Origin of the sequence: Cupriavidus sp. a3, assembly GCF_051015765.1 — a bacterium.
Taxonomy (GTDB): Bacteria; Pseudomonadota; Gammaproteobacteria; order Burkholderiales; family Burkholderiaceae; genus Cupriavidus; species Cupriavidus oxalaticus_A.
The window spans coordinates 189707-243151 of sequence record NZ_CP170643.1; the positions used below are offsets into that span (position 1 = coordinate 189707).

59 protein-coding genes, 2 tRNA genes and 1 pseudogene (1 of these 62 running past the window's edge) are annotated in these 53445 nt (G+C 67.7%); 37 read left to right on the forward strand and 25 right to left on the reverse strand.

Annotation, left to right across the window (positions count from 1 at the left end; all coding sequences use genetic code 11):
* Positions 1-321 carry the final stretch of an oxygen-independent coproporphyrinogen III oxidase gene (gene hemN / locus ACAD63_RS00760; protein ID WP_434033317.1) on the forward strand. 1161 nt of this gene lie to the left of the window's left edge, so the window shows 321 of its 1482 coding nt (coding positions 1162-1482); the start codon falls outside the window, past its left edge; it ends in the stop codon at positions 319-321.
* A 67-nt stretch (positions 322-388) separates the two neighbouring features.
* Here the strand turns inward: hemN and ACAD63_RS00765 are convergent, their stop codons facing one another.
* Positions 389-1276 carry a c-type cytochrome gene (locus tag ACAD63_RS00765; protein WP_133097827.1) on the reverse strand — a complete coding sequence of 296 codons (888 nt, stop codon included), beginning with the start codon at positions 1274-1276 and terminating at the stop codon, positions 389-391.
* Positions 1277-1731: 455 nt separating this feature from the next.
* Between ACAD63_RS00765 and ACAD63_RS00770 the strand changes: the two genes are divergently transcribed.
* From ACAD63_RS00770 to arfB, 4 genes are all read left to right on the forward strand, one after another.
* Positions 1732-1807: transfer RNA gene (locus ACAD63_RS00770), tRNA-Arg, on the forward strand.
* A 164-nt stretch (positions 1808-1971) separates the two neighbouring features.
* Complete coding sequence (locus ACAD63_RS00775) at positions 1972-2094, forward strand: hypothetical protein (protein ID WP_276609601.1); 123 nt, start codon at positions 1972-1974, stop codon at positions 2092-2094.
* A gap of 428 nt (positions 2095-2522) precedes the next feature.
* Positions 2523-3350, forward strand: coding sequence for a MipA/OmpV family protein (locus tag ACAD63_RS00780; RefSeq protein WP_255519649.1), 828 nt, complete (start codon positions 2523-2525; stop codon positions 3348-3350).
* Positions 3351-3388: 38 nt separating this feature from the next.
* The gene (arfB, locus tag ACAD63_RS00785; protein WP_135706122.1) at positions 3389-3793 is read left to right on the forward strand and encodes an alternative ribosome rescue aminoacyl-tRNA hydrolase ArfB; all 405 of its coding nucleotides are present in this window, start codon (positions 3389-3391) and stop codon (positions 3791-3793) included.
* A gap of 25 nt (positions 3794-3818) precedes the next feature.
* Here the strand turns inward: arfB and htpX are convergent, their stop codons facing one another.
* A complete protein-coding gene (gene htpX, locus ACAD63_RS00790) occupies positions 3819-4697 on the reverse strand; it encodes a protease HtpX (RefSeq protein WP_135706121.1) in 879 nt (292 codons plus the stop codon).
* Positions 4698-4839: 142 nt separating this feature from the next.
* Positions 4840-5214, reverse strand: coding sequence for a hypothetical protein (locus ACAD63_RS00795; RefSeq protein ID WP_135706120.1), 375 nt, complete (start codon positions 5212-5214; stop codon positions 4840-4842).
* Between the two features lie 191 nt (positions 5215-5405).
* Between ACAD63_RS00795 and ACAD63_RS00800 the strand changes: the two genes are divergently transcribed.
* The 3 genes from ACAD63_RS00800 to ACAD63_RS00810 all read left to right on the forward strand — a co-directional run bounded on the left by ACAD63_RS00800 (position 5406) and on the right by ACAD63_RS00810 (position 7487).
* Complete coding sequence (locus ACAD63_RS00800) at positions 5406-5879, forward strand: Cd(II)/Pb(II)-responsive transcriptional regulator (RefSeq protein WP_133097801.1); 474 nt, start codon at positions 5406-5408, stop codon at positions 5877-5879.
* Positions 5880-6353: 474 nt separating this feature from the next.
* Positions 6354-6806 carry a nucleoside diphosphate kinase regulator gene (rnk, locus tag ACAD63_RS00805; RefSeq protein ID WP_135706119.1) on the forward strand — a complete coding sequence of 151 codons (453 nt, stop codon included), beginning with the start codon at positions 6354-6356 and terminating at the stop codon, positions 6804-6806.
* Between the two features lie 267 nt (positions 6807-7073).
* On the forward strand, positions 7074-7487 hold the full coding sequence (locus ACAD63_RS00810) for a hypothetical protein (protein ID WP_029046599.1): 414 nt from the start codon (positions 7074-7076) through the stop codon (positions 7485-7487).
* 205 nt (positions 7488-7692) lie between these two features.
* Here ACAD63_RS00810 and ACAD63_RS00815 read toward each other — a convergent pair whose 3' ends face one another.
* From ACAD63_RS00815 to gcl, 7 genes are all read right to left on the reverse strand, one after another.
* On the reverse strand, positions 7693-7824 hold the full coding sequence (locus ACAD63_RS00815) for a hypothetical protein (RefSeq protein WP_434033318.1): 132 nt from the start codon (positions 7822-7824) through the stop codon (positions 7693-7695).
* Positions 7825-7932: 108 nt separating this feature from the next.
* On the reverse strand, positions 7933-8802 hold the full coding sequence (gene ypfJ / locus ACAD63_RS00820; protein WP_133097798.1) for a KPN_02809 family neutral zinc metallopeptidase: 870 nt from the start codon (positions 8800-8802) through the stop codon (positions 7933-7935).
* A 266-nt stretch (positions 8803-9068) separates the two neighbouring features.
* Positions 9069-10532, reverse strand: coding sequence for a pyruvate kinase (gene pyk / locus ACAD63_RS00825; protein ID WP_133097797.1), 1464 nt, complete (start codon positions 10530-10532; stop codon positions 9069-9071).
* Positions 10533-10606: 74 nt separating this feature from the next.
* Positions 10607-11929 (reverse strand): glycerate kinase type-2 family protein, encoded by a 1323-nt coding sequence (locus ACAD63_RS00830; RefSeq protein WP_434033319.1) that lies wholly within the window; start codon positions 11927-11929, stop codon positions 10607-10609.
* An 81-nt stretch (positions 11930-12010) separates the two neighbouring features.
* Entirely contained in the window at positions 12011-12931 is a 921-nt protein-coding gene (locus ACAD63_RS00835; RefSeq protein WP_135706117.1) for a 2-hydroxy-3-oxopropionate reductase, read from the reverse strand.
* Between the two features lie 70 nt (positions 12932-13001).
* Positions 13002-13784, reverse strand: coding sequence for a hydroxypyruvate isomerase (gene hyi, locus ACAD63_RS00840; RefSeq protein WP_133097794.1), 783 nt, complete (start codon positions 13782-13784; stop codon positions 13002-13004).
* Between the two features lie 128 nt (positions 13785-13912).
* A complete protein-coding gene (gene gcl / locus ACAD63_RS00845) occupies positions 13913-15697 on the reverse strand; it encodes a glyoxylate carboligase (RefSeq protein ID WP_133097793.1) in 1785 nt (594 codons plus the stop codon).
* 294 nt (positions 15698-15991) lie between these two features.
* Here gcl and ACAD63_RS00850 point away from each other — a divergent pair, with 294 nt between their 5' ends.
* Positions 15992-16717, forward strand: coding sequence for a hypothetical protein (locus ACAD63_RS00850; RefSeq protein ID WP_195427169.1), 726 nt, complete (start codon positions 15992-15994; stop codon positions 16715-16717).
* On the opposite strand, the gene ACAD63_RS00855 is transcribed toward ACAD63_RS00850, so the two are convergent.
* Together ACAD63_RS00855 and ACAD63_RS00860 are read right to left on the reverse strand one after the other, a co-directional pair.
* Positions 16718-17932, reverse strand: coding sequence for a M20 aminoacylase family protein (locus tag ACAD63_RS00855; RefSeq protein WP_133097791.1), 1215 nt, complete (start codon positions 17930-17932; stop codon positions 16718-16720). It abuts the gene before it with no gap.
* Positions 17933-17975: 43 nt separating this feature from the next.
* Positions 17976-19289 carry an MFS transporter gene (locus ACAD63_RS00860; RefSeq protein ID WP_434033320.1) on the reverse strand — a complete coding sequence of 438 codons (1314 nt, stop codon included), beginning with the start codon at positions 19287-19289 and terminating at the stop codon, positions 17976-17978.
* Between the two features lie 373 nt (positions 19290-19662).
* Between ACAD63_RS00860 and ACAD63_RS00865 the strand changes: the two genes are divergently transcribed.
* From ACAD63_RS00865 to ACAD63_RS00875, 3 genes are all read left to right on the forward strand, one after another.
* Entirely contained in the window at positions 19663-20613 is a 951-nt protein-coding gene (locus tag ACAD63_RS00865) for a LysR family transcriptional regulator (protein ID WP_133097789.1), read from the forward strand.
* Positions 20614-20676: 63 nt separating this feature from the next.
* On the forward strand, positions 20677-21597 hold the full coding sequence (locus tag ACAD63_RS00870) for a LysR family transcriptional regulator (RefSeq protein WP_133097788.1): 921 nt from the start codon (positions 20677-20679) through the stop codon (positions 21595-21597).
* A gap of 15 nt (positions 21598-21612) precedes the next feature.
* Entirely contained in the window at positions 21613-21981 is a 369-nt protein-coding gene (locus tag ACAD63_RS00875; RefSeq protein WP_195427166.1) for a DUF2784 domain-containing protein, read from the forward strand.
* A 10-nt stretch (positions 21982-21991) separates the two neighbouring features.
* On the opposite strand, the gene ACAD63_RS00880 is transcribed toward ACAD63_RS00875, so the two are convergent.
* The 5 genes from ACAD63_RS00880 to ACAD63_RS00900 all read right to left on the reverse strand — a co-directional run bounded on the left by ACAD63_RS00880 (position 21992) and on the right by ACAD63_RS00900 (position 27281).
* A complete protein-coding gene (locus tag ACAD63_RS00880; protein WP_135706113.1) occupies positions 21992-22825 on the reverse strand; it encodes a crotonase/enoyl-CoA hydratase family protein in 834 nt (277 codons plus the stop codon).
* Positions 22826-22889: 64 nt separating this feature from the next.
* The gene (locus ACAD63_RS00885) at positions 22890-23675 is read right to left on the reverse strand and encodes an enoyl-CoA hydratase-related protein (RefSeq protein WP_135706112.1); all 786 of its coding nucleotides are present in this window, start codon (positions 23673-23675) and stop codon (positions 22890-22892) included.
* 53 nt (positions 23676-23728) lie between these two features.
* On the reverse strand, positions 23729-24532 hold the full coding sequence (locus tag ACAD63_RS00890) for an SDR family oxidoreductase (RefSeq protein ID WP_195427164.1): 804 nt from the start codon (positions 24530-24532) through the stop codon (positions 23729-23731).
* A 602-nt stretch (positions 24533-25134) separates the two neighbouring features.
* Positions 25135-25827, reverse strand: a complete 693-nt coding sequence (locus ACAD63_RS00895) for a GntR family transcriptional regulator (RefSeq protein WP_133097783.1) — start codon at positions 25825-25827, stop codon at positions 25135-25137.
* A gap of 47 nt (positions 25828-25874) precedes the next feature.
* Positions 25875-27281: a C4-dicarboxylate transporter DctA gene (locus tag ACAD63_RS00900; RefSeq protein WP_133097782.1), complete on the reverse strand. Its 1407-nt coding sequence runs from the start codon at positions 27279-27281 to the stop codon at positions 25875-25877.
* Positions 27282-27675: 394 nt separating this feature from the next.
* Here ACAD63_RS00900 and ACAD63_RS00905 point away from each other — a divergent pair, with 394 nt between their 5' ends.
* The 4 genes and pseudogenes from ACAD63_RS00905 to arsC all read left to right on the forward strand — a co-directional run bounded on the left by ACAD63_RS00905 (position 27676) and on the right by arsC (position 31024).
* Positions 27676-28941: an allantoate amidohydrolase gene (locus ACAD63_RS00905; protein WP_133097781.1), complete on the forward strand. Its 1266-nt coding sequence runs from the start codon at positions 27676-27678 to the stop codon at positions 28939-28941.
* A gap of 53 nt (positions 28942-28994) precedes the next feature.
* Positions 28995-30263, forward strand: coding sequence for a M20/M25/M40 family metallo-hydrolase (locus ACAD63_RS00910; protein WP_135706110.1), 1269 nt, complete (start codon positions 28995-28997; stop codon positions 30261-30263).
* 160 nt (positions 30264-30423) lie between these two features.
* A pseudogene (locus ACAD63_RS00915) lies at positions 30424-30510 on the forward strand (GNAT family N-acetyltransferase); the annotation flags it as partial.
* Between the two features lie 154 nt (positions 30511-30664).
* The gene (gene arsC, locus ACAD63_RS00920) at positions 30665-31024 is read left to right on the forward strand and encodes an arsenate reductase (glutaredoxin) (protein ID WP_434033321.1); all 360 of its coding nucleotides are present in this window, start codon (positions 30665-30667) and stop codon (positions 31022-31024) included.
* An 82-nt stretch (positions 31025-31106) separates the two neighbouring features.
* Here arsC and ACAD63_RS00925 read toward each other — a convergent pair whose 3' ends face one another.
* The 3 genes from ACAD63_RS00925 to ACAD63_RS00935 form a co-directional block, all read right to left on the reverse strand.
* Complete coding sequence (locus ACAD63_RS00925; RefSeq protein WP_133097778.1) at positions 31107-31340, reverse strand: hypothetical protein; 234 nt, start codon at positions 31338-31340, stop codon at positions 31107-31109.
* A gap of 206 nt (positions 31341-31546) precedes the next feature.
* Positions 31547-32203 carry an exonuclease gene (locus ACAD63_RS00930; protein WP_135706109.1) on the reverse strand — a complete coding sequence of 219 codons (657 nt, stop codon included), beginning with the start codon at positions 32201-32203 and terminating at the stop codon, positions 31547-31549.
* Positions 32204-32207: 4 nt separating this feature from the next.
* Positions 32208-32858, reverse strand: a complete 651-nt coding sequence (locus ACAD63_RS00935) for an MBL fold metallo-hydrolase (RefSeq protein ID WP_135706108.1) — start codon at positions 32856-32858, stop codon at positions 32208-32210.
* A gap of 293 nt (positions 32859-33151) precedes the next feature.
* Here ACAD63_RS00935 and ACAD63_RS00940 point away from each other — a divergent pair, with 293 nt between their 5' ends.
* A complete protein-coding gene (locus ACAD63_RS00940) occupies positions 33152-33919 on the forward strand; it encodes a septal ring lytic transglycosylase RlpA family protein (protein WP_135706107.1) in 768 nt (255 codons plus the stop codon).
* Positions 33920-34019: 100 nt separating this feature from the next.
* Here the strand turns inward: ACAD63_RS00940 and rsmI are convergent, their stop codons facing one another.
* Entirely contained in the window at positions 34020-34928 is a 909-nt protein-coding gene (gene rsmI / locus ACAD63_RS00945) for a 16S rRNA (cytidine(1402)-2'-O)-methyltransferase (RefSeq protein WP_135706106.1), read from the reverse strand.
* Positions 34929-34943: 15 nt separating this feature from the next.
* On the opposite strand from rsmI, the gene ACAD63_RS00950 reads away from it, so the two are divergent.
* The 18 genes from ACAD63_RS00950 to ACAD63_RS01035 all read left to right on the forward strand — a co-directional run bounded on the left by ACAD63_RS00950 (position 34944) and on the right by ACAD63_RS01035 (position 48783).
* Complete coding sequence (locus ACAD63_RS00950) at positions 34944-35339, forward strand: YraN family protein (protein ID WP_135706105.1); 396 nt, start codon at positions 34944-34946, stop codon at positions 35337-35339.
* Positions 35340-35392: 53 nt separating this feature from the next.
* Complete coding sequence (locus ACAD63_RS00955) at positions 35393-35980, forward strand: phosphoheptose isomerase (RefSeq protein ID WP_133097772.1); 588 nt, start codon at positions 35393-35395, stop codon at positions 35978-35980.
* Positions 35981-36043: 63 nt separating this feature from the next.
* On the forward strand, positions 36044-36883 hold the full coding sequence (locus ACAD63_RS00960) for a BON domain-containing protein (protein ID WP_133097771.1): 840 nt from the start codon (positions 36044-36046) through the stop codon (positions 36881-36883).
* Positions 36884-37054: 171 nt separating this feature from the next.
* Entirely contained in the window at positions 37055-37387 is a 333-nt protein-coding gene (locus tag ACAD63_RS00965) for a c-type cytochrome (protein ID WP_195427163.1), read from the forward strand.
* A gap of 13 nt (positions 37388-37400) precedes the next feature.
* Positions 37401-38666, forward strand: coding sequence for an NAD(P)/FAD-dependent oxidoreductase (locus tag ACAD63_RS00970; protein WP_135706103.1), 1266 nt, complete (start codon positions 37401-37403; stop codon positions 38664-38666).
* A 131-nt stretch (positions 38667-38797) separates the two neighbouring features.
* The gene (locus tag ACAD63_RS00975; protein ID WP_135706102.1) at positions 38798-39691 is read left to right on the forward strand and encodes an EamA family transporter; all 894 of its coding nucleotides are present in this window, start codon (positions 38798-38800) and stop codon (positions 39689-39691) included.
* A gap of 130 nt (positions 39692-39821) precedes the next feature.
* The gene (locus ACAD63_RS00980; protein WP_133097767.1) at positions 39822-40238 is read left to right on the forward strand and encodes an ArsR/SmtB family transcription factor; all 417 of its coding nucleotides are present in this window, start codon (positions 39822-39824) and stop codon (positions 40236-40238) included.
* Between the two features lie 107 nt (positions 40239-40345).
* Positions 40346-41695, forward strand: a complete 1350-nt coding sequence (gene soxC / locus ACAD63_RS00985) for a sulfite dehydrogenase (protein WP_434033322.1) — start codon at positions 40346-40348, stop codon at positions 41693-41695.
* Positions 41679-42716, forward strand: coding sequence for a c-type cytochrome (locus tag ACAD63_RS00990; RefSeq protein ID WP_434033323.1), 1038 nt, complete (start codon positions 41679-41681; stop codon positions 42714-42716). Before soxC ends, ACAD63_RS00990 begins: the two co-directional genes overlap by 17 nt.
* Before the next feature lie 120 nt (positions 42717-42836).
* The gene (locus ACAD63_RS00995; RefSeq protein ID WP_018006137.1) at positions 42837-43163 is read left to right on the forward strand and encodes a c-type cytochrome; all 327 of its coding nucleotides are present in this window, start codon (positions 42837-42839) and stop codon (positions 43161-43163) included.
* Between the two features lie 211 nt (positions 43164-43374).
* Positions 43375-43830, forward strand: coding sequence for a thiosulfate oxidation carrier protein SoxY (gene soxY, locus ACAD63_RS01000; protein WP_063240926.1), 456 nt, complete (start codon positions 43375-43377; stop codon positions 43828-43830).
* A gap of 54 nt (positions 43831-43884) precedes the next feature.
* A complete protein-coding gene (gene soxZ, locus ACAD63_RS01005; protein WP_116355082.1) occupies positions 43885-44196 on the forward strand; it encodes a thiosulfate oxidation carrier complex protein SoxZ in 312 nt (103 codons plus the stop codon).
* A gap of 95 nt (positions 44197-44291) precedes the next feature.
* Complete coding sequence (locus ACAD63_RS01010; protein ID WP_133097764.1) at positions 44292-44756, forward strand: DsrE family protein; 465 nt, start codon at positions 44292-44294, stop codon at positions 44754-44756.
* Between the two features lie 89 nt (positions 44757-44845).
* Positions 44846-45673, forward strand: a complete 828-nt coding sequence (gene soxA / locus ACAD63_RS01015) for a sulfur oxidation c-type cytochrome SoxA (RefSeq protein ID WP_434033324.1) — start codon at positions 44846-44848, stop codon at positions 45671-45673.
* A gap of 19 nt (positions 45674-45692) precedes the next feature.
* A complete protein-coding gene (soxX, locus tag ACAD63_RS01020) occupies positions 45693-46355 on the forward strand; it encodes a sulfur oxidation c-type cytochrome SoxX (protein ID WP_434033325.1) in 663 nt (220 codons plus the stop codon).
* A gap of 5 nt (positions 46356-46360) precedes the next feature.
* On the forward strand, positions 46361-46855 hold the full coding sequence (locus ACAD63_RS01025; protein WP_133097761.1) for a TlpA disulfide reductase family protein: 495 nt from the start codon (positions 46361-46363) through the stop codon (positions 46853-46855).
* Between the two features lie 56 nt (positions 46856-46911).
* Positions 46912-48633 (forward strand): thiosulfohydrolase SoxB, encoded by a 1722-nt coding sequence (gene soxB / locus ACAD63_RS01030; protein ID WP_195427155.1) that lies wholly within the window; start codon positions 46912-46914, stop codon positions 48631-48633.
* Between the two features lie 74 nt (positions 48634-48707).
* A tRNA-Ala gene (locus ACAD63_RS01035) sits at positions 48708-48783 on the forward strand.
* Between the two features lie 90 nt (positions 48784-48873).
* Here the strand turns inward: ACAD63_RS01035 and ACAD63_RS01040 are convergent.
* A complete protein-coding gene (locus ACAD63_RS01040; RefSeq protein ID WP_135706097.1) occupies positions 48874-49248 on the reverse strand; it encodes a calcium-binding protein in 375 nt (124 codons plus the stop codon).
* A 231-nt stretch (positions 49249-49479) separates the two neighbouring features.
* Complete coding sequence (locus ACAD63_RS01045; RefSeq protein ID WP_133097758.1) at positions 49480-49731, reverse strand: hypothetical protein; 252 nt, start codon at positions 49729-49731, stop codon at positions 49480-49482.
* A gap of 163 nt (positions 49732-49894) precedes the next feature.
* On the opposite strand from ACAD63_RS01045, the gene ACAD63_RS01050 reads away from it, so the two are divergent.
* Complete coding sequence (locus ACAD63_RS01050) at positions 49895-50863, forward strand: cation diffusion facilitator family transporter (RefSeq protein ID WP_135706096.1); 969 nt, start codon at positions 49895-49897, stop codon at positions 50861-50863.
* A 380-nt stretch (positions 50864-51243) separates the two neighbouring features.
* On the opposite strand, the gene ACAD63_RS01055 is transcribed toward ACAD63_RS01050, so the two are convergent.
* Positions 51244-51879 carry a DNA-3-methyladenine glycosylase I gene (locus ACAD63_RS01055; RefSeq protein WP_133097756.1) on the reverse strand — a complete coding sequence of 212 codons (636 nt, stop codon included), beginning with the start codon at positions 51877-51879 and terminating at the stop codon, positions 51244-51246.
* A 173-nt stretch (positions 51880-52052) separates the two neighbouring features.
* Here ACAD63_RS01055 and ACAD63_RS01060 point away from each other — a divergent pair, with 173 nt between their 5' ends.
* Positions 52053-52409 carry a DUF2314 domain-containing protein gene (locus ACAD63_RS01060; RefSeq protein WP_434033326.1) on the forward strand — a complete coding sequence of 119 codons (357 nt, stop codon included), beginning with the start codon at positions 52053-52055 and terminating at the stop codon, positions 52407-52409.
* Positions 52410-52431: 22 nt separating this feature from the next.
* Here the strand turns inward: ACAD63_RS01060 and ACAD63_RS01065 are convergent, their stop codons facing one another.
* Entirely contained in the window at positions 52432-53436 is a 1005-nt protein-coding gene (locus tag ACAD63_RS01065; RefSeq protein ID WP_243737060.1) for a hypothetical protein, read from the reverse strand.
* Between the last annotated feature and the right edge of the window lie 9 nt (positions 53437-53445).

Below are 53445 nucleotides of genomic sequence, written 5' to 3' on the forward strand. Positions count from 1 at the left end.
TGCAACGGCGTGCTGGATATCCCCGCGCTGGAGCGGCGCCACGGCATTGACTTCGGCACCGATTTCGCGCCCGAACTGGCCGACCTTGCCACCCTGGCGGCCGACGGGCTGGTGCAGGTCCAGCCAGCCCGCATTACGGTCACGCCGCTGGGACGCCTGCTGGTGCGGCGCGTGGCGATGGCGTTCGACCGCTACCTGCGCGACGATGCCGCACGCGTGGCGGTCGCCGGGCCCGAAAGCGAAGGCACTCGCCGGTCCGCCAACGACGGCGCGCAACCGATCCGCATCGTGCCGCGGGCGCGCTACTCGCGCGTCGTGTAACCGCCGCCAGGCATGAAAAAACGCCCGCGAATTTCGCGGGCGTTGTTGTTTGCGGCGCAGTCGTGCCTTACTTGGCTGCGTTCGCCATGTAGTCCGACGCGGCGATCACGTCGGCGTCCGGGCCGGCGTAGCCACCCTTGGGCGGCATCACACCCTTGCCCTTCAGTGCGTAGTTGTGGACCGCGTCCATGCCTTCCTTCAGGCGCGGCGCCCAGGCGGCCTTGTCGCCAAACTTGGGCGCACCGGCCACGCCGGCGGCGTGGCAGGCGGCGCAGACCTGGTCATAGACCTTCTTGCCGACGTCGGCCGACGCAGCGGCTGGCGCCGCAGCTGGCGCCGCGGCAGCGGCTGCCGGAGCCGCAGCAGCGGGTGCGGCCGGTGCGGGCGCAGCAGCAGCCGCAGCGGCTTCCGGCGCCGCAGCGGTCGTCGGGGCAGCGGCAGCCGGTGCCGGCGGCTCGGGGAACTTCGCGCCACCGGCGTCGGCCATGTAGACCACGGCGCGGGCCAGTTCGTAATCGGTGTAGTCGTCAGGCGTGCTGCCGGCGCGCGGCGGCATTGCGCCCTTGCCGCCCAGCACCGACTTCATCAGGCCGTCAAAGCCCTGGCCGATACGCGCGCTCCAGTCGCCGGCAGTACCATACTTGGGCGCTCCCGCCGCGCCAGTGGCGTGGCAGGCCGCGCAGATTTCCTTGTAGACCTGTTCGCCGGTCTTGAACACGCGCGGTGCATTGGGGTCCTTGATTTCGAGCGACGCGACCGGCTTGATGCGGTCGTTGACGGCTTCCGCGGTGGTGGCAGTGCCGGCACTTTCAGTGGAGCCGTGTCCCACAAAGTTGACCAGGAGGACGATCACGAGGATCGGTACCAGGAAAGCCGCGACCACCACAGCGATCAGCTGCTTGGGGGTCTTGATGGGAGACTCGTGTTCGTGGTGTTCGTTGTGGACGTCGCTCATACAGAACTCTCAGTTTTGCAGGAAACCTTCTGGCCGCTCACCCTCGGCTTGCTTTATCTGGCCCTAGTCTGACCACTACCTGGCCCGCAGGGACCCGACAGAAGTCCGCCCCATGCTGCCTTGCGGCCATTGCCTGGCTCGGGTCTGTCGCTATTTGCGCACTTCGGAGTGTCTCCCGGGCCGGGCCCCGGATTGTCGCCGAAACCAAGCCGCAAAGCCTTGATCCTGGTCGACTGCGTGAGGGGCACGATTTGACGCAAATAGCTGGCGATTATAGCCCCATTCCACCCTTCGCCAGTGCCAAAAGCGGCGGTTGCGAGACGTAAGGCGGACCCTCCGGAGAGGCCCGCATGGACGGCGCGGGGCAAACGCGGTATCCTATGCGACTTTCCTGCGGCGGCATTCGCGCGCTGCATTGCTGTACCCGCAATACCGGTTTAAAAAACCGTCTCTGTGCGCCCGTAGCTCAATGGATAGAGTACTGCCCTCCGAAGGCAGGGGTTGCTGGTTCGATCCCAGCCGGGCGCGCCAATCCCATCCGGATTTCCCGCTTTTCCTCCGCCGCCACCACCGCCGCGAAGAACAACAACGCACAACCACAGCCTGCGCGATAAGACGCCGATGTCGATGCTGATGGTCGATATTGACCGCTTCAAGCGCGTCAACGACAACTGGGCCACGCCAGCGGCGACCGCGTGCCGAAGAAGCTGGCCGACGTGATGCGCGCGACCGTGCGGGCCATCGACGTGCCGGGCGCGCATCGGCGGCGAGGAATTCGCCGTGCTGCTGCCGCGGATGGCAAAACGCGCCTCGAATAACGCGGCGGTTGCCCAGCCCGGTCAGCGCGTCGGTCTCGGCCAGTTCGCGCAGCGCTTCGCCGCGGGCGAGGTAGTGCGAAAACAGCTTGCGGAAGCCCTGCAGCGTGACCCACAGCAGCAGCCCCAACAATAGCGCGCTGGCCGCCAGCACCGCGCTCAGGTGCGAGGCGGTGCGCAGCAGCAGGGGGCGGAGGTCAGCGAAAGCTGAACTCATCATGTGCTATCCGGCATAATAAACAAAGAACTCGATGCGTCATTGCCAGATAAGGAATGATCGAGGCTGCCAGGTATGGATATCGCCACTGCTGGCATGGATATCGGCGCGCACTTAATTCGCGGCGCAAAAAGTTTCATGACGGTCCCGCCACCTTGCGCCACGGCCATGCTGATAGATTCACCCGACCACACCCTGTCCCGAATGCCCTGTCATGGTTATCTCGACAAGCCTCCCGCGCTGGCTGCGCGGCGCGTTGGCCGGCATTGCGCTGGCCGTGCCCGCGCACCCCGGCGAGGCCGCGCCGGTCAGCCTGCCAGGATCGCTGCCGAACATGGTCGGCCTCGGCGTCGGCTCTACCACCGAGTTCGCCGGCGGCAAGGACCGCATGATCGGCGTGGTGCCCGGCGTGCGCTACGTGACCCCGGGCGGCCGCCTGCTGGAATGGTATGGGCCGTATGCACAGTTCAATTTCGGCGGCCTGACGGGATTCCAGTGGGGGCCGGCGGTAGGGCTGCGGCTGGGCCGCAACAATGTCGACGATCCGGTGGTGGCGCAGGTGCACGAGATCGACACCACGGTGGAGGCGGGCGGGTACATCGGCTATGAATACCTGAACCCTGGCCGCGTCCCGTGGCGGCTGCGCGGCGGCATCAACGTGATGACCAATGCCGGCATCGTTTACGGCGGCAGCCGCGTCACCGCCACCGGCACCTTCTGGATGCCGCTGCACCAGCGCATCTACGCGGGCATGGGCCTGGGCGCGACCTGGGTCAGCGGCAGCTTCAACCGTACCTACTTCGGCGTAACGCCGGCGGATTCGGCAGCCAGCGGCCTGCCCGTCTACAGCCCGGGCGGCGGGCTGGAGCAGTTTACGGGCTGGCTGGCGATGATCTACCAGTTCGACAAGCACTGGTATGGCGGCGCGATGGTCTACGCGCAGCGGCTGGCCGGCGACGCGGCCGACAGCCCGATCGTCACGCAGCGCGGCACGCGCAACCAGATTACCTATGGCATCGGCCTGGCTTATTCGTGGCGCTAGGTGCGGTCCGGCGCGGGGCCGGCTTGCTATGATGCAGCATGGTCGACGAGCTAGTCATTCCCCACCACGAATACCTGATCACCGCGATCCGCGCGCAAGGCGCGGGCGGCCAGAATATCAACAAGGTATCCAACGCCGTGCACCTGCGTTACGACGTGCGGGACTCTTCGCTGCCGCCCGACCATAAGGAACGCCTTCTGGCCCTGCACGATCACCGCATCACGCGCGACGGCGTGGTGGTGATCAAGGCGCAGCAATTCCGCAGCCTCGAGCAGAACCGCGACGAAGCGGTGCGGCGCCTGCATGAACTGGTGCGCAGCGTGGCCACGCCGCCGCGCGTGCGGCGCGCCACGCGTCCGACGCTGGCATCGCGCCGGCGCAGGCTGGAAGGCAAGAGCCAGCGCAGCCAGGTCAAGGCGCTGCGCGGCAGGGTGCTCGACTAGCCCCGCTTGCGAGGCCAGCCTCAGGTCAGCGGGCCGACTGTAGCGCGGCAATGCGTTCCTCGATCGGCGGATGGCTGGAGAACAGCGCCATCCACGACTTGCCGCCGGCAATGCCCATGGCCTGCATGTTCTGCGGCAGTCCGTCCGGCTCCAGGCCGCCCAGGCGGCGCAACGCCGAGACCATCGGCGTGGGCGAACCCATCAGGCCCGATGCGCCGGCATCGGCGCGGAATTCGCGCTGGCGCGAGAACCACGCCACGATGATGCTGGCCAGGATGCCGAACACGATCTCGCAGACGATCACGGTCACCATGTAGCCGATGCCGGGGCCGCTCGATTCTTCGTCGTTCTTGCGCAGCATCGAATCGACGAAGTAGCCGACCACGCGCGCCAGGAAGATGACGAAGGTGTTGACCACGCCCTGGATCAGCGTCAGCGTGACCATGTCGCCGTTGGCCACGTGCGCGACCTCGTGCGCCAGCACCGCCTCCACTTCCTCGTGCGACATCGATTGCAGCAGACCGGTGGACACCGCCACCAGCGAGCTGTTCTTGGTTGCGCCGGTGGCGAAGGCGTTGGGTTCGCCGTCGTAGATTGCCACCTCGGGCATGGGCAGGCCGGCGCGCTGCGCCAGCTTTTCCACCGTCTGCACCAGCCACAGCTCGGTGCTGGTGCTCGGGTGGGTGATGACCTGCGCGCCGGTGGACCACTTGGCGATGGTCTTGGACATCAGCAGCGAGATAAACGAGCCGCCAAAACCCATCAGCGCCGCAAAGGCCAGCAGCATGCCCAGGTTCAGGCCGTTGGCGGTCAGGAAGCGGTTCACGCCGAGCACGCTGGCGGTGATGCTGAGGACGATCATGACGGCGATGTTGGTCGCCAGGAAAAGCAGTACGCGTTTCATGTGTGTATGGAATGCAGTCGAGTGCAATCGAAGTGGATGTGGAGCAACTACGGCGGGGATGCGGACGAGCCGCAAGCGCGCACCGCACCCGCGGCACGGCGCGCAGGAAACGGCGGACGCGGACAACCGCGGCCGCGCACGCTCAGGCGCGCGGCGGGCGGGGCAGCAGCGGCAGGTCGGGTTCGGGCAGCGCGGCGCCGGCGTAGCGCGGCCGGCCGGCGCGGCCCGCCCACGCTGCCAGGCGCAGCGGAGATGCCGGCAGCAGTTGCTCGGCAAGGTCGGCGCCGGGCTGCGGTTGCGGCTCGGGGGATTCGGGAGAAGGGACGGAATCGGCCAGGACGGACGGTTCAGCTTGCGCGACATCGCCGGCCATGTCATCGGACCTTTGGTCGGACATTTTGTCGGCTGCACTTGCAGCCGGTGCGGTGGCGGACGCCGCCAGCCCGTCGCCGATCGTACCCGCGGCGTGCGCGAGCGCGCCCGCCCAGCCCGGCAGGGGCAGGAAGGCCAGCATCATGACCAGCAGGAGAAGCCGGAGCGAACGCAATTGGGGGACGACTTATCGGTGGTGTTGAGGGATTCTACAGGATGCGCCATGACGTCGGCGCCGGCTGCCGCACGCCGCTGCAAGGTTGCGCAGACTGCCCTACACTAGCCAAAACCCTGGAGCGATTACAGGATTCGATCTTCCAAGACAGGACTTCCACCATGCGTATCGGCGAGCTTTCCCGTACCAGCGGCTGCGATGTCGAGACCATCCGCTATTACGAACGCGAGGGGCTGCTCGACGCCCCGCGGCGCGAGGCCAACGGCTACCGGCGCTATGACGACGGCCACCTGGTGCAGCTGAACTTCGTGCGCCATTGCCGCTCGCTCGGCATGAGCCTGTCGGACGTGCGCAGGCTGCGCGAGTTCGAGCGCAACCCGTCGCAGGATTGTGACGACATCAACACGCTGCTGGACCGCCAGATCGCGCAGATCCATGCGCAGCGGGTGGCGCTCGAAGCGCTGGAAGGGCAGTTGCGCGCACTGCGCGAAACCTGCCACCATCACCACCACCAGCCCGCCAGCGAATGCGGCATCCTGCAGAACCTGCAGCAGGCCGCCGCCGGGGCCGCCTGTGAATGCCATCCTGGCGCGCACGATAGCGCCGACGATAGCGGGCATGCCGCCAATGGGTGAGGTACGCGGCCGCATCGCTGTGCTACGATGACTGTCACCGTGATCGCACCACAGCGGTGCACGAGCCCGGGCGGCGCCTTGCATAGTAAGCAATGACTTACGTTGCCGGCCTTACGGCCAGATGGCCGCCGCACTCCAATCTTTTCCACATGACCGTGAACGATCGCTTGACGCCGATGACCGACGCGCCTGTCCGCCTGCAGCGGACCGGCCGCCCGCGCGCGTCCGCGTTCGCCATGTCCCCGCGCCGGATCAGCGCACCGCCTGCATCCGCCCGGTTCCCAGCCTGACTCTCCCCCACACGGGGCCCGGGCCGAACCGGGCCCGAGCCAGCCTCTCCATGGTTGCCGACGACTGACACGCCGGCACCGTCGATATTCGCGCTGCTGCGCAAAGCCAAGACCTGACCGCGCTGCCGCCCGCCACGTTCATGCGGCCGGGCCGCGCTAATCCATGACTGCCGGAGGATCCGCCATGAAGGCCACCAAGAAGCAATCCGCCAAAACTACACGATCCACTCAGGTGGCGACCCCGTCGCTGTACCTGACCGAGCTCGACGTCACGCGCCTTGAGCGCATCGCCAGCCGCGCCGGCTCGACCCAGCTCGAAGACATGCTCGACAGCCTGCTGGCGCGCGCCACGATCGTTGCGCCTGACGAAATCCCGACCGATGTGGTCACCATGAACTCGCGCCTGGTGTGCACGCTGCCTGGCGATCCGTCGCCGCGCAACTGGACGCTGGTCTACCCGGATGCGGCCGATTTCGACGCCGGCCGGCTGTCGGTGCTGTCGCCGGTGGGCCAGGCGTTGCTGGGCGCACGTGCCGGCCAGACCGTCGGCTACCGCCTGCCGGACGGCCGTGAGCAGCAGGTGACGATCGGCGAGATCGCTTTCCAGCCGGAAGCCAGCGGCCAGTACACGCTCTGAGCGCAGCGCGCGCCCGCCGGCGCGTGCCGGCCTGGCCACACGCAAGCCCAGCCGCCTGCGTGCAACCGGCGCTCCGTGGACACCATTCATCGGCAAGCGAGTCGTTTCACGACTCGCAACGCACCATTCGTCGCAGCGGCATTTCTGCTTGCGCGCACTGTGACTAATCTTCAGTCCGTGCTCGCATCGCAACATAGATTGCCGGGCGGTCGGAGTTTCACCCGGCCAAAAAATAAGACCGACGAAATCAGTTGAAGGAGTCCCGAAATGATCGCCAGACGTATCCTTGGCGGCGCGCTTGTGTTCGCGGCAGTGGCCGCGTCCGCTGCGGCGTTGGCTGCCCCCGCCACCAGCAAGGTCGGCAAGTTTGATGTGTATGCCGATGCGCTGCGCGCCGGCAAGTACGACGTGTACACCGACGGCGCCAAGCAAGGCAAGTTCGATACATATACCGATGGCGCCCGCACCGGCCGCTTCGATGTGTATTCGGAAGGCTCGCGCCAGGGTGGCAAGTTCGACACCTTCACCGAAGGCACGCATACCTTCAGCGGCGAGATCTCTAAGCAAGGCAAGTTCGATACCTTCAGCGAAGGTACGCACACCTTCAGCGGCGATATCGCTGACCGCGCGCTCGACAACTCGCGCACGGGTGACGGCTCGCTGTACGGCTATCGCGTCTGAGCGGCACAGCCGAACGCCTGACCTTTCCGGTCCTCGCCTGACCTGAAGCGGCCACCACGGTGGCCGCACGTTTTCTCTCCCGCCTGCCCGGCCGACCTCCTCCTCCTTCTCTCTTCGCCTGGCAGGCGTTTTTCTCCCCCGTCTTTCTCCTCTTTGTCCGATTGTGCTGATTGCAAGCCCACGGCTGCGATAGCCTGCGCGCGTCTCATGCCGCCGGCGGCTGCGTGGCAGCGGCGTCGTGCCGCTCCGCCTGCGCCTTTGGCAGCCTGCGCGCGATCGCCGCGTACAGCAGCGGCACCGCCAGCGTACCCAGCACGAACGCCAGCGAGGTCATCACCACCGGGCGCAGGCGCTGGCCAGCCGCGCGCCGGCGGCCTCCACCACGCTGGTCACGCCCTTCGCGCCGCGCACCCCTCCGGCGTTGGGGTGCCCTTGGGCTAAGGCTTCAGGGCTCGCGCGCGGCGAAGGTGTCGCACTTGCGGACGTCGCCCGACTCGATGCCGCGGCGCAGCCAGCGCACGCGCTGTTCGCTGGAGCCGTGGGTAAAGGCCTCCGGCACGACATAGCCTTGCGACCGGCGTTGCAGCCGGTCATCGCCGATGGCGGCGGCGGCCTTCAGGCCTTCCTCGATATCGCCCGGTTCCAGCAGTTGCTGGTTGGCGCGCTGCGCGGTGGCGGCCCACACGCCGGCCAGGCAGTCGGCCTGCAGTTCCATGCGCACCGACAGCTGGTTGGCCTGCGCCTCGCCCATGCGGCGGCGCGCGGCGTCGACCTTTTCGGACACGCCCAGCAGGTTCTGCACATGGTGGCCGATCTCGTGCGCGATCACGTACGCCTGGGCAAAGTCGCCGCTGGCGCCAAAGCGCTTGCGCAGTTCGTCATAGAAAGCCAGGTCGATATAGACCTTCTGGTCGCCGGGGCAGTAGAACGGGCCCATCGCCGACTGGCCGGTGCCGCACGCGGTCGGCGTGGCGCCGGAGAACAGCACCAGCGTCGGCGGTGCGTAGCGGCGGTTCAGCTCGGTCTCGAAGATGTGTTGCCAGGTGCGCTCGGTATTGCCCAGCACCTTGCGCGTGAACACCGTCATCTGGTCGGTGGCGGGCGGGCGGTTGGCCTGCTGCTGCTGTTGCTGCTGGCCAGAGCCTTGCAGCACCGATGCGCCCTGCATGATCAGCATCGGGTCGATGCCGAAGAAATACGACGCGGCCAACGCGACGATGACCGTGCCAATGCCGATCGACTTGCCGCCCAGCCCGCCGAATCCGCCGCGGCGGTCTTCTACGTGCTGGCTTTCGGCTTCGTCATCGAGGCGCATGTTGCAGGCTCCTGGGGCAATGTGAGGGAGATCCGGGATTTGCCGGGTTGAAAGTCAGTATAGCAATGGGCTCGGGCGGCCCGCGTGCGCCCAAAACCGCCCCCCTTTTTGTACCCCTCTTTTGCCTTTCTGCGCCCCAAAAAAAACACCACCCGATCGCCCTGGAGACGGGCAACGCGGGCGGTGTGCGGCAAACATAAGAAACCGGGCTTGCGCCCGGTCCGGTCACTGCCTGAGCGTCCCGCGACGGGACGCTGGTGCGTCGGCTAGGCCAATGCGGCTTCCCGCGTGGACGAGGCCGTGGCCACTGCGCTGGCGCCGACTTCCGCCACGCGCAGCAGGTTGGTCGTCCCGCCCTGGCCGAACGGCATGCCGGCCGCGATGGTGATCTGGTCGCCCGGCGCGGCGTAGCCTTCCACCAGCGCCGCGCGCGTCGCGGCCTCGACCATCTCGTCGACGCTCTGCACGTCCGGGCTCACGGTGGAGTGGATGCCCCACGCGATCGCCAGCCGGCGCGCGATGTCCAGGTTGGGCGTGATGCTGACGATCGGCGCGCACGGCCGCTCGCGCGCGGCGCGCAGCGCGGTGGCGCCCGACGACGTATAGGTCACCGTGGCCGCCGCGCCGATGATCTGCGTGACCTCGCGCAGCGCGGCGCAGATCGCGTCCTGGCGCGTGTTCAGCGGGGTCTCGTGCTGCGCGTCGAGCAGGTTGCGGTACAGCGGGTCGCGCTCGACCTCGGTGACGATGCGGTTCATCATCGACACCGCCTGCACCGGGTAGCGGCCGTTGGCTGACTCGGCCGACAGCATTACCGCATCGGCGCCTTCGTAGATCGCGCTGGCCACGTCCGACGCTTCGGCGCGCGTCGGTACCGGCGAGTCGATCATCGATTCCAGCATCTGCGTGGCGATCACCACCGGCTTGCCCAGCTGGCGGCACACGCGCAGGATGCGCTTCTGCACGCCGGGCACGCGCTCGGGCGGCAGCTCAACGCCCAGGTCGCCGCGCGCCACCATCACCGAGTCGGACACGCGCACGATCTCTTCCAGCTGCTGCAGCGCGGCCGGCTTCTCGATCTTGGACAGGATGCCGGCACGGGTGCCGACGATCTCGCGCGCCTCGACGATATCCGACGGACGCTGCACGAACGACAGCCCGATCCAGTCCGCGCCCAGCGACAGCGCGAAGTCCAGGTCCTTGCGGTCCTTCGCCGTCAGCGCGGGGATGGGGATCACCGCGTCGGGCACGTTCACGCCCTTGCGGTCGGACAGCGTGCCGTTGTTGGCCACGCGCGTGGTGATGGTGCCAGTGGTGACCGACTCGATCGCCAGGCGCACCTTGCCGTCGTCGATCAGCAGCGACTGGCCCGGCTGCGCGGCTTCGAACAGCTCGGGGTGCGGCAGGTAGACGCGGGTGCCGTCGCCCGGGGTTGGATCGCTGTCGAGCACGAACACGTCGCCGGTGCGCACCGCGACCTTGCCCGCGGCGAAGGTGCCGATGCGCAGCTTGGGACCCTGCAGGTCAGCCAGCACGGCGATGGGACGGCCGGTCTCGGCCTCGATCTGGCGCACCGCGTCGTAGCGCGCGCGGTGGTCGTCGTGCGTGCCGTGGCTGAAGTTCAGGCGGAACACGTCCGCGCCGGCCTCGAACAGCGCGCGGATCGCCGCGATGTCGGTGCTGGCGGGGCCGAGCGTGGCCACGATCTTCGCTTTGCGCTGGCGTCTCATGATGTCTCCTCTTCCATTCTCGGTTGCGGCGCTTCGGCGCCGCGAGTCAGTCGGTACTACGTTGGCGGCGATCGTCAGACGATCAGGATCGCGCGGAAGTCGTTCACGTTGGTACGGGTCGGGCCGGTGACGATCAGGTCGTCCACGCCGGCAAAGAAGCCGTAGCCGTCGTTGTTCTCCAGATGCGTGCGCGCATTCAGGCCACGCCCGGCGGCGCGGGTCAGCGTGTCGGGCGACAGCAGCGCGCCGGCGTTGTCTTCCGAGCCGTCGATGCCATCGGTATCGCCGGCAATCGCATGCACGCCGGGCAGGCCGTCGAGCGCCACCGCCAGCGACAGCAGGAACTCCGCATTGCGCCCGCCGCGGCCCTTGCCGCGCACGGTCACGGTGGTCTCGCCACCGGACAGCAGCACGCACGGCTTGCTGAAGGGCTGGCCGCGCTGGGCGACCTGGCGCGCGATGGCGGCGTGGACTTCGGCCACTTCGCGCGCTTCGCCCTCGATGCAGTCGGACAGGATGTGGGCCTCGAAGCCCAGTTCGCGCGCGCGCGCCGCGGCGGCTTCGAGCGATTGTTGCGCGGTCGCCAGCGTCACGCTGCGGTGGCCGTTGAAGCGCGCGTCGCCGGGCTTGGGCGTTTCACCCGCGCCGCTCTCCAGGTGCGCGCGCACATTGGCGGGCACGTCGATGCCGTACTTGGCGATCACGGCCAGCGCATCGGCGCAGGTAGTCGCATCGGGCAGCGTCGGGCCGCTGGCGATGAGGGTCGGGTCATCGCCCGGAATATCGGAAATCAGCAGCGTCTCCACGCGCGCCGGCGCGCAGTGCAGCGCCAAGCGTCCGCCCTTGAGCGCGGACAGGTGCTTGCGCACGCAGTTCATCTCGCCGATGCTCGCGCCGCTCTTGAGCAGCGCCTTGTTCACGGCTTGCTTGTCGGCCAGCGTCAGGCCCGGCGCGGGCGCGGCCAGCAGCGCGGAGCCGCCGCCGGAAATCAGGCACAGCACCAGGTCGTCGGCGGTCAGGCCCTGCACCAGTTCCACCATGCGCTGCGCGGCGCGTGCGCCGGCTTCGTCGGGAACAGGGTGGGCGGCTTCGACCACTTCGATCCGCTTGCAATCGGCACCATGGCCGTAGCGCGTCACCACCAGCCCCGACAGCTCGCCTTGCCAGTTCGCTTCCACCGCTTGCGCCATCGCGGCGGCGGCCTTGCCGGCGCCGATCACCACGGTGCGGCCCTTGGGCGGCGCGGGCAGGTGCGGCGGCAGGCAGTGGCTGGCGCTGACGGAAGCGACCGCGGTATCGAACAGGTCGCGCAGCAGCGCGCGCGGATTGATCTGTCCGGGATGGGCTGCCGTGCGCTGGGGCGACAGCAGCGCGGCTTGGGGTTCGGTGGCGAGCATGAAGAATCCTGGTGCTGACGAGGTACTGGCTGACTGCGAAAGCTAGTCGTCCCCGCGGGGCGGGGACGACGGGGTTGCTGCTTACTTGGCGTTGGCGATCTGGTGGTTAGACATGATCTCGATCGCGCGGCACAGGGCCGAGTGGTCCTGCTTGCCAAGGCCGTTGGCCGAGCAGGTGTTGAACAGCTCCTGCGCGGTGGCGGTGTTGGGCAGTGCCACGCCCAGCGCCTTGGCACCCTGCAGCGCCAGGTTCAGGTCCTTCTGGTGCAGTTCGATGCGGAAGCCCGGATCGAAGGTGCGCTTGACCATGCGATCGCCATGCACTTCCAGGATGCGGGAGGCCGCAAAGCCGCCCATCAGCGCCTCGCGCACCTTGGCCGGATCGGCGCCCGCCTTGGAGGCGAACAGCAGCGCTTCGGACACAGCCTGGATGTTCAGTGCGACGATGATCTGGTTGGCCACCTTGGTGGTCTGGCCGTCGCCGTTGCCGCCCACCAGCGTGATGTTCTTGCCCATCAGCTCGAACAGCGGCTTGACCTGGTCGAAGGCCTCCTGCGGGCCGCCGACCATGATCGTCAGCGATGCGGCCTTGGCGCCGACTTCACCGCCCGACACCGGGGCGTCCAGGTACGAAGCGCCCAGCTTGTTGATGCGCGCGGCGAAGTCCTTGGTGGCGATCGGCGAGATCGAGCTCATGTCGACCACGATCTTGCCGTAGCTGGCTTCCTTGCCGGCGGCCTTCAGCGCGGCGGCAACGCCCTTGTCGGCAAACAGCACGGCCTCGACGTGCGGCGTGTCCGGCACCATGATGACGATGATGTCGGCGCGCTTGGCGACTTCCTCGGCGCTGGTGCAGACGGTCACGCCTGCATCGACCAGCGCTTGCGGGGCCGGGTTGACGTCATGCACGAACAGCGTGTGGCCGGCGGCGCGCAGGTGGCCCGCCATCGGTGCGCCCATGATGCCCAGGCCGATGAAGCCGACGTTGCGTTGGTTTGCCATATTGATGTCTCCTTGCTTGAGAGTAAGTCTGTCTTGGTTCGAGTAGGTGGTAGCGGGTTACCGCGGGGGCTTACTGCACGCCGTGCGCGGCGCGCCAGCCCAGGCCGGCTTCGGTGGTGGTCTTCGGCTTGTATTCGCAGCCGATCCAGCCGGTGTAGCCGATCTCGTCCAGGAACTTGAACAAATACTGGTAGTTCAGCTCGCCCGTGCCCGGCTCGTTGCGGCCCGGGTTGTCGGCCAGCTGCACGTGCCTGATCTTCGGCAGGTTGGCCTTGATGGTGTTGGCGATCTCGCCCTCCATCCGCTGCATGTGATAGATGTCGTACTGCACGTACAGGTTGGGCGCGTTGACCTGGTTGATCAGGTCGACTGCCTGCTGGGTGCGCGACAGGAAGAAGCCGGGAATGTCGAAGGTGTTGATCGGCTCGACCAGCAGGTCGATATGCTCGGCGGCCAGCGCGCCGGCGGCGAAGCGCAGGTTTTCCACCAGCGTTTCCTGGGCCTGTTCGCGCTTGACGTTCTGCGGCAGGATGCCGACCAGGCAGTTCAGCTGGCGCACGCCCAGCACCTTGGCGTACTTGATGGCCTCGCCCACGCCGTCCTGGAATTCGCCGGCACGGTCCGGGTGGCACGCAATGCCGCGCTCGCCCGCGTCCCACTTGCCGGCGGGCAGGTTGTGCAGCACCAGGTCCAGCTGGAAGCGGTTCAGGCGGTCAGCGATCTGGTCCGCGTGGAACGCATACGGGAAGAGGAACTCCACGCCGCGGAAGCCCGCGCGCGCGGCGGCTTCGAAGCGGTCGAGAAAGCCCACTTCGTTGAACAGCATGGTGAGGTTGGCCGCAAGTTTGGTCATTTTGTCATCTCCTGTGACTTGGTTTTTGTTCGTCGTTCCCGCGGAGGCGGGAACCCAGTGACTTTCAAAGACGCTGGATTCCCGCCTCCGCGGGAATGACGTGTCGGACTGCAAGGGGCTGTGGAGCCTTACGCCGTTTCCACTTCTTCGTTCAGGATGGCCTCGTCCGCATCCTCGATGTCTTCGATCGGCTCGAACTCGTTGATGTTGTCGATCTCGGTGCCCATCGCGATATTGGTCACACGCTCCAGGATCACCTCGACCACCACCGGCACCGAGAACTCGGCCATCAGGTCGCGCGCCTCAGCGAAGGCGGGGGCGATGTCTTCCGGCTTGAACACGCGGATCGCCTTGCAACCCAGGCCTTCCACCACCTTGACGTGGTCCACGCCGTAGCCGTTCAGCTCGGGCGAGTTGACGTTGTCGAAGGCCAGCTGCACGCAGTAGTCCATCTCGAAGTTGCGCTGCGCCTGGCGGATCAGGCCGAGGTAGGAGTTGTTCACCACCACGTGGATGTACGGCACCTTGAACTGCGCGGCCACGGCCAGTTCCTCGATCATGAACTGGAAGTCATAGTCGCCCGAGATCGCCACCACGTCCGAGTTCGGCGAAGCGGTCTTCACGCCGATCGCGGCCGGGATGGTCCAGCCCAGCGGGCCGGCCTGGCCGCAGTTGATCCAGTGGCGCGGCTGGTTCACCGACAGGAACTGCGCGGCGGCGATCTGCGACAGGCCGATGGTGCTGACATAGCGCACGTCGCGCGGGAAGTACTGGTTCATCTCGCGGTACACGCGCTGCGGCTTGACCGGCACGTTGTCGAAGTCGCTCTTGCGCTGCATGGTGCGGCGACGCTTCTGCACGTCGGCGACCCACGACTTGCGGCACGGCAGGCGGCCGGCCATCTTCATTTCGCGGGCGACTTCGACGAACAGCTCCAGCGCGGCCTTGGCGTCGGAGACGATGCCCAGGTCGGGGCCGAACACGCGGCCGATCTGGGTGGGCTCGATATCGACGTGCACGAACTTGCGGCCCTTGGTGTAGACATCGACGCTGCCGGTGTGGCGGTTGGCCCAGCGGTTGCCGATGCCCATCACGAAGTCCGAAGCCAGCAGCGTGGCGTTGCCGTAGCGGTGCGAGGTCTGCAGGCCGACCATGCCGGCTTGCAGCGGGTGGTCGTCGGCCAGCACGCCCCAGCCCATCAGCGTCGGCACCACCGGCACGTTGACCAGCTCGGCGAACTCGACCAGCAGCTCCGAAGCGTCAGCGTTGATCACGCCGCCGCCGCAGACGATCAGCGGGCGCTCGGCCGCGTTCAGCATCGCGATGGCCTTCTCGATCTGGGCGCGCGAGGCGGCCGGCTTGTATGGCTGCAGCGACTGGTAGGTGTCGGGATCGAATTCGATCTCGGCGACCTGCACGTCGAACGGCAGGTCGATCAGCACCGGACCCGGGCGGCCCGAGCGCATGATGTGAAACGCTTGCTGGAACACTTGCGGCACCAGTGCCGGCTCGCGCACGGTCACGGCCCACTTGGTCACGGGCTTGGCGATCGACTCGATGTCGACGGCCTGGAAGTCCTCCTTGTACAGGCGCGCGCGCGGGGCCTGGCCGGTGATGCAGAGGATGGGGATCGAGTCCGCCCAGGCCGAGTACAGGCCGGTGATCATGTCGGTGCCGGCGGGGCCCGAGGTGCCGACGCAGACGCCGATATTGCCGGGTTCGGCACGGGTGTAGCCCTCGGCCATGTGCGAGGCGCCTTCGACGTGGCGGGCCAGAACGTGGCTGATGTTGCCCGACTTGCGCATTGCCGAGTAGAACGGGTTGATCGCCGCGCCCGGCACGCCGAACGCCGTGGTCACGCCTTCCTTCTCCAGAACCGCGATGGCCGCGTCGATTGCTCTCATCTTTGCCATGATCTTGTCTCCAATGGTGGTGGGATTCGCATTGGAGTCGATCCTATTCCCCCAACCGGGGCGGGATAAACAGAAGGACGATCAGTTGATTCGATACTTCGGGTATGGAATATGGCCTTGGAAGCCTGATGAGACGGTCGCCGACAGCACGCCGGCGTATGCAATTGGATATGCGGTGTGATGAAGCGGCCACGCTGCGCAGCGGTGGGTACGCCCCGGGGCCACCCGGCGCGGTGTCTATCCGGCACGTGCCCATGCGGCGAAAATGGCGGCATCCCGTTGCCCGTGCCGATCATGTATTCCAGGCTGCCGCCGACCTACGAACTGCTTGAAGCGCTTGACGCCTCCAGCGCGCCCGCGCCGCCATCGGAGCGCGCGCCGGCTGGCGGGCTGGCCCGCTTGCTGTGGATCGGCTTTATCGTCGCGCTGGTGGCGACCCTGCTCGGCGGCGGTGCGCTGGCCGCGTGGCGGCTGTGGCTGAAGCACCCGGTACCACCGTGGTCGCTGCGCGCCTTCGAGGCGTTTCTGGCCGCGGCGGCCGCCTGCTATGTGGGCGCCGGGCTGGCGCGCACCCGCCCGGTGCTGGCCAGGCTGCGCAACCCGCTGCGCTGGCAAGCCCGGGAAATGGACCGCCAGCGCGCGGCCGAGGACGCGCTGCTGCGGCAGCTGGCGCGCATCCCGCCGGCGCAGCTGGAAGCGCGCCAAAGGCGCGTGGCCTTGCAGCTGCGGCTATGGGAGGGGGCTGCACGTACCGTGGGCCTGCTGCTGGCTCTGGCGCCCGCCGCGGTGGTGCTGGCCGGCGCGTGGCGCGCCTTGCCGCGTCCGGAGCAGGCGGTGCCGACGCTGCTGTGGGGCTATGGCGTAATGCTGGTCGCCGGCGGCGCCAGCTACCTGTACCTGCATGTGCAGTGCAGCCGGCCGTTGCGGCGGCTGGCCTACGTGCTGGGCGAAGCCGCGCGGATGAACGCCGAACTGGATGCGCGGCGCGCGCAACGCGCCGCCGCTGCACGCGAAGCGTGATCAGGCCGCGGCGAGATAGGTCTGCACCAGCCGCACCCAGGCCGCCGCGCCCAGCGGCAGCACCGCGTCGTTGAAGTCGTAGCCGGGGTTGTGCACCATGCAGCCGCCGAATTCGCCTTCGCCGTTGCCGAGGATCAGGTAGCACCCCGGCACTGCGTTGAGCATCCACGCAAAGTCCTCGCTGCCGTTGAGTCCCTTTGGCGCCTGCGTGACCACGTTGTCCGCGCCGACCAGCTCGGTGCAGACGCGCTGCGCCAGCAGCGTTTCGGCTTCGGCGTTGACCATCGGCGGCGTCAGCTGGCGGTAGTCGATCTCCGCCTCCACGCCATGTGCCTGTGCCGTCAGCGCGACGATCTCGCGGATGCGCTGCTCGACCAGCGCACGGGTCTCGGGCCGCGCGGCGCGCACGTTGAGCCCCAGCGTCACGGCTTCCGGAATCACGTTGTGCGTGGCGCCGCCGCGAATGAAGCCGACTGATACCACGGCGGTATCGTCAGGTGCGACATTGCGCGCCACCACGGTCTGCAGCGCGGTGACGATGGCCGCCGCCGCCGCGATCGGGTCGCGCGCGCGGTGCGGCATCGCGCCGTGGCCGCCCACGCCGCGCACGGTCACGTCGGCCACGTCCGACGACAGGCTCACCGGCCCCGGCAGCACGCGGAACGATCCCGCCGGCACGCCCGGCATGTTGTGCAGCGCGAAGATCGCATCGCACGGAAAGCGCTCGAACAGCCCGTCCTCGATCATCGCGCGCGCGCCGCACAGGTTTTCTTCGTCGGGCTGGAAGATCAGGTTGAGCGTGCCGTCGAATTCGGGCTGGTCGGCAATCGCCCTGGCCGCCGCCAGCAAAATTGCGGTATGGCCGTCGTGGCCGCACGCGTGCATCTTGCCGGGCACGCGGCTGGCGTAGGGCAGGCCGGTGGCCTCGGTGATCGGCAGCGCGTCCATGTCGGCGCGGATGCCGAGGCGGCGCGCGCCGCTGCCGCGCTTGAGCTGCCCGACCACGCCGCTCTTGCCGATGCCGGTGTGGACCTCGTAGCCCCATTCGGCCAGCAGCGTCGCCACCAGCTTGCTGGTCGCCCCCACCTCGAAGCCCAGTTCGGGCTGCGCGTGGATCTGGCGGCGGATGCCGACGAAGGTTTCGGCGTCGATGCCGAGCGCCGGCAGCAGGTGCGGCAGGTACTGGAACGGCTGGAGCGTCGGTGCGCGGGTCATGGGTTCGGTCTCCGGAAAATGGTCAGGGTTCAGTGGGCGCGGATCAGTGGGCGCGGATTTCGCGGATGCGCAGCACGGCGAGCAGCGTGATCACGCCGCAGACCAGCATGTAGAGGGCCGGCGACATCGGGTTGCCGGTGCGGGCCAGCATCCACGTGACGATGAATTGCGACGAGCCGCCGAACACCGTCACGCCCACGCTGTAGATCACCGACAGGCCGCTGGCGCGCACGCCGGCGGGCAGCATCTCCAGCATCATCAGGAACATCGGCGTGGTGCCCAGGTTGACCAGCGCCGTCAGCAGCGCCGACACGCACAGCACCAGCGGCACGCTCGGGTAGGCATTGATCAGCCAGAACGCCGGGTACACCGCCAGCATGCTGAGCACCAGCGATGCCACCACCAGCGGCTTGCGCGCGACCAGGCGGTCAGCGAGGCGGCCGGCGAACAGTGACACCACCGTCAGCGTCAGCCCGGTGACACAGCCCGACAGAAACGAGAGCGACGCCGGCATATGCAGCACGCGGATCATGTAGGTCGGCATGAAGAACACCACCAGGTACATCGTCGCGGTGCCGGCCGTGGTCGCCAGGATGCCCTTGAGCACGGTGGCCCAGTGGTTGCGGAACAGCTCGCCGAGCGGGCTCGGCGCGTGGTCGTCGGCCTGGTGGGTTTCGTCGAGGTGCGCGCGGATATACAGCCCCACCGGCGCGATCAGCAGGCCGACCAGGAAGGGCAGGCGCCAGCCCCAGCTCTCCAGCGACGCGGCCGGCAGCACGGCGTACAGCGCGGCGCCGGTCAGCGCGCCCAGCAGCGCCGAGATGCCCTGGCTGCCGAGCTGCCAGCTGACGCGCCAGCCGCGGCCCTTGACCCCGCCTGCCTCCATCAGCATCGCGGTCGAGGCACCGATCTCGCCGCCGAGCGAAAAGCCCTGCAGCAGGCGGCCCGCCACGATCATCAGCGAGCCGGCGATGCCGGCCGACGCATACGGCGGCGCCAGCGCGATGCACAGCGTGCCCAGCACCATCAGGCCGATGCTCAGCGTCATCGCAGCCTTGCGGCCGCGCCGGTCGGCGTAGCTGCCGATCAACACGCCACCGAGCGGGCGCATCACGAAGCCGATGCCGAAGGTGGCGACCGCCAGCAGCAGCGAGCCGTAAGGACTGTCGGAGGGGAAGAACAGCTTGCCGATCAGCAGCGAGAAGAAGCTGTAGACGGTGAAATCGAACATCTCCAGCGCGTTGCCCAGCGAGCACGCCGCGATCAGGCGGAACTGGCTCTGGTTGCGAGGCGTGCTGACGGTGGCGGCGGGGGCGGCCGCGACGCTGGCAGGCGTCGCGAGGGTGGCGTCGTTCATGCAAGTTCTCCACGAACTGGTGGGGGGCTGCACGCACGGCGGACCGGTGTTGTCAGGGCCCGGTGAGCAGGAGCGGCTCGCGCGGCAGTCAGGTTGGCAACCTGTGGCGCTGAGTATTCAGGCAAACGGCCCGGGACAAAAAATCATATATTTTCATCCTGATAACCAGATCGAATCACCGTCATAACCGGTGTCGTCCCGATATCGGGAAAACTACTGAAGGGCGCCGGCAAAGCCTTGGCCGATGCGGCGAAGGGACGGAAGTGCTGCCCGCGACGCGCATCGGCGCCGCGCCCGCGGATGGGGCGTGTTGCCCCGCGCCGGGGCATGGCGCACGGCAATGCACGGCACCCTGGAACAGGAAACGAAATCGATGAAGCTGCACCAACTGCGGGTCCTGCTGGCCGTGGCCGAGCACGGCAGCATCCATGAAGCGGCGCGCGCGCTGCATATCTCGCAGCCGGCGCTGTCCAAGGCCATCGCCGAGCTGGAACGCGAGCTCGGCGTGACGCTGCTGTCGCGCTCGGTGCGCGGCGTCAGCCTGACCGCCTACGGGCTGGCGCTGGTCAAGCGCGCCAGCGTGGTCGAGCAGGAGCTGCGGCATGCGCTGGAAGACATCGAATCGATCCGCGGCCATGCCGAGGCGGAGCTGAACATCGGCTTTACCGCGGTGGCGTCGAGCGGCCCGCTGCCCGCGGCCATCGCGGCGTTCCGGCAGCGCTTTCCCAACGTGGCGCTGCGCGGCTTCGAGCTGCGCCCGCAGCAGATCCAGGAAGGCCTGCGCGAAGGGCGGCTCGACCTGGGCCTGATCTCCACCAACAGCGGCCCCGGCTCGGCCTCGCTGCAATGGGAGCCGCTGTTCTCGGTCGGCATGAAGCTGGCGGTGCGCGCCGGGCACCCGCTGCGCCGCACGCGCCGGCTGCGGCCACTGCTGGACGCCGACTGGCTGGTGCTCGACCCGGTCGACGATGCCGGCAGCCCGCTCGCCAGCCTGATGCGGCTGCACCGGATGGAAATGCCGCGCCGGGTGGTGCAGAGCGCATCGAACCTGCTCGGCCTGCAGCTGGCCACGCGCACCGACCTGGTCAGCATGTGGTCGGACTTTGTCTTCCACGGCACCGGCGGCCCGCTGCAGCTGGCCCGCGACCAGCTGGTGCCGCTGCCGATCCAGGACGAGCTGCCGGATTTCCGCGTTTTCCTGGTCTATCGCTCGGTCGACCTGATGACGCACGCCTGCGCGGAATTCAGCCGCGAAGTGCGGCATTGTGCCCGCGAGCGCCGCGATGCGCCGCCCGCCATGCGCCGGGCCCGATCCGCTTCATAAGCGCCGCCGGGATGCCACGGCGGCGCCGATGCCGCACAATGGCGCCCGGGAGACTGATATCCGATGGACAAACTCAAGCAAATCGAAGCCTTTATCGCCGTGGTGGAGCACGGCAGCATGGCCGCCGCGGCGCTGACGCAGAACGTCACGCCGGTGATGATCGGCCGGCGCATCAACGCGCTGGAGGCGCGTATCGGCGTCAAGCTGCTGCACCGCTCCACGCGCCGCATCGCCGTGACCGAGCAGGGGGCGGTGTTCATGGAGCAATGCAAGAAGGCGCTCGCCGACCTGGACCGCGCCGAGATGCTGATCGCCGAAGGCAAGCACAAGGCCACCGGCCACCTGATCGTGTCGGCGCCGGCCGCGTTCGGCCGCAAGCACGTGGCGCCGCACGCGCCGGCCTTCCTGGCCGCCAACCCGGAAGTGCAGATCTCGTTCAACCTGACCGACCGCGTGGTCGACCTGGTGCGCGAGGGCTATGACGTCGGTATCCGCATCGGCGGCGCGATCGACCCCAACTTCGTCGCGATCAAGCTGGCGCAGAACAAGCGCGTGGTATGCGGCACGCCGGCGTACTTTGCCAAGTACGGCGTGCCGCAGACGCTGGACGACCTCGAGCACCACAACTGCCTGGCGTTCAACCTGCAGGGCGGCCAGCAGCGCGGCTGGTACTTCAGCCAGAACGGCAAGACCGTGACGGTGCGCGTCAACGGCAACCTCGACTGCAACGACGGCGAGCTGCTGCACCGCTGGACCGGCGAAGGGCTCGGGCTGGGCTGGCGCTCGACCTGGGAGATCCTGCCGCAGCTAGAGAGCGGCGAGCTGATCACCGTGCTCGACGAATACGCGCTGCCCGACTACGACATCCTCGCGGTGTACCCGCAGCAGCGCCCGGTGCCGGCCAAGATCCGTTTCTTTATCGAGCACCTGAAAGCCCAGTTCGCGCGCCCCGGTTACTGGATGGCCGGCGGCAACGGCGACTGAGCGCAACGGGACGAGATGCCAATATCAGCCTGGCTGGCGGATCTCGTCGTCATCGTGCACGGGCTGTTTATCGTGTTCGTGGTGGCTGGCGGCCTGCTGGTGCTGCGCTGGCCGCGGCTGGCGTGGGTCCACCTGCCCGCCGCGGCGTGGGGCGTGCTGATCGAGTGGTCCGGGTGGATCTGCCCGCTGACGCCGCTGGAGAATGCGCTGCGCAGTGCCGCGGGGGAGGCGGGCTACAGCGGCGGATTTATCGAGCGCTACCTGTTGCCGCTGATCTATCCGCCGGGCCTGACGCCCGCCGTGCAGCTGTGGCTGGGATTGGTGGTGTTGGTCGTCAACGTGGCGGTCTACGCGGTTTGGTGGCGCCGCCGGCGCCACCACTGAGCTACAGGCTTCAACGCGCCGGGTCAAACCGCGGCACGCGTTTCTCCATGTTGGCCAGCACCGCCTCACGCTGGTTGGGCGAGCCGACCAGCCGGTCCTGCTCGTCCGACTCGGCCTGCAGGATAGCGGCATTGTCGCCGCGCTCGACCACCGCCATCAGCCGCTTGGCCGCGCGGATCGCATCCGGGTTCTTCTGCGCCACCTGGCGCGCCGCTTCCAGCGCCGCGGCGCGCGGGTCGTCGGCAACGTAGGTGGCGAGCCCCAGCTCGCACGCTTCGATGCCATTGAGCACGCGCGCGCTGTAGACCAGCTCGCGCAGCACGTCGGGCCGAACCAGACCGCGCGTCAGCACCATGCCGGCCATGTCGGGCACGAGGCCCCACTTCATCTCCATCACCGACAACTTCGTGTCGGGCGCGACGTAGCGCACATCGGCACCCAGCGCCACCTGCAGGCCGCCGCCGAACGCCACGCCGTGCACCGCCGCGAACACCGGCACCGGCAGCTCGCGCCACACCATGCAGGCATATTGCGGGCGATTGGAAATGCCGTTGGTGCGCTTGCCGAGCCGCCCGCCGCCGATGCTGTCGCTTTCGCTGCCGCCATCGCCGGACAGCATGCCGGCCATGCGGCCCATGTCCAGGCCCGCACAGAACGCGCGGCCTTCGCCCGACAGCACCACGGCGCGCAAGTCCTGTGTGCGCGCCAGCTGCTCGCCGGTCTCGATCAGCGCATCGAACATCTGCTGGTCGAGCGCGTTCATCTTGTCGGGACGGTTCAGGCGGACGTCGGCGACGCCGCCTTCGATGGTGACGATGATCCGTTCATTGCTGCTGGCGCTCATGCGCGGGCTCCTTGAGTTGATGTGCCGGGTGTGCCGGTTGTGCTGCAGGCGGCGAGAACGCTGCTCAGCGCCCCTTGAACTGCGGCTTGCGCTTCTCGACAAAGGCGGCGACGCCTTCCTTGCAGTCTTCGCTGCGGCTGGCACGCGACTGCAGCGTGGCCTCGACTTCCAGCTGCGCGGCCAGGTCATTGCCGAAGCTCTGGTTCAGGGCTTCCTTGATCATGCCGTAGGCCAGCGTCGGCATGCTGGCCAGGTGGCGCGCGAGCTTGCCGGCTTCGTCCTGCAGCGCGGCATCGTCATGGACCTTCCACACCAGGCCGATGCGTTGCGCTTCCTCGGCGTCGATCTTCTCGGCCAGGATGGCCAGCGCGCGGGCGCGCATCTCGCCGGCATAGCGCGGCAGGAAGTAGGTGCTGCCGGCATCGGGAATCAGGCCGATCTTGGAGAACGCCTGCAGGAAGCTGGCCGAGCGGCCCGCCAGCACCACGTCGCCGGCCAGCGCCAGGCTCATGCCCGCGCCGGCGGCCACGCCGTTGACCGCGGTAATGACCGGCTTGGGCATCTGGCGCAGCGCCAGGATGATCGGGTGATAGCGCTCGCGCAGCATCTGGCCGGAATCCTGCAGGCCATTGCCGCCGGCCTGGCGCGCGGCCAGGTCGGCGCCGGCGCAGAAGCCGCGGCCGGCGCCGGTGATCAGCACGGCGCGCACTTCGGCATCGGCCGCGGCGCGTTCCACGCCTTCGCGCAGCTCGCGCATCAGCTCGGCGTTCATCGCGTTGAGCACGTCGGGGCGGTTCAGGGTCAGCGTCGCCACGCCTGCGTCGGTTTGGTAAAGCACGGATGCTGTCATCGTTGGATCTCCATGTATCGTTGTGGTTGCTCTTGTGTTCTCCGGGTCGCGCGTCAGCGCATGGGCTTGAGCGCATCGGCCGACGCGTCGCCCAGCTTGCTGCCGCCGTCGCAGTCAAGGATGGTGCCGGTGACGAAGTGCGCGTTGTCGCTGCTCAGGTACATGGCGGCGCCGGCGATATCGTCCTTGGTGCCGTAGTCGCGCAGCGCCAGGCGGGCCTTGTAGCGCGCCTCCACCTCGGGCGTCGGCGCCAGCCGCGCCATGCCTTCGGTATCGGCGATCGGGCCCGGCGAGATGCCGTTGACGCGCACGCCGGCCGGCCCCCATTCCATTGCCAGGCACTTGATCAGCATATTGATCCCGGCCTTCGCCGCGCAGGCATGAGCCTGGAACATCATGGCGTTGACGCCTTGCGGCGCCGTGATGGCGATCAGCGATGCGCCGGGCTTGCTCAGGTGGTCGAAGCTGGCGCGGAACACATTGAAGGTGCCGAGCAGGTCGATGTCGACCACGGTCTTGAACGCATTGGCCGACATGCCGACCACCGGCGCGAGGAAATTGCCGGCGGCGCCGGAGATCACCACGTCGATCGGGCCGAGTTCCTGGCGCGTGCGCGCCAGTGCCGCTTCCACCGCCGCGTAGTCGCGCACGTCGGCCGCCATGCCGATCGCGGTGCTGCCCGCGGCGGCGATGCCATCGGCCGCGGCCTGGATGCGGTCTTCGGTGCGGCTGATCAGCGCCAGCTTCGCGCCGGCGCGGGCGAAGCCGTGCGCGATGCCGAGGTTGATGCCGGAAGAGGCGCCGGCGATGAATACGGTCTTGCCGGAGAAGGCGTCTGCGCGAAAGGCACTGGGCATGGGTAGTCCTCTTGATCGATGGTCAGGCAATGCGAGGGATGACCGCGCCCGCCAGAGGCGGGGCGCTCAGGAAACGAAAACCGGGAGAGGGTGCGAACGCAGGCCGGACGGCCGCGCGGGCACGGTGCGATCACGCATGACGGGTCTCCATGACGGTTGTTCTGATGCGCGTCCGCGGCGATGCCGCGGCGCAGGCCTCTGTGTTGGGCCCTCGCGATCCTAACCCGAAGCACGCATTCGGTTATGGCCGCTTTGCGCCGGCGACGGAAAGTGGCCGGCCCGGCAATGTGCGCCAGCCCGCACGGCCTTGCGGCGGCCGGCACATGCGCAAGTGATTGGCCGGAAAGGGAAATTGCCGCGCTGCGGCATTGCTCGCGAGGACCCGCCGGCTAACGATGCTCGGCGCGGCAAAAGCCAGCCCTCAGAAAAAAGAAAGCCCGCACACCGTTGCAGCGTGCGGGCGGCCTTCCGGCGATGATGCGCGAAAGGCAGAGTGCTCATGAAGTGCGCCCCCGCGTCTTCATGGCGAGGACAAGTGTGCCCGGGCGCGGCCCAGGCCGCTTTGACTCACGTCAAGCGCGGGTCAACGGCCAGTCCCTCTCCTACGCCAGCAGCGCCGCGACCAGGTCCTTGCCTCGTGCCACCGGCGCGGTTTCCTCGAAATGCAGCGCGCTTTCGACATGGCTGAGGTGGTCCACCATCAGCGTGACGGCGCGCTCGACATCGCCCGCGCGCGCCGCCTCGATGAATTCGCGATGCTCGTCCGACGAGCACGCCGCGTCGCGGCGTGACTGGTACAGCATGGTGATGACCGCGCTGCGCGCGGACAGCTCGCGCATCATCTCGGTCAGCACGCCATTGCCGACCACCTCGGCCAGCACGATATGGAAATCGCCGAGCAGCCGGGTGCGCACCTGCGCGTCGTTGCCGCCCAGCGACTTGCGCTCGGCGGCGAGGTGCTTGTCGATGCGCTTGTAGTCGGCCGCGGTTGCCCTGGCGACGAACTCGCGCGCCAGCGCCGCTTCCAGGATGCGCCGCACGGCGAAGACCTCGCGCGCTTCTGCCGCGCTGGGCTTGGCCACGAACGCCCCCTTGTCCGGCACGATCTGGATGACCTTGTCCTTGCTCAGCATCAGCAGCGCCGCGCGCACCTTGGTGCGGCTGACGCGGTAGACGCTGGCCAGCGCCTCCTCGCGCAGCTTGGTGCCAGGCGGCAGGCGGTGCGAGACGATCGCCGCGACGATGTCGTCGGCGATCGCTTCAGCGGTCATGTCGGGATCGATATGCTCGGGCATGGCAGCGCACTTGCGCAGGGGCTGCGCGTTGGGGAAATGCCGTGATTCTAGCGCCCCGCGACACTCCCCGGCACGGCGGCGGGCGAACCGGCCACGGCGTTGTCATCCGTCATGGCGGCGAGGCCGGCGTCCAGGTCGGTCGCTTCGATCGTGCCGTTGAGCACGCCACGCGCCCGTTCGCGGTCGATATCCTTCTCCCATGCGGCCACCACCACGGTTGCGACGCAGTTGCCGATCAGGTTGCCGAGCGCGCGCGCGATGCCGATGAACCAGTCCACCGACAGCACCAGCACCAGGCCGATCGCCGGGATTGCCGGATGCGCGGACAGCGTCGCCGCCAGGATCACGATGGCCGAGCCCGGAATGCCGTGCGCGCCCTTGGAGGTGACCAGCGCCACCGCCAGGATACCGAGCAGGTCGCCCATTGCCAGCGGCGTGTTGGTGGCCTGGGCGATGAACACCGCGGCCAGCGTCAGGTAGATCGAGAACGCATCCAGGTTGAACGAATAGCCGGTCGGGATCACCAGGCCCACCACCGACTTCTTGATGCCCATGAACTCCAGCTTCTTCATCACCTGCGGCAGCACGCTGTCGGACGAGGCCGTGCCCAGCACCACCAGCAGCTCGGCACGCAGGTAGCGGATCAGCTTGATCACCGAGAAGCCGCACACGCGCATGATGGTGCCCAGCACCACCAGCACGAACACGATCACCGCACCGTAGAACAGGAACACCAGGAAGCCCAGCTGCTTGAGCGAGCCGATGCCGTACTTGCCCACGGTGAAGGCCACCGCGCCCAGCACGCCCAGCGGCGCCAGCTTGATGATGAAGCCCATCATCTTGAACAGCGTGTGCGAGAAGGTATCGATCAGCTTGACCAGCGGCCGGCCCGGCTCGCCCACCAGCGACAGCGCGCAGCCGAACAGGATCGACACCAGCAGCACCTGCAGCACGTCGCCGTTGGCGAAGGCGCCGAACACGGTATTGGGAATCAGCTTGAGCAGGAAGTCGACCGTGCCCTGGTCCTTGACCTTGGTGGCATTGTCGATAAAGCCGGCAATGGCCGACGCGTCGAGCGAGCGCGGATCCACGTTCATGCCGACGCCGGGCTGGAACACATAAGCCAGCAGGATGCCCAGCGCCAGCGCGATGGTGGTGACGATCTCGAAATACACCACTGCCTTGATGCCGACGCGTCCAACCTTCTTCAGCTCGCCGGCGCCGCAGATGCCGGCCACCACCACGCAGAACACGATCGGGCCGATCAGCATCTTGATCAGCTTGATAAAGGCATCGCCGAGCGGCTTGAGCTTGGCGGCGAATTCGGGAAAGGCGAGGCCGAGTGCCGTGCCAATCACCAGGGCGATCAGCACCTGGCCGAACAGCGAGCGGGTAAAGCGGGTGTGCAGGCGTGGGGTGCCCGGGCGGTGCTGCGAGGGAACTGCGTGCTGCATGGTTGTCTCCGTGCCGGGCCGGTCCTGCGCATGTGCGCTGGCTGGCCCATTTCGATCCAGGAATCACCGGCGGCCCCGTGCTGCTCTGACGGCTGGGTGGGCTGCCGGCCTTACGTCTCGGGCAGGGCTCCGGGTCGGGAGCGCGCCACCGCGCGGACAGCCCCCCTGTTGGGGCGGAATCCACGCAATCCGTTGTCCGGACCGGATTGTCCGCAGCGGATTGTCTGAACGTGGAACCGAATATAGTGCATATCATTTTTGTATGCAATTTTTGAATTCACTGTGCTACCATGAATCGCACAGAATAGAGCTTCGGCCATGGGCGTCCCGCCCGCACTGGCGCCCCGCCAGCCACGCCGCCGCGGCTTTCAAGCACTTCCAGCAGGAGACACGCATGGCAGCAAATCCGTCGTCGGCCACGCCGGCAGCCGCAGAGGTAGGCACGCGCATCATGGCCTGGGCCGATGCACTGGCCGTTCACACCGAGCAACCCGGCATGCTCACCCGCACCTACCTGACCGAGGCCCACCACGGCGCCGCCGCCCAGCTGACCGAATGGATGCAGCAGGCCGGCATGACGGTGCGGCGCGATGCCGCCGGCAACGTGATCGGCCGCTACGAGGGCACCACGCCCGGCGCGCCGGCGCTGCTGACCGGCTCCCACTTCGACACCGTGCGCGACGCCGGCCGCTATGACGGCAACCTCGGCGTGATCCTGCCGATCGCCTGCGTGGCCGAGTGGAACCGCCAGGGCAAGCGCTTCCCGTTCGCGCTCGAGGTGGTTGGCTTTGCCGAGGAAGAGGGCGTGCGCTTCAAGGCCACGCTGCTGGGCAGCCGCGCCATCGCCGGCACCTTCGACACCAAGGTGCTGGACAACGTCGACGACAGCGGCAAGACCATGCGCGAAGTGATGCGCGAGGCTGGCTTCGACGCGGCCGGCCTGCCTGCCGCAAAGCATGACCGCAGCAAGGTCGCCGCCTTCATCGAGGTGCATATCGAGCAGGGTCCGGTGCTGCTGAACGAGGGCCTGCCGGTCGGCGTGGTCACCGCGATCTCCGGCGCCACGCGCTTTATCGTCGAGCTGGAAGGCCTGGCCGGCCACGCCGGCACGGTGCCGATGGACATGCGCCGCGATGCCGCCATGGCCGGTGCCGAAATCGGCCTGTTCATCGAGAAGCGCTGCGGCGGCAAGCCGGGCCTGGTCGGCACCGTCGGCCAGTTCAACGTGCCCAATGGCGCCACCAACGTGGTGCCGGGCCATGCGGTGTTCTCCATCGACATTCGCTCGGGCATCGACGCCGAGCGCGAGGCTGCCGTCAACGACGTGCTGGCCGAGATCGAGCGCGTGTGCGCGCGCCGCAATGTACGCGCGCAGGTGCGCAAGACCCACGAGGCGAACAGCGTGCCGTGCGCCCCGTGGCTGCAAGAGCAATGGGCCGCCGCCATCGCCCGCCAGGGCGTGCCGGTGCGCCATCTGCCGTCCGGTGCCGGCCATGACTCCATGGCCATCGCCGCCATCGCCGATGTCGCCATGCTGTTCGTGCGCTGCGGCAACGGCGGCATCAGCCACCATCCCACCGAAACCATGACCGCCGAGGATGCAGCACTGTCCGCGCGCGTGTTCAGCGATTTCGTCGAGCATTTCCGGCTGCAGCAGTAAGCCAGCGCCCGGAAACCCACCCGAACCCTCCTGAGAAGCTACGAGAACAAGTCATGACCGCACGAGACAGTATGAATCCCATCGAAACCACGCTGACGCAGTTCATCGACCAGCACCGCCCGCAGCAGGAAGCCTTCCTGGCCGAGCTGGTCAAGGTGCCTTCGGACAACCCGGCCGGCGATTGCGATGCCCACGGCAAGCGCGCCAAGGAACTGCTGGAGGGCCTGGGCTTCACGGTGGAGGCGCACAAGGTGCCTGACGCGCAGGTGAAGGCCGCCGGCATGATCAGCGCCACCAACCTGATCGTGCGCAAACAGTTCGGCACGGGCGGCCCGGTCATCGCCATGAACGCCCACGGCGACGTGGTGCCTCCAGGCCTGGGCTGGACCAAGGATCCGTACGGCGGCGAGATTGCCGACAGCGAGCACGGCCCGGTCATGTACGGCCGCGGCGTGGCCGTGTCCAAGTCTGACTTCGCCACCTACACCTACGCCGTGCTGGCGCTGATGGAAGCCGAGAAGCAGGGCGCCAAGATCAACGGCGCGGTCGAGCTGCAGTTCACCTATGACGAGGAAACCGGCGGCGATATCGGTCCCAAGTTCCTGCTCGACAACAACCTGAGCAAGGCCGACTACGCCATCTCTGCCGGTTTCTCGTACGGCATCACCTCGTCGCACAACGGCTGCCTGCACGTCGAAGTGACGGTCAAGGGCAAGCAGGGCCACGCCGCCATGCCGCACACCGGCGTCGACGCAATCGAGGCCGCCACCCATATCCTGCAGGCCATCTACGGCCTGCGCGCCGAACTGGCCACGCGCAAGTCGAAGGTGCCTGGCATCGACACCGCCACGCTGAACGTCGGCCTGATCAAGGGCGGCATCAACACCAACGTGGTGCCGGACCTGGTGACCTTCCGCGTCGACCGCCGCATGATCCCGGAGGAAATCGGCTTCGACGCCGAAGGCGAGATCCGTGCCGTGGTCGAGAAGGCCGCCAGGGACCGCCCGGGCATCGAAGTGAAGGTCGAGCGCATCATCCTGGCCGAGCCGCTGTCGGAACTGCCGGGCGTGGAAAAGCTGATCGGCGCGCTGAAGAGCCGTGCCGAGTCGGTGTTCGGCGTGGAAATCCCGGTGCAGGGCGTGCCGCTCTACACCGACGCCCGCCACTACACCAAGCGCGGCATCCCGACCGTGCTGTACGGTGCCGGCCCGCGTACCCTGATGGAAGCGCGCGGCCATAACTCGGACGAGAACCTGCGCCTGAACGACCTGAACCGCGCGACCAAGGTGGTGGCGCTGGCGTTGTCGGATCTGATGAAGTAAGCGGGGAAGGCATCTCCGCGCCGGTGACAGATCGGCGACAGAAACGCCACGGCTTCGGCCGTGGCGTTTTTTTATAAGCGCTTGCGCCTACTCCGGCAGCGTATTCGCCCCCGTCCCGAACACCCGCTGCATCAATACCGTATCGATCCACTGCCCATGCGACCACCGCTGTGTTGGCGAGGCCCTGGGACAGGCGCTGCTCGCCGAGCTGGTGGCGCGATGCGAAACCGGCCCGTGGCGCCAGATGGATGGACTTAGGGCAACGCGGATGTGTGCCGGGCACTTGTTCCGTTGCACCTGCGCGCGGCCCGATGTGTTGTATATAGTGCCGTTGGATTTGCACCGCATTAGTGCCACCGCCCCGAGGCGGGGCGCACATCAACAAGAAAGGACCACCTGCCATGATCACGATCTACCACAACCCCCGCTGCTCCAAGTCGCGCGAGACGCTTGCCATGGTCGAGGAAGCCGCCGGGCGCCTGCGCGAGCCGGTGGAAATCGTCGAGTACCTGAAGAACCCGCCATCGGTGGCGACGCTGCGCCAGCTCAACACCATGCTGGGCGTGCCGGTGCGCGAGATGATCCGCGACAACGAGGCGCCGTACGCGGAGCTGGGCCTGGCCGACCCGGGCCTGACCGATGCCGAGCTGCTGGCCGCCGTGGCCGATAACCCGATCCTGCTGCAGCGCCCGGTGGTCGTTCGCAACCGCCGCGCCGCGATCGGCCGCCCGCCCGAGAACGTGGCGCCGCTGCTGGCCTGAGGCGGACGCCGGAATAAAACCGGCCCCCACGAAGGGTGGGGGCCGGCCGGTCTGCGAGACAAACAGCTTCAGGCGGGTCGTCTTAATGAACACCCAGCCAGTGCATGGCCTCCTGACCGAAAGCAATGGCCGCGAGCACGACCAGCAGTACCACCAGTGTCACCGTACTGACGTACAGGGTGGCCTTGGCGACTTCGGCGTCTTCATCCGAGGTGTGGTGATGGGTGATGGGCGTTACGCCCTTCGCGTGCGATCCATGCGGCCAGTGAATCCGGCCGGCCAGGTCTCTCAAGTGCAGGTCGGTAGGAAAACGCATGATCGACACCTCCTCGGCAGGCGCCGCGCGGCTCCGGGCACATCGGTCAGGCGGATGATGGCGGGTTGCGCAAGTGCGCCGAATAGTCAGTTGGCTCGTTTCGCCCGGTGCGCCACATCCACTTCTACTATAGGCGGTTGGCGACGGATGCGAGCCTTCGGCCTGCAAGGGGCGTGCCGCGGTTCATGCTGCCCTGCAGCAGCGGATCAGGGCTCTGGATCAGCTTGTGAGGACTCGCTTGCCTCGTTGTCCACAGCCGGCGCCAGGCTTGCCAGTGCCGCTTCCCGTTCGCGCAGCGTTGCCAGCATGTTGCAGAACAGCGCGCCTTGTTCCAGCGCATCGTCCAGCGCCACGTGGGTGTGGGGCAGCGGATCCATCCATTCCGCCGGGAACGCCGCTTTCACGGTCTTGCGATAAGGCCGCCCGGTCAGCGCAAAGCCCAGGGTCTTGATGTCCAGCGCGGCCCAGCCGAACGGCGAGCGCCCGGCAAAGCGCATCATGTACCAGAACATCCAGGTGAAATCGAAGCCGGCCGGGAAGGCCACGAAGACCGGCTTGCCCGGCAGGCTCTCGACCCACTCCACATAGCGCACCATCGCATCTTCCGGGCGCTGCAGGTCGCGCCGGCAGGCGCTCCAGGCCTCAGGCTGGGTTTGCCACCACTGCATCTGCACGGGGTGGCCGGCCGCGCCAGGGAGCGTCTCCAGGTTCGCCGAGAACGTGCCGATCACGGACTTGTCCGCCAGCATGGCCGCGGACGCGAACGACAGCATCGAATGCGGGCCCGGAATCGGGCCGTCGGCCTCGACGTCGGTGCTGACGTAGATTTCCGGCCGGGTGTCTGGCAGCTGTCGCTTGGCCATGGCCTCAGCCCACGTCGATCAGGTGGTCGGCCACGAAGGGGTTGTTGCGGCGCTCCTCGCCGAAGGTCGAAACCGGGCCGTGGCCGGGAACGAAGGTCACATCCTCGCCCAGCGGCCATAGCCGCGTGCGGATCGAGCGGATCAGGTCGGCATGGTTGCCGCGCGGGAAATCGGTGCGGCCGATCGAGCCGGCGAACAGCACGTCGCCCACCACCGCGAGCTTGTTGGCGCGCGAGAAGAACACCACGTGGCCGGGCGTGTGGCCCGGACAGTGGTAGACCTCCAGCGTTTCATTGCCGAACTGCACGGTGTCGCCGTTTTCAAGCCAGCGGTCCGGCTCGAAGCTTTCGGCATGGCCGAAGCCGAAGCGCCGCGTCTGCTCGGGCAGTTGCTCGATCCAGAAGCGTTCATCCTGCTGCGGCCCTTCGATGGGAATGCCGAATTCGCGCGCCAGCGCCGCGGCGCCGGCGCAGTGGTCGACGTGGCCGTGCGTCAGGAAGATCTTCTGCAGCGTGACCCCTTGCTCCCGGACCGCTTCGCGGACGCGTTCGAGGTCGCCGCCCGGGTCGCAGACGGCGGCTGTGCCGGTGCTTTCGTCGATCAGCAGCGAGCAGTTCTGCTGGAAAGGGGTGACCGGGATAAGGAGGACTTTCATCAGTTGATATTTGTGATCGATACGGCATTCGAAATAGGCGCCGCATCCGCCGCGACAGCGTTGGAAAACCGCGCGGCATTCATGCTTTGCATTGTAGCGCCGGGCGATAAATTGTTGCGGCGCATATCCATATGTGATTTTTAAGCCTCTCTGTTACAAATTTCCGGATCGCCCGCAATCCCTTGTCACACCGTCGATCGCGGGCAAGATCGCCCTCGTTCGTGCGAGATCGAACAGATTTCGTAACAAAATGAAAGAGATAGTCAGCAGTAGTGAATGCTAGACTCGCGCCCATGCTTAATTTGACCGCCCTCACCAAGCGCTGGCAACGGCTGGCCAAGCTCGGGACATGCACTGCATGCGCCCTGGTGCTGGCCGCTTGTGCCACGCCCCCCGGGGGCGACAATGCGGACGTCGCCGATACGTCGAACGCGGTGCCCACGCGCGGCGCGAAGAACGCCGGCAAGGCCGCCCGCAACGACGCGGACAAGAGCGCCCGCGCATCGTCCGAAGGCGGTAGCTGGAACCTGTTCGGCTACGACCGGGAAGAAGGGCGCAGCGGCAGCTCGCTCGACGGCCTGCGCGCGGACATCGGCACGTTCGAGCAGCGCGGCGTCGCTTCGTGGTACGGCAAGGGCTTCCACGGCCGCAAGACCGCCAATGGCGAGCGCTTCGACATGCGCGCCATGACCGCCGCGCATCCGTCGCTGCCGCTCGACAGCTGGGTGCTGGTGCGCAACCTGCGCAACGACAAGGTTGCGGTGCTGCGCATCAACGACCGCGGTCCGTACCACGGCAACCGCGTGCTGGACGTCTCCTACGGCGCCGCGCGCCGGCTTGGCTTCGTCGAGCGCGGCGCCGTCAACGTCGAAATCCGCCGCCTGACGCGCACCGAAGTCGCGGCGCTGGGCCCGCAGTTCGATACCGGCGGCACTGAAGCCGGCGATGGCAGTGGCGACGACGATGTCTCCGTGCCCGAACTCGCCAACTCGCTGGCGCCCGCCAAGGCGCGCAAGGCAACCAAGGCCAGCGGCAAGCCGGTCAAGCGCAAGCGCCGCTGAGACCGGCAGCGCCCGATGCATGCCACCGCGCGCTGACACCTCTCCGTTACTTTCCCCGCACCGGCCCGGCGTCGTCGCCCGGGCGTCCTCAGGGGCAACCTCAGTCCCCGCTATTGCCGGAACGTTGCGCCAGTGCCAGCTGGTAGAGCGCGTTGGTGCTCGCCCCGGTGATCGCTGCCGCCAGCTTGGCGGCGCGCTTGGCCGGCAGTTCCGCCAGCAACAGCCCCAGCACGCGCTGCGCCTCGGCATCGGGCGCCCCGTCCGCGGCCGCGTCGCCGCCGGCGCCTTCCACCACCAGCACGAATTCACCCTTGGCCCGGTTCGGGTCGGCCGCCAGCCATGCCGGTGCCTGCGCCGCCGTCACCACCGCGATGTCCTCGAACAGCTTGGTCAGCTCGCGCCCGACCAGCACCCGGCGCTCGCCCGGCAGGCCGGCGGCGAGCGCGGCCAGCGTGTCGGCAATGCGGTGCGGCGCCTCGTAGCAGATCCAGGCGTGGTCGAGCGCGGCGAGCCGTGCGATGGCCTCGCCGCGCGCCTTGGGCTTGCTCGGCAGGAAGCCGACAAAGGTGAAGCGGCCATCGCCGGTATCGAGCATGTCGCCCGCCACCGACAGCGCGGCCACCGCCGCGCTGGGGCCGGGCAGCGGCACCACCGCGTGCCCGGCGGCGCGCACCGCCTCGACCAGCCTTGCGCCCGGATCCGATATGCCCGGCGTGCCGGCGTCCGAGACATAGGCGATACGCTCGCCAGCGGCCAGCCGCGCGGCGATGCGGCCGGCAGCCTCGCGCTCGTTGTGCTCGTGCACGGCCACCAGCGGCCGCTGCAGCCCCACGCGCGACAGCAGCTGGGCGGTATTGCGGGTGTCTTCGCAGGCCACCGCGTCGGCCAGGCCGAGCACATGCAGCGCCCGCAGCGACAGGTCCGCGACATTGCCGATGGGCGTGGCCACGACATACAGCGTGCCGCCCGGGTACGACTGGCTGGCCGCCAGCGAGATCCAGTCACTCATTGAGAACTTCCGTCGATGCCATCATTCAAATCCACCACGCAGCCGAGCAGCGCGCAGGCGCGCGGTATGCGGGCGGAGGACCGGGCGCTGGCGCACCTGCGGCGCCAGGGCCTGCAGCCCGTGGTCCGCAATTATCGCTGCAAAGGCGGCGAGATCGACCTGGTGATGCGCGCGCCGGACGGCACGCTGGTGTTCGTGGAGGTGCGCCAGCGCAGCGGACGCGGTTTCGGCGGCGCCGCGGCCAGCGTCACGCCGGCCAAGCAGCGCCGCGTGCTGCTGGCCGCGGCTCACTACCTCGCCACGCTGGCGCAGCTGCCGCCGTGCCGATTCGACGTGGTGGCGCTGGAGCCAGGGCGCCTGGAGTGGCTGCAGCACGCGTTTGACCTTGACGCCGCGCCGGCTGGTTCATAATGCGCGCTGGCGCGCGACCGGGCGTGCAACTGCCAATGAAAGGCCACAGAGCCATGAGTATTGAGAGTATCCAGCAACAATTCCTAGACAGCGCCGAGACCAAGCGACAGGCCGCGGCGGCAATGGCCCCCTATATCGACGCCGCCGTGGAACGCATGGTGGGCGCGCTGACCAGCGGCAACAAGATCCTGGCGTGCGGCAACGGCGGCTCGGCGGCCGATGCGCAGCATTTCGCCGCCGAGCTGGTCGGGCGCTTCGAGCGCGAGCGCCCGGGCCTGGCGGCGATCGCACTGACCACCGACAGCTCGATCCTGACCGCGATCGGCAACGACTATGACTTCAGCAAGGTGTTTTCCAAGCAGGTCGAGGCACTCGGCGTGCCCGGCGACATCCTGCTGGCGATTTCCACCTCGGGCAACTCGGCCAATGTGATCGCCGCGATCGAGGCGGCGCGCCAGCGCGAGATGGCCGTGATTGCGCTGACCGGCAAGGGCGGCGGCGTCATCGGCGGCCTGCTCGATGAATTCGATATCCACGTGTGCGTGCCGAGCGAGCGCACCGCGCGCATCCAGGAAGTGCACCTGCTGACGCTGCATTGCCTGTGCGACGGCATCGACGAGGCATTGCTCGGGGAAGCCTGAGCTAGCCTGTCCGCTTACTCACTTCCGCCCCCATTTCCAACATCCAGCCACAGCAAGGACCGCATGACCAACCTGCCTACTACGCCTGAAACCCGGACCAGCGCCGCCGGCGCCGGCCGTATCCTTCGCGCCACGCTGACCGCGGCGGCGGTGCTGGTTTCCGCCACCCAGCTGGCCGGCTGCTTCCCCGTGATCGCCGGCGCCGTTGGCACCGGCGTGACCATGGCCACCGACCGCCGTCCGGCCGCCACCCAGACCGTCGACCGCGGCCTGCAGATGGAAGCGGAGAGCACCATCAACTCGCGCTACAGTGGCCAGGCCCGCGTCAACGTGACCGTGTTCAACCGCAAGGTGCTTCTCACCGGCGAGGCCAGCAATGACAGCGTCAAGCAGCAGGTCGAGCAGTACGTGCGCGGCCTGCAGAATGCGCGCGTGGTGATCAACGAGCTCGAGGTGGTCAACTCGCCCGGCTTCATGACGCAGAGCCAGGACGCGTACCTGACCAGCAAGGTCAAGACGCTGCTGATGACCGCCGACGGCGTGCCGTCGAACTCGATCAAGATCACCACCGAGAAGAGCGTGGTCTATATGCTCGGCGTGGTAACCCAGCAGGAAGGCGATCGCGCCACCGACGTGGCGCGCAATGCCTCCGGCGTGACCAAGGTGGTCAAGGCGTTCGACTACGTCAATGACACCGAGCGCGCGCGCCTGGATGCGGCCTCGACCTCGCAGAACCCGTCTTACGATGGCAACGTCGGCACGCCGGCGCCGGTGCAGTCGGTGCCGGGCGTGGGCGGTCCGGTCGATGCGCCGGCCAGCACGCCCAGCCAGGTCACTACCAGCCCGGTAGATTCGCCGGCTGCCTCGCCGGTCGCCCTGCCGCCGGGCCGGAACCTGCCCTGAGCCGGCTCGCTTGCCGGCTCGCTTGCCGGCACCACGGCGCCCGCACATGCGGGCGCCGTTTTTCCATCTGAGATTTTCACCGCACACTGTCCGCACCCGATGTGATACGGTTGCCGCGCCAGCAGGCATCTCGCCGATGCCTGCGCCCGGCACCCCACACGGAGCGAGACCATGACAACCATCCCCCGGCCCGCTGTGTTCGTGCGGCTGGCACTGCTGGCCCTGGCGCTTTGCGGCGCCCAGCCCGCACTGTCGGCCGACCCCACCGGCCAGTACGTGCGCATCAATGCCGCAGGCTGCACCAGTTGCCACGGCCCGTCGGGCCGCGCGCCTGAAGGCAGCACCATCCCGTCGCTGGCAGGACGCCCGCAGGCCGAACTGGTGGCGCAGATGCAGGCGTTCCGTTCCGGAACCCGCCCGGCCACGGTGATGCACCAGATCGCCAGGGGCTACACCGACGAACAGCTCGCGGCGATCGCGGCGTGGTTCGCCAACGTGCGTTGACGGGGAGAGCGCCATGCAACGACGACATTTCCTGGGCGCCGCCGGCGCCGCGGTGCTGGGCTCGATGGGCATGCACGCGGCGAGGGCCGCGGCGCCGGCCAAGGTGGTGGTGGTCGGCGGCGGCTACGGCGGCGCCACCGCCGCGCGCTACCTGCGCGAGTGGAGCGGCAACGCCATCGAAGTCACGCTGGTCGAACCCAATCCTGCGTTCATTTCCTGCCCGCTGTCCAACCTGGTGGTCGGCGGCAGCCGGCAGCTGGCCGACATCACGCTGTCGTACGACCAGCTGGTGCGCCGCCACGGCGTCAAGCTGGTGCGCGACACCGCCGCCGCCATCGATCCCGGCAAGCGCACGGTGCGGCTGGCCGGCGGCGGCACGCTGCCGTACGATCGCCTGCTGCTGTCGCCCGGCATCGAGCTGATGAGCGATGCGCTGCCCGGCCTGAAGCGGCCCGGCGGCGACCAGGTGCTGCACGCCTGGAAGGCCGGCCCGCAGACCCTGGCGCTGCGCCGCCAGCTCGAGGCGATGCCGGACGGCGGCACCTACGCCATCACCATCCCCTTGGCGCCGTACCGCTGCCCGCCCGGCCCGTATGAGCGGGCCTGCCAGGTGGCGCACTATTTCAAGCAGCACAAGCCGCGCAGCAAGGTGCTGATCCTGGACGCCAACCCGGACATCACCTCCAAGGCCGGCCTGTTCCGCAAGGTCTGGGCCGGGCAGTACGCCGGCATGGTCGAATACCGGCCGCAGTACGACACCGTCGATGTCGACCCGGCCACGCGCACGCTCAAGTTCGAGGTGCAGGACGATGTGCGCGCGGACGTGATCAACGTACTGCCGCCGCAGCGCGCGGGCGCGATCGCGGTGGCGACCGGGCTGGCCACGGCCAACACCAAGTGGTGCGATGTCGATTTCGTTACCTTTGAGTCGCGCGCGGCGCCCAACATCCATGTGATCGGAGATGCCATCCAGATCGCGCCGCTGATGCCCAAGTCCGGCCATATGGCCAACCAGCATGGCAAGGTGGCGGCCGCGGCGATCGTGGCGCTGCTGTCGGGCCGCGCGCCGGATCCGCAGCCGCTCTATAACAACACCTGCTACAGCTTCACCTCGGACCGCGAGGCGGTGCACGTGGCGAGCGTGCACCGCTACGATGCCGCACAGAAGACCATGCTGACCGTGCCGGGCTCGGGCGGGCTGTCGGACGCGCCCAATACGCTGGAGGGGGTGTACGCGCTGTCGTGGGCCAGGAGCATCTGGTCGGAAATGCTGGGATAAGGCACTGGCAATTTCGGGCGTTGCCAGGGCGCCCATAACAAAACCGCAAGAACGTGCAATGCCGCGCGCGGGGCGGCTGGTAGGCTGGGGGTTTGATCACATCGCCAGTCGCCATCCCGGCCGCCCCCGCCATGCAAGCCAGAGACCGTCTCCTCGCCCTCGCCATCGTCTGCGTCTGGGGTGTCAACTTTGTCGTCATCAAGGTAGGGCTGGCGGGCGTGCCGCCGATGCTGCTCGGCGCGCTCCGTTTCCTGCTGGTGGTCTTCCCCGCCATCTTCTTCGTGCCGCGCCCGCGCGTGCCGTGGCGCCTGCTGCTGGCGTACGGCGTGACCATCAGCCTGGGCCAGTTCGCTTTCCTGTTCTACGCGATGGCGGTCGGCATGCCGGCCGGCCTGGCATCGCTGGTGCTCCAGTCGCAGGCGTTCTTCACGCTGGCCATCGCCGCGCTGTGGCTGGGCGAGCCGGTGCGCTGGCACAACATTGCCGGCATGGCGGTGGCCGCCGCCGGGCTGGCGCTGATCGGCTCGGGCGCTGCCGCCAGCGCCGGCGGCATGAGCGTGGCCGGCTTCGTGCTGACGCTGTGCGCGGCGTTCTGCTGGGCCAGCGGCAATATCGTCAGCAAGAAGATCGGGCCGGTCGACCTGCTGGGCCTGGTGATCTGGGGCGCGCTGGTGCCGATCGTGCCATTCGCGCTGCTGTCGCTGTGGGTGGAGGGGCCGGCGCGCATCGTGGCGAGCGTCACGCATGTGTCGGCCATGGGCGTGTTCGCCGTGGCGTACCTGGCCTTTGCCGCCACCGTGTTCGGCTACACCATGTGGGGCCGGCTGCTGACGCGCTATCCCGCCAGCCAGGTGGCGCCGCTGACGCTGCTGGTGCCGGTGGTGGGGCTGCTGTCGGCGCATGTGCTGCTGGGCGAAGACCTGTCGCCGGCGCAATGGGCGGGCGCGGCCGTGGTCATGGCGGGGCTGCTGCTCAATGTGTTCGGCCAGCGGCTGTGGGCGGGCCGGGTACTGCTGCGCCGATAGGCCACCACGAGGCCACCACGTGGCCATCCTCCGGTCCACCACCGGGAGTCACCGCTGGCAAACCATGATTGGTGCCGCGCAGCCATGCCCGGCACAATCATGCTGTTCTGCATCATTGGGTAAACACTATATGCGCACTCACGCATATACGAATATATTGGACGGCATGGAAGAGCTGGATCGCGTTTTCGAGAAGGTGTCGGGCTACTTCAGCCTGCTGGCGGAGCCGACGCGGCTGAAGATCCTGCACGCCTTGTGCGATGGCGAGAAGCCGGTCACCACGGTGGTCGAGACGGTGGGTTCGTCGCAGACCAACGTGTCGCGGCATCTCAACGCGATGTACCGCTCGGGCGTGCTGTCGCGCCGCAAGGAAGCCAACCTGGTCTTCTACGCGATTGCGGACGAAAGCGTGATCGAGCTGTGCCGCACCGTGTGTGTGCAGGTGGCCAGCCGGCTGGAGGACAACGCCTTGCCCTCCGGCGCGGTCGACCGCTTCATGGCGCAGCCCGAGGCCGCGCCCGCGCGCAGGCGCCGGGCGGCAGGCTGAGCGCGATCCGGCTCTTCCGGACCATCGATCGCTGTCGCGCGAGGCGCGCGGCGGCACGAATAACAGGCGGCGCGCCCCGCAGGCGCAAGCTGCCGGAGGAGACGGCATTGCAGGAACGGAACCGGCCCGGGCGCATCGTGCCCGCGCCCGAGCACTTCGTCAGCGCATCGCTGCAGCAGGACATCGGCCGGCACGGCCTGGACGCGCCGCGGCGCGACTTCCTGCGCAAGAGCTTCCTCGGCGCCGCGGCCGGCATCGCCGCCGCCACCGCCGGCCGGCACGCGCTGGCGGCGGACGGCGATCCCGCCATCCTGGAGCCCCAGCCCTGGGCCACGTCCCTTGGCCAGCCGGTCGCGGCCCGGCCCTATGGCCAGCCCTCGGTCCATGAGAAAAACCTGATCCGGCGCGAGTCGCCGGGCCTGACGCGCGTGTCGGCGGCATCAGTCGCATTCGCGCCGCTGCAGGGCTTCTTCGGCATCATCACCCCCAACGGCCTGCATTTCGAGCGCCACCACCAGGGCTGGCACGATATCGACCCGGCCCGCCACCGCCTGATGATCAACGGCCTGGTGCGCACGCCGCGCGTCTACACCATGGACGACCTGATGCGCCTGCCGGCGGTGTCGCGCATGCATTTCATCGAGTGCGGCGCCAATACGGGCATGGAGTGGGGCAACGTGGCCGTGCCGACGGTGCAATACACGCACGGCATGCTGTCGTGCTGCGAGTTCACCGGGGTGCCGCTGCGCGTGCTGCTGGACGACGCCGGCGCCGACCTGCGCCGCGGCCGCTACCTGCTGGCCGAGGGCGGCGACGGTTCGTCGATGACGCGCACCATCCCGATGGAGCTGGCCGACGAGATCATCGTCGCCTGGGGCATGAACGGCGAGATGCTGCGCCCCGAGAACGGCTACCCGCTGCGGCTGGTGGTGCCGGGCGTGCAGGGCGTGTCGTGGGTCAAGTGGCTGCGCCGGCTGGAACTGGGCGACCAGCCGTGGAACGCCAAGGACGAGACCATCCACTACGTGGACATGATGCCGGACGGCAAACTGCGCCAGTACAGCTCGATCCAGGAGTGCAAGTCGGTGATCACCACGCCGTCGGGCGGCCAGCAACTGGTGGGCAAGGGGTTCTACAACATCAGCGGGCTGGCGTGGTCGGGACGCGGGCGCATCACGCGGGTCGATGTCTCGGCCGACGGCGGCCGCAACTGGCGCACCGCGCGGCTGGAATCGCCGGTGCTGTCCAAGTGCCTGACGCGCTTCAACCTCGACTGGGTCTGGGACGGCAGCCCCGCGATCCTGCAAAGCCGCGCCATCGACGAGACCGGCTACGTGCAACCGAAGATGGCCCAGTTGCGCGCCGTGCGCGGCACGCGCTCGATCTATCACAACAACGCCATCCAGAGCTGGCGGGTGGCGGCAGGCGGGGAGGTGTCCAATGTCCACGTGGGCTGAACGCGGCGCCGCCATGCTGGCGCTGGCTGCGGCCTGCGTGGCGCCATCCTGGGCCGCCGGCACGGCCGATGCGCGTGCGGCAATTGGCCGCGCCGCCACGCCGGCCGAAGTGGCCGCCTGGGATATCGACGTGCGCCCGGACTTCAAGGGCCTGCCCAAAGGCAGCGGCACCGTGGCGCAGGGGCAGCAGGTGTGGGTCGGCAAGTGCGCCTCGTGCCACGGCGATTTCGGCGAGTCCAACGAGGTCTTCACGCCGCTCGTGGGCGGCACCACGGCCGAGGACATCAAGCGCGGCCGGGTCGCCGCCATGACCGGCAACCAGCCGTATCGCACCACGCTGATGAAGGTGAGCACGCTCAGCACGCTGTGGGACTACATTCACCGCGCCATGCCGTGGAACGCACCCAAGAGCCTGTCCGCCGACGAGGTCTATGCCGTCACCGCCTACCTGCTGAACCTGGGCGAGATCGTGCCGGCCGACTTCACGCTGTCGGACGCCAATATCGCGGCCGTGCAGCGACGCATGCCCAACCGCGACGGCATGACCACCGACCACGGCCTGTGGCCCGGCCGCGGCCGCCCGGACACGCGCAATACCGCCTGCATGAAGGATTGCTCCGGGCAGGTTTCGATCGCTTCGGCGATGCCTGACTATGCCCGCGACGCCCACGGCGAGCTGGCGCAGCAGCAGCGCGCCTTTGGCCCGGTACGCGGCGTGGCGGCAAGCGCGGCCGTGCCTGCGAATGCCGCATCCGCCGCTTCAGCGCCCGCGCCGGCCGGCGCCAGGCTGGCCAGCCAGTACCAGTGCGTGGCCTGCCATGCAATGGACCGGAAGCTGGTCGGCCCGTCGTTCGCGGACATCGCCGGCAAGTACAAGGGCCAGGACGCGCACGCCGCGCTGGCCAAAAAGGTCAAGGCCGGCGGGCAAGGCGCGTGGGGCAGCGTGCCGATGCCGCCGCAGCCGCAGATCCCCGATTCGGACGTCCATGCCATGGTGGGGTGGATTCTTGAGGCAAAATAGCGGGCTGGCCGCCGCAGTGCCCCCGAGGCGGCGGCCGGTGTATGCCGCGAAGCAGCTTGCAGTACGTGCCGAGCGGCCCTTGCCGTCCCCACGGCTTTACAGAGCTTGGAGAGCTTAACAATGAAGCAGTTTGTCATCGCAGCGCTGATGCTGGGCGCCGCCGCATCGGCTCACGCGGTCGATGCCGCCAAGGCACAGGAGATCGCCAACAAGAACGCCTGCATGGGTTGCCACCAGGTCGACAAGAAGCTGGTCGGTCCTTCCTACAAGGAAGTTGCCGCCAAGTACAAGGGCGACAAGAACGCCCTCGCGACGCTGAGCAAGAAGGTCAAGAGCGGTGGTTCGGGCGTCTGGGGCCCGGTGCCGATGCCGGCCAACGCCGCCATCAGCGACGCCGACCTGAAGACCGTGGTCGAGTGGGTGCTCGCAGGCGCGCCCGCCAAGTAAATCCTGACCGCCCCCAGGGGGCAGTCCGCCGATGCAACGGGCCGGACGGCGCAAGCCGACCCGACCTGCACAGATCCAGCGGCCGGCAATGTACCGGCCGCGAGCAGGACACACGTAGTACGAGCAGGGCACAAGCTGGACAGAACACCAACGAGTACCGCCAAAGCGGTCACGCGAACCGATTGGGACGGAGTAGCCGGAGAGCAAGAACATGAATTCCAAACGACGAGAAGTGCTGCGGGTCACCGCTGTCCTGTCGCTGATGGCCGCCACCGGCCTGATCAGCGAAGCGCAGGCGGCCGAGTGGAACAAGACCGCCTTTGACGGCAAGAGCGTTGCCGACGTGATCAAGGCGCTCGGCGGCAGCGGCACCGAGAAAAGCACCGCCATCACCTTCAATGCCCCCGACATCGCCGAGAACGGCGCCGTGGTGCCGGTGGCCGTGACGAGCACCATTCCGGACACCGAGCAGATCGCGATCCTGGTGGAAAAGAACCCCAATACCCTGGCCGCCGACTTCATCATCCCGGCCGGCACCGAGCCCTTCGTCTCCACGCGCGTGAAGATGGGCCAGACCTCGGTGGTGCACGCCGCGGTCAAGGCCGGCGGCAAGTGGTACGTGGCATCGAAGGAAATCAAGGTCACGCTGGGCGGTTGCGGCGGCTGACGCCGACACTCGCCCCGTTACCGAGATTCCCGCCAACTGCAACCGGAGAAACACATGGCAGACCCGATGCGCGTACGCGCCACCGAGAACGGCGGCGTGGTTGATGTAAAGATCCTGATGAAGCACGACATGGAGACCGGCCAGCGCAAGGACGCGTCCGGCAAGGTCATCCCGGCCTGGCATATCCAGACCGTGACCGCCCAGTGCAAGGGCAAGGAAGTGTTCCGCGCCCAGTTCGGGCCGGCGGTGTCCAAGGACCCGTTCCTGAACTTCAAGTTCAAGGGCGGCGCCAAGGGCGACAAGGTCGCGGTGACCTGGATCGACAACAAGGGCGACAAGCGCACCGACGAAGCGACCATCGCCTGAGGCCGACCGATGCCGGCATGTTGCCGGCACGCCGCGTCGTCCTCTGCTAAGGTTCGGGGCGGAATGCCGGGACGGACCCGGCCGGAAGGAGCATTATGCGGCGAGCATTTATTCGAGCATCGGCGGCGCTGGCAGCCATCGGCCTGGCGGCCAAGGCCTCTGCACAGTCCGGCCAGCCGGCGCAGGCCGGTGCCGGCAAGGGCGGGCGCGTGAAGGTGGTGTACCAGCTGTCGGAAGGCATCGACCAGGCGGTGCGCGCGATGGGCAACCTGCGCAACCACCTGAATGGCGCCCCCGGCACCAAGATCGTGGTGGTCGCGTTCGGCTATGGCATCGATTTTTTGGTCGAAGGTGCCAAGGATGCGCGCGGCAACAGCTTTGAGAGCCCGGTGGGCGCGCTGGCCGCCGAAGGCGTGGAGTTCCGCGTGTGCCGCAATACGCTGACCGCGCGCAGGATTACCGAATCGCAGCTGTTGATGGAAGCAAAGGTAGTACAGGCCGGCGTGGTCGAGATCGCCCGCCTGCAAGCCGAGGAAGGCTACGCCTATATCAAGCCCTGAGCCGGGCTGGCGCTGCCTGACGGCAAGACAAGAGAAGAAGCTAGAAAAAGCGGCCCGTCCCGAAAGGCGCGGCCGCGAGGAGAAGCCCCATGAAACCGATCCGAAGCCTGGCCCGGCACGCTGCGCTGGCCCTGGCCGCCACCGCGGCGGCCGCGGGCGCTGCCGCCGTGCATGCGCAGGGCAGCACCGCCGACGAAATCGCCAAGTACCGCCAGATGCTGGCCGAAGGCAATCCCGCCGAGCTGTGGGAAGCCGCCGGCGAAGAGCTGTGGAAAAAGCCGGCCGGCCCGAAGAACGTCTCGCTCGAGCAATGCGACCTGGGCAAGGGCCCGGGCGTGACCAAGGGCGCCTACGCCGAGCTGCCGCGCTACTTCAAGGACGCCAACAAGGTGATGGACCTGGAGCAGCGTCTGGCCTGGTGCCGCGTGACGCTGCAGGGTCTCACGAAAGAAGAGGCGACCAGGAACCCGTTCTCGGCCTCGGGCAAGCCGTCCGACATCGAGCGACTGGTTGCCTTCCTGACTGGCGAATCGCGCGGCGCGAAGATGAACGTGCAACTCAACCATCCGGAAGAGAAGCGCACCTACGCCCTCGGCCAGAAGATGTTCTTCTACCGCGGCGGCGCCTATGACTTTGCCTGCGCCACCTGCCACGCGGTCGACGGGCAGCGCATCCGCCTGCAGGACCTGCCCAACCTGCTCACCGACAAGGGCGCGCAGGCGGCCTACACCACGTGGCCCGCCTACCGCGTGTCGCAGGGCGAGGTTCGCTCGATGCAGCACCGCCTGTACGACTGCCTGCGCCAGCAACGCTTTCCCGAACCCGCCTATGGCTCGGACGTGATCACCGCGCTGACCATGTTCCTGGCGAAGAACGCCAACGGCGGCACCTACGATGGCCCGGCGATGAAGCGCTGACCAGTACGGGAGAGACGACATGCAACGACAATACAAGGCACTCGCCATCGCCGCGCTGGCTACCCTGGTGGCAACCGGCGCGCAGGCGCAGGACAACGCCAAGGCCCGTCCCGCCAAGACAAAGCCCGCCGCCGTCAGCAGCGCCGACATGAAGCACCTGATCGAGGACTCGTTCTCCTCCAGGGGTCCCGCTACCGTGGAAGGCGTTTTGAACCAGGACGCCATGCAGCAGGCCTGCAGCCAGTACCCGGACCGCAGCAAGGTGCCTGGCAAGGTGGCGAAGAAGATTGAGGCCGCCGAACTCAAGCAGGTCAAATATCCCGCCGACAGCAACTGGCTCGGCGACTGGAAGGAAGGCGAGAAGGTCGCCCAGAACGGCCGCGGCATGCAGTTCACCGACCAGGTCGGCGGCACCAACGGCGGCAACTGCTACGCCTGCCACCAGATGACCAAGGCCGAGATCTCGTTCGGCAATATCGGCCCGTCGCTGTACCAGTACGGCAAGCTGCGCGGCAACTCGCAGGAAGTGGTCAAGTACACCTGGGGCAAGATCTGGGATTCGAACGCCTACTCCGCCTGCTCCAACATGCCGCGCTTCGGCCACAAGGGCATCCTGACCGAGGCCCAGATCCGCGACGTGATGGCGCTGCTGCTCGACCCGGCCTCGCCCGTCAACCAGTAAGCCCGATGCGCGCGCGTGCCGTCCTGCTGCGCTGGCTGCTGGCCGCTGGCCTGGCCTGCGCCGCCGGCGGCGCCGCCGCGCTGGAAGTGGGCGACACCGTGCGCCTGCCCGATGTGCAGACGCTCGACGGGCGCACGCTGCGCGCCGACACGCTGGCCGGCAAGCCGCTGGTGGTCGAATACTGGGCCTCGTGGTGCCCGTTCTGCGCGATGCAGAACCCGCGCCTGCAGAAGCTGTACGAGCGCACGCGCGGCACGCCGCTGCGGGTGCTGGCCATCAGCATCGACAAGGACCCGCGCGAGGCCGCTGAATACATGAAGAAGCGCGGCTACACCTTTCCCGCAGCGATGGATTCCGCCGCGCTGCAGGCCGTGTTCGGCAAGCGCAAGGGCCTGCCCGAGCTGTACGTGATCGACGCGCGCGGGCGCGTGGTGCAGAAGGAAGTGGGCGAGATGCTCGAAGACGACGTGGCCGCGCTGGAGCGTTACGCGAAGCCATAGCGATGCGATGCCGGACGCCACGCGCCCACCGGCACGCACTTATCCACAGGACGAACATGAACCGACGCGAGTTCCTGCAGGTGCTGGCCATTGCCGGCGCCGGCGGCATGACTTTCCCCCACCAGGACGCGCACGCCGCGCAGGCCGCCGAGTCGATGTACGACCTGCCGCGCTTCGGCAACGTCCACCTGCTGCATTTCACCGACTGCCACGCGCAACTGCGGCCGGTGTACTTCCGCGAACCCAGCGTCAACCTCGGCATCGGCGACTACGCCGGCAAGCCGCCGCACCTGGTCGGCGAGGCGCTGCTGCGCCACTACGGCATCCGCCCGGGTACGCCGCAGGCGCATGCGTTCACCTATCTCGATTTCAACGAGGCCGCGCGACGCTATGGCAAGGTCGGCGGGTTTGCGCACCTGGCGACGCTGGTCAAGCGGCTCAAGGCGGGCCGGCCGGGCGCGCTGCTGCTCGACGGCGGCGATACCTGGCAGGGCTCGGCCACGGCGCTGTGGACCAAGGGGCAGGACATGGTGGATGCGGCGCTGGCGCTCGGTGTCGACGTGATGACGCCGCACTGGGAAATGACGCTCGGCGCGGACCGCGTCAAGGAAATCGTCGACAAGGACTTCAAGGGCAAGGTCGCCTTCCTGGCACAGAACATCAAGACCAACGACTTCGGCGACCCGGTGTTCGATCCGTACGTGATCCGCGAGATCAACGGCGTGCCGGTGGCCATCATCGGCCAGGCCTTCCCGTACACGCCGATCGCCAACCCGCGCTATTTCGTGCCGGACTGGACCTTCGGCATCCAGGAAGAAAACCTGCAGCAGGTCATCGACGCGGCGCGCGGCAAGGGCGCGCAGGCCGTGGTGCTGCTGTCGCACAACGGCATGGACGTCGACCTGAAGCTGGCCTCGCGCGTACGCGGGCTCGACGCCATCCTCGGTGGCCACACCCATGACGGCGTTCCCGCGCCGGTGGCGGTGAAGAACGCGGGCGGCACCACGCTGGTGACCAATGCCGGCTCCAACGGCAAGTTCCTCGGCGTACTGGATTTCGACGTAAAGGGCGGCAAGGTAGCCGATTTCCGCTACCGGCTGCTGCCGGTGTTCGCCAACTACCTGCCGGCCGATCCGGCCATGGACGCGCTTATCAGGAAGGTACGGGCACCGTACGAACAGAAGCTCGGCGAAGTCCTCGCCGTCAACCGAGGCCTGCTGTACCGCCGCGGCAATTTCAACGGCACCTTCGACCAGCTGATCCTGGACGGCCTGATGCAGGTGCAGGGCGCGCAGATCGCGTTCTCGCCGGGTTTCCGCTGGGGCACCACGCTGCTGCCGGGCCAGGCCATCACCATGGAACACCTGATGGACCAGACCGCCATCACCTACCCGTACACGACCGTGACGTCGATGAGCGGCGAGACCATCAAGACCATCCTCGAAGACGTGGCCGACAACCTGTTCAACCCCGACCCGTACTACCAGCAGGGCGGCGACATGGTGCGCGTCGGCGGCCTGCAGTACACCATCGATCCCACCGCCGGCATGGGCAAGCGCATCACCGACATGCGCCTGGCCGGCAAGCCGCTGGAGGCAGGCAAGACCTACAAGGTGGCGGGCTGGGCGCCGGTGGCGGAGGAAGCGCGGGAGGCCGGCGGGGCGCCGGTCTGGGACGCGATGGCGCAGTGGCTGCGCAGCACGAAGGAAGTCACGGCGCGGCCGCTGAACGAGCCCACGGTGCGTGGGATGAACGGCAACGCGGGCATCGCCGCCTGATGTTGTGCAGTATCCTCACGCCAGCCGGGGAGGATTGAAGGCCGCTGCCGAAGTAGGCTACAATCGTCCGCGACGGGCCGATAGCTCAGCTGGGAGAGCGCTGCGTTCGCAATGCAGAGGTCGGGAGTTCGATCCTCCTTCGGTCCACCAGGATTTCTTGTAAAAAAACGCACGGCATCTCACGATGCCGTGCGTTTTTTCTTTGGAGGTTCCCTAAAGGGGAACCCGGATCGGCCGTCTTTAGTTCAGCGAACTGGGGTCCTGAGCCGTCTTGCGCTGCTTGGCCTTGGCGACAGCGTAAGAGCCGACCTGCTTCTGCGTGACATAGCCGGTCTTCTTGCGGTCGATCTTGTCGAAGTTCTTCGCCACCTCGGGCATGCCGGCTTCGGCTTCCTGGCGGGTCAGCTTGCCGTCGTTGTCGGTATCGGCAGCCTTGAATTTTTCCGCGAACGCCGCCTTCATTTCCTGGGCGGTCATCGGCTTCTGTGGCTGCGCCGGTTGGGCCGGTTGCGCAGGTTGCGCCGGCTGTGCCTGCGGCTGTTGCTGGGCGCCTGCCTGCCCGGCGACGAACACGGCAGCCAACAAGGCGCCGGTCACCAGTACGCGTTTCGTCATCAAAGTCTCCTCGCTTGTGTCTTGGAATAGCCGGCCCGGTGGCCTGGCTTCCGGCCCGGGTGGCATGGGGCACTCTAGCAGCGGGGACTGTTCGGCAGAATTCAATCTTTTCTGCGGTCGATTGAATGGTTTGATGAGGGCGCGCCGCATGACGGGCACGCGCGGGGTGCGCCTGCTGCAGGCAATCGTGCTGAGTCGAAGCACTGAGTCGAAGCAGAGACGCCTGTCGTCCTAAGCCACCCGCGTCGGCCGCCTGGCCTTCATCGCCGAAGGCCGTACCTGTTGCAGCGCGCGCAGCGACTGCAGCGCGTCTTCCACGGCCTCGATGCCGTCGCGCAGTCGCGCGGTGGCATAGCCGAGCCGGCTTTGCGCATCGGCATCGGCAGTGGACAGTTGTTCCAGTGCATCGACTTCCGCCTGCATCTGGCCGACCAGGCGGCGCAGTTGCGACGTGCTGTGCGAAGCAAGTGACCGAATCGCCATCGTAGGGGCCCTCCTTGCATTGACCGGCATGCCGGTCAATGACTACGGTAAGGGCGTCGCCGGGACTTCGCCAGCGCTGTTACGAAATCGGCACGAAACAGGCGACGCAGGGCCGTCGGGGAATGCGGTGGGGCGCCGGCGTATCCTGGGCTATAGTCGCGCGATGGAATCGGAATCCGAAAAACGCTTTGGCTTCGGCCCCGGCCTGCCTGACGACGCCTCCGCCGCGACCGCGGCCGAAGCCGACGCCCGCCACCGCGCAGGCCGGCGCAGCACGCTTGTCAGCGTGGCGGTCAATATCGGGTTGACCGCGGCGCAGGGCGTCGCGGGCGTGGTAGCCGGCTCGCAGGCGCTGCTGGCCGACGCGGTGCATTCGCTGTCCGACCTGCTCTCCGACTTCGTGGTGCTGCTGGCGGCGTGGCAAAGCCGCAAGGATCCCGACGCGGACCACCAGTATGGCCACCTGCGCTTCGAAACCGCGGCGTCACTGGCGCTGGGCGCGCTGCTGCTGGCGGTCGGCGCGGGCATGCTGTGGGCCGCGGTGGGCAAGCTGCAGCACCCGGGCGGCGCCCAGCCGGTGCAGGCGCTGGCGCTGTGGGTGGCGCTGGCCACGCTGGTTTCCAAGGAACTGCTGTTCCGCTACATGCTGGCGGTGGCGCGGCGCGTGCGTTCCGGCATGCTGGTCGCCAATGCCTGGCATGCGCGCTCCGACGCGGCCTCGTCGCTGGTGGTGGCGCTGGGCATCGGCGGCAACCTGCTCGGCTACCACATGCTGGATCCCGTAGCGGCGATCGTGGTCGGGCTGATGGTGGCGCGCATGGGCCTGCGCTTTGGCTGGGATGCGCTCAACGACCTGATGGACCGCGCCGCGGACGAGGAAACCGTCGCGGCAATCGAGGCGACCCTGCTCGGCACGCCGGGCGTGCACGGCCTGCATGACCTGCGCACGCGCAAGATGGGCGATCAGGTGCTGGTCGACGTCCATCTGGAGATCGACGGCTCCCTGAGCGTGGCGCAAGGCCATGCGATCGCCGTCGAGGCACGGCGCCGCGCGCTCGAGCATCACCAGGTGCTCAACGTGATGACGCACGTCGATCCGGTATACGCCGCCAGGACCGCCGCCGCCGGCTAGGCTGCTGTGGACATCTGCGCCCGCGCCTGGGGATAACTCGCCGGACAAGCTGTGCCCCGCCTGGGGGTGCGCTGTGGGACGTATACGAACAACCGTCACGCGGTTGGCGTGCACGTATACGCAAGGGCCTGGCTATCCCGGTATACGGGTGCGCTGGCACCGTGGTTATCTTTCTTGCAAGTCCTTGAAGCAAAAGAGGAAAGGTGACTTATCCACGGGGCGGCGGCTGGTTTACCTACTACTACTATGTTTACATACGTAAACAATATAAAAACCATCGTCAAGACCGTTGCGGCGATCGCAGCGGTGAGGCGCCGGGACACGGGCGTATACGTGGGCGTATACCGCGCGCCGTCAGCGCCCGGGCAGGCCTGCAAACGTTAACGCGGCACCTTGAACGCCTTGCGCGCCCGTATCACCTCGGTCCGCGTCGCGCAGCCTTCCTGGTGGTCGTTGACCAGGCCCATTGCCTGCATCAGCGCGTACATGGTGGTCGGTCCGACAAAGCGCCAGCCGCGTTTCTTCAGGTCCTTGGACAGCGCCGTCGACTCGGGCGAGATCGCCATGGTGCGCAGCACCTCGGGCGTCAGCACCTTGGGCCGGCTGGCCAGGTCGGGCTCGAAGCGCCAGAAATAGGCGGCCAGCGACGATTCGGTTTCGAGCAGCTCGCGCGCCCGCTGGGCATTGTTGATGGCGGCCTCGATCTTGCCGCGGTGGCGCACGATGCCGGCATCGCCGAGCAGGCGCTGGATATCGCGCTCGCCGAAGCGCGCCACCTTGTCGATGTCAAAGTTGGCGAAGGCCTTGCGGAAGGCCTCGCGCTTGCGCAGGATGGTCAGCCAGCTCAGGCCCGACTGGAAGCCCTCCAGGCACAGCTTCTCGAACAGGCGCCGGTCATCCGCGACCGGGAAGCCCCACTCGTGGTCGTGGTAATGGCAATAGTCTTCCAGCGTGCCGCACCAGCCGCAGCGCGCCGGCGCTGCCGGGGCGGCCTGCGCTTCCTTCTTGCTTGTCATGCTTAACCTTTCTCCCTTTTGGGTGGATCCGGTGCGGTGGCCGCTCAAGGTGTCGCTCAAGGTGTCGCTCAAGCGGTCGCTCAAGTGGTCGCTCAAGTGTCGCTCAATCCGCTCGCGGCGCGCCGCATTTGCTGCGATCATGCCCGCACCTGAGACATTGCGGAAGGCTGAAAATGGACATGCGATTGACGACCCTGGATGAAGACGGCTGGGAGCTGGATGACGGCGAGCCCATTGCCGCCGCCCATCCCGACACGTTCTGGATTCCGACCCGTGAGGAACGCGACGCGCTGGTGCCGGGCCAGCAGGTCAAGCTGATCTTCCGCATCCTGGTGGCGGACGAAGACGGCGGCGAAGAGGTCCATGTCGAGCGGATGTGGGTGATTGTGACCGGGCGCGAGGGCAGCCTCTATACCGGCGAACTGGACAACCAGCCGTATTGCACCGACGAGATGGCGCCGGGCATGCCGCTGTGCTTCGAGGCGCGGCATGTGATCAATATTTACCGGGAAGGGGCCGAGGAGAACTGAGCGATCCGCGCCGCAGCGGGCGTCAGAAGCTCGCCGCCAGGCCCAGTGAAACCCCCGACACATTGTTGCCGAACACATAGCGCACCACCGCCCGTATCCGCGTGACAAAGACCTCGTGCGCACTGGTATCCAGCTCCAGCCCGGTGCCAACCGTGGTCAGGTAATTGAAGCCGAGAATGCCTGCCTGGCTGCCGAAATAGTGCGAATGTGATAACTCAAGCACATAGCGCAGGGGCCGGTCCAGCGCGCGCAGGCCTGTCGGTGCCCGCCAGCGCGCCCACAGGTTGGCGGTCTGCGCCGTCGCCGAACCGGTCACCGCGCTTGAGGAGCCGCCGAAGCTCTGCAAATGGATGCTGGTGTAGCGCAGTTCGACGTCGACTTCATAGTTCTCGCGATAGTGCTCCCAGTCCAGCATCAGCGAGCCGCCCAGGCCGTACGCGTTCAGGCTGCCGCCATCGAGGAATTCGATCTGCCGGTCGGTGGCCTGCTCAACCGCGAACTTGCCGATCGACAGGTCGCTCGAGACATTGCCCAGAGAAAAATTGAAGATCGGCCGGATCACCAGTTCCTTGTTGGCGGTGATCGGGAAATCCCAGCCGATGCCGATGGTGCCCGAGAACGTGTTCCACCGGGTCGGGATGGAGCGCGATTCGGTGCCGTTGCTGGCAACAAAGGTGGGGTCGTAGCGGCTGTACGCGATCGCGCCTTCCAGGTAGAGCGGGAATGACTTGCTGATGGTGAAGCCGCCGCCGAGCTGCGACATGACGACGCCGGGGTCGTCGGTGCTGGCGTTGTTGATCGATAGCGAGCTGGAAGTCAGGTCGGGCACCACGGAATATGCCATCAGCGACAGCACCGCGTTGGCGTGCCGCTGCACGTTGGCACCGACCAGTTGCAGCCCGTTGCCGGCGGCCTGGCCGTGCGCGGTCCCCGCGGCCAGCAAGCCGAGCGCAGCCGCCGCGGCGCGCCAGCGGCAAGCGCGGCGCCGGCTGGCGCGAAACCGGTCAGTCGGCAGGCGTACGGACATGGGTATTTC

Excerpts from the sequence above, each read along its gene's own strand:
- ACAD63_RS00765 (WP_133097827.1), bottom strand. The coding sequence starts at position 1,276 with ATGAGCGACGTCCACAACGAACACCACGAACACGAGTCTCCCATCAAG.
- ACAD63_RS00780 (WP_255519649.1), top strand. The coding sequence starts at position 2,523 with ATGGTTATCTCGACAAGCCTCCCGCGCTGGCTGCGCGGCGCGTTGGCC.
- arfB (WP_135706122.1), top strand. The coding sequence starts at position 3,389 with ATGGTCGACGAGCTAGTCATTCCCCACCACGAATACCTGATCACCGCG.
- htpX (WP_135706121.1), bottom strand. The coding sequence starts at position 4,697 with ATGAAACGCGTACTGCTTTTCCTGGCGACCAACATCGCCGTCATGATC.
- ACAD63_RS00795 (WP_135706120.1), bottom strand. The coding sequence starts at position 5,214 with ATGATGCTGGCCTTCCTGCCCCTGCCGGGCTGGGCGGGCGCGCTCGCG.
- ACAD63_RS00800 (WP_133097801.1), top strand. The coding sequence starts at position 5,406 with ATGCGTATCGGCGAGCTTTCCCGTACCAGCGGCTGCGATGTCGAGACC.
- rnk (WP_135706119.1), top strand. The coding sequence starts at position 6,354 with ATGAAGGCCACCAAGAAGCAATCCGCCAAAACTACACGATCCACTCAG.
- ACAD63_RS00810 (WP_029046599.1), top strand. The coding sequence starts at position 7,074 with ATGATCGCCAGACGTATCCTTGGCGGCGCGCTTGTGTTCGCGGCAGTG.
- ypfJ (WP_133097798.1), bottom strand. The coding sequence starts at position 8,802 with ATGCGCCTCGATGACGAAGCCGAAAGCCAGCACGTAGAAGACCGCCGC.
- pyk (WP_133097797.1), bottom strand. The coding sequence starts at position 10,532 with ATGAGACGCCAGCGCAAAGCGAAGATCGTGGCCACGCTCGGCCCCGCC.
- ACAD63_RS00830 (WP_434033319.1), bottom strand. The coding sequence starts at position 11,929 with ATGCTCGCCACCGAACCCCAAGCCGCGCTGCTGTCGCCCCAGCGCACG.
- ACAD63_RS00835 (WP_135706117.1), bottom strand. The coding sequence starts at position 12,931 with ATGGCAAACCAACGCAACGTCGGCTTCATCGGCCTGGGCATCATGGGC.
- hyi (WP_133097794.1), bottom strand. The coding sequence starts at position 13,784 with ATGACCAAACTTGCGGCCAACCTCACCATGCTGTTCAACGAAGTGGGC.
- gcl (WP_133097793.1), bottom strand. The coding sequence starts at position 15,697 with ATGGCAAAGATGAGAGCAATCGACGCGGCCATCGCGGTTCTGGAGAAG.
- ACAD63_RS00850 (WP_195427169.1), top strand. The coding sequence starts at position 15,992 with ATGTATTCCAGGCTGCCGCCGACCTACGAACTGCTTGAAGCGCTTGAC.
- ACAD63_RS00855 (WP_133097791.1), bottom strand. The coding sequence starts at position 17,932 with ATGACCCGCGCACCGACGCTCCAGCCGTTCCAGTACCTGCCGCACCTG.
- ACAD63_RS00860 (WP_434033320.1), bottom strand. The coding sequence starts at position 19,289 with ATGAACGACGCCACCCTCGCGACGCCTGCCAGCGTCGCGGCCGCCCCC.
- ACAD63_RS00865 (WP_133097789.1), top strand. The coding sequence starts at position 19,663 with ATGAAGCTGCACCAACTGCGGGTCCTGCTGGCCGTGGCCGAGCACGGC.
- ACAD63_RS00870 (WP_133097788.1), top strand. The coding sequence starts at position 20,677 with ATGGACAAACTCAAGCAAATCGAAGCCTTTATCGCCGTGGTGGAGCAC.
- ACAD63_RS00875 (WP_195427166.1), top strand. The coding sequence starts at position 21,613 with ATGCCAATATCAGCCTGGCTGGCGGATCTCGTCGTCATCGTGCACGGG.
- ACAD63_RS00880 (WP_135706113.1), bottom strand. The coding sequence starts at position 22,825 with ATGAGCGCCAGCAGCAATGAACGGATCATCGTCACCATCGAAGGCGGC.
- ACAD63_RS00885 (WP_135706112.1), bottom strand. The coding sequence starts at position 23,675 with ATGACAGCATCCGTGCTTTACCAAACCGACGCAGGCGTGGCGACGCTG.
- ACAD63_RS00890 (WP_195427164.1), bottom strand. The coding sequence starts at position 24,532 with ATGCCCAGTGCCTTTCGCGCAGACGCCTTCTCCGGCAAGACCGTATTC.
- ACAD63_RS00895 (WP_133097783.1), bottom strand. The coding sequence starts at position 25,827 with ATGCCCGAGCATATCGATCCCGACATGACCGCTGAAGCGATCGCCGAC.
- ACAD63_RS00900 (WP_133097782.1), bottom strand. The coding sequence starts at position 27,281 with ATGCAGCACGCAGTTCCCTCGCAGCACCGCCCGGGCACCCCACGCCTG.
- ACAD63_RS00905 (WP_133097781.1), top strand. The coding sequence starts at position 27,676 with ATGGCAGCAAATCCGTCGTCGGCCACGCCGGCAGCCGCAGAGGTAGGC.
- ACAD63_RS00910 (WP_135706110.1), top strand. The coding sequence starts at position 28,995 with ATGACCGCACGAGACAGTATGAATCCCATCGAAACCACGCTGACGCAG.
- arsC (WP_434033321.1), top strand. The coding sequence starts at position 30,665 with ATGATCACGATCTACCACAACCCCCGCTGCTCCAAGTCGCGCGAGACG.
- ACAD63_RS00925 (WP_133097778.1), bottom strand. The coding sequence starts at position 31,340 with ATGCGTTTTCCTACCGACCTGCACTTGAGAGACCTGGCCGGCCGGATT.
- ACAD63_RS00930 (WP_135706109.1), bottom strand. The coding sequence starts at position 32,203 with ATGGCCAAGCGACAGCTGCCAGACACCCGGCCGGAAATCTACGTCAGC.
- ACAD63_RS00935 (WP_135706108.1), bottom strand. The coding sequence starts at position 32,858 with ATGAAAGTCCTCCTTATCCCGGTCACCCCTTTCCAGCAGAACTGCTCG.
- ACAD63_RS00940 (WP_135706107.1), top strand. The coding sequence starts at position 33,152 with ATGCTTAATTTGACCGCCCTCACCAAGCGCTGGCAACGGCTGGCCAAG.
- rsmI (WP_135706106.1), bottom strand. The coding sequence starts at position 34,928 with ATGAGTGACTGGATCTCGCTGGCGGCCAGCCAGTCGTACCCGGGCGGC.
- ACAD63_RS00950 (WP_135706105.1), top strand. The coding sequence starts at position 34,944 with ATGCCATCATTCAAATCCACCACGCAGCCGAGCAGCGCGCAGGCGCGC.
- ACAD63_RS00955 (WP_133097772.1), top strand. The coding sequence starts at position 35,393 with ATGAGTATTGAGAGTATCCAGCAACAATTCCTAGACAGCGCCGAGACC.
- ACAD63_RS00960 (WP_133097771.1), top strand. The coding sequence starts at position 36,044 with ATGACCAACCTGCCTACTACGCCTGAAACCCGGACCAGCGCCGCCGGC.
- ACAD63_RS00965 (WP_195427163.1), top strand. The coding sequence starts at position 37,055 with ATGACAACCATCCCCCGGCCCGCTGTGTTCGTGCGGCTGGCACTGCTG.
- ACAD63_RS00970 (WP_135706103.1), top strand. The coding sequence starts at position 37,401 with ATGCAACGACGACATTTCCTGGGCGCCGCCGGCGCCGCGGTGCTGGGC.
- ACAD63_RS00975 (WP_135706102.1), top strand. The coding sequence starts at position 38,798 with ATGCAAGCCAGAGACCGTCTCCTCGCCCTCGCCATCGTCTGCGTCTGG.
- ACAD63_RS00980 (WP_133097767.1), top strand. The coding sequence starts at position 39,822 with ATGCGCACTCACGCATATACGAATATATTGGACGGCATGGAAGAGCTG.
- ACAD63_RS00990 (WP_434033323.1), top strand. The coding sequence starts at position 41,679 with ATGTCCACGTGGGCTGAACGCGGCGCCGCCATGCTGGCGCTGGCTGCG.
- ACAD63_RS00995 (WP_018006137.1), top strand. The coding sequence starts at position 42,837 with ATGAAGCAGTTTGTCATCGCAGCGCTGATGCTGGGCGCCGCCGCATCG.
- soxY (WP_063240926.1), top strand. The coding sequence starts at position 43,375 with ATGAATTCCAAACGACGAGAAGTGCTGCGGGTCACCGCTGTCCTGTCG.
- soxZ (WP_116355082.1), top strand. The coding sequence starts at position 43,885 with ATGGCAGACCCGATGCGCGTACGCGCCACCGAGAACGGCGGCGTGGTT.
- ACAD63_RS01010 (WP_133097764.1), top strand. The coding sequence starts at position 44,292 with ATGCGGCGAGCATTTATTCGAGCATCGGCGGCGCTGGCAGCCATCGGC.
- soxA (WP_434033324.1), top strand. The coding sequence starts at position 44,846 with ATGAAACCGATCCGAAGCCTGGCCCGGCACGCTGCGCTGGCCCTGGCC.
- soxX (WP_434033325.1), top strand. The coding sequence starts at position 45,693 with ATGCAACGACAATACAAGGCACTCGCCATCGCCGCGCTGGCTACCCTG.
- ACAD63_RS01025 (WP_133097761.1), top strand. The coding sequence starts at position 46,361 with ATGCGCGCGCGTGCCGTCCTGCTGCGCTGGCTGCTGGCCGCTGGCCTG.
- soxB (WP_195427155.1), top strand. The coding sequence starts at position 46,912 with ATGAACCGACGCGAGTTCCTGCAGGTGCTGGCCATTGCCGGCGCCGGC.
- ACAD63_RS01040 (WP_135706097.1), bottom strand. The coding sequence starts at position 49,248 with ATGACGAAACGCGTACTGGTGACCGGCGCCTTGTTGGCTGCCGTGTTC.
- ACAD63_RS01045 (WP_133097758.1), bottom strand. The coding sequence starts at position 49,731 with ATGGCGATTCGGTCACTTGCTTCGCACAGCACGTCGCAACTGCGCCGC.
- ACAD63_RS01050 (WP_135706096.1), top strand. The coding sequence starts at position 49,895 with ATGGAATCGGAATCCGAAAAACGCTTTGGCTTCGGCCCCGGCCTGCCT.
- ACAD63_RS01055 (WP_133097756.1), bottom strand. The coding sequence starts at position 51,879 with ATGACAAGCAAGAAGGAAGCGCAGGCCGCCCCGGCAGCGCCGGCGCGC.
- ACAD63_RS01060 (WP_434033326.1), top strand. The coding sequence starts at position 52,053 with ATGGACATGCGATTGACGACCCTGGATGAAGACGGCTGGGAGCTGGAT.
- ACAD63_RS01065 (WP_243737060.1), bottom strand. The coding sequence starts at position 53,436 with ATGTCCGTACGCCTGCCGACTGACCGGTTTCGCGCCAGCCGGCGCCGC.